The sequence below is a fragment of the Streptomyces sp. NPDC037421 genome, assembly GCF_055602105.1.
Window position 1 is genome coordinate 100,297 of record NZ_JBVJWV010000008.1, and the last position, 42,363, is coordinate 142,659.

Below are 42,363 nucleotides of genomic sequence, written 5' to 3' on the forward strand. Positions count from 1 at the left end.
ACGGGGGGTACTGCCCGTTTCTCCCCCCCCCCCCCCCCCCCCCCCCCTCCCCCCCCCCCTCCACCCTCCCCCCCCCCCCCCCCCCCCCCCCCCCCCCTTCCCGTACGGTTCGGCGATCAGGCGTCGAGGACCTGGCCCTCGCGCTTCACCACGGGAGGCTGGACCGACCAGGGGAACTCGATCCAGTCGTCGGTGCGCTTCCACACGTACTCGCACTGCACGAGCGAGTGGGACTTCTCGTAGATGACGGCGGAGCGCACCTCGGCGACGTGGCCGAGGCAGAAGTCGTGGACGAGCTTGAGCGTCTTGCCCGTGTCGGCCACGTCGTCGGCGATCAGGACCTTCTTGTTCGTGAAGTCGATCGCCTCGGGTACGGGCGCCAGCATGACCGGCATCTCCAGCGTGGTGCCCACGCCGGTGTAGAACTCCACGTTCACCAGGTGGATGTTCTTGCAGTCGAGCGCGTACGCCAGGCCGCCGGCGACGAACACCCCGCCGCGGGCGATGCTCAGGATGATGTCCGGCTCGTAGCCGTCGTCGGCGATGGTCTGCGCCAGCTCGCGGACGGCGCGACCGAACCCCTCATAGGAAAGGTTCTCGCGTACTGCGTCACTCATGCCTCGTGCCTCACCTGGGTGCGGTGGAAGTTCTGGAAGGAGCGCGAGGCGGTCGGCCCGCGCTGCCCCTGGTACCTGGAGCCGTACCGCTCGCTGCCGTACGGGAACTCCGCGGGCGAGCTGAGGCGGAACATGCACAGCTGCCCGATCTTCATGCCCGGCCAGAGCTTGATCGGAAGGGTGGCCAGGTTCGACAGCTCCAGGGTCACGTGCCCCGAGAACCCGGGGTCGATGAACCCGGCCGTCGAATGCGTCACCAGACCCAGGCGGCCCAGGCTGGACTTCCCCTCCAGTCTGGAGGCGATGTCCTCGGGCAGCGAGATGACCTCGTACGTCGAGGCGAGCACGAACTCACCCGGATGCAGGATGAACGCCTCGTCGCCCTCGGGCTCGACCATGCGGGTCAGGTCGGGCTGCTCGGTGGCGGGGTCGATGTGCGCGTAGCGGTGGTTCTCGAAGACCCGGAAGAACCGGTCGAGACGTACATCGATGCTGGAGGGCTGCACCATCGACTCGTCGAACGGGTCAATGCGAACCCGTCCGCTGTCGATCTCGGCCCGGATGTCTTTGTCGGAGAGAAGCACGTCCCGAGGATACGCAGAGCGCGCGGGCCACCCCCAATCGAGAAGGGTCCCGCGCGCCCGCACTGCCTACCGCCCTGCCGCCCCGGGCCCTACCGCTTGACGCCGCCGACGGGCACCGCGTGCCTCAGCCGCGCGCACCGCGGACACCGCAGCAGCCGCCCGGGCCCGATCCGGCCGGCACCGAGGTGCTGCAACGGGAACGAAGCGGTGTTGAAAACATGCCCTTCGGCACAACGGACGACTGTGTGCTCCATCGAGTCCCTTTCCCCAACGAGCCGTAACGCGATGAATCGCCACATTAGGGGATGATCGGGACCCACTCCAGCCGCCGCTCCGCACCCCCACGGTACGCCCCAACTCCCGCCCCCACGAACCCTCCTGCGACGCGGGAACGAGAACGACCCCCGGGGGAGAATTCACCGGGGGTCGATCATGGGGTACAGTGTGCAACGGTAGGGATCCAGGCAACTGGCCCTCTGTGCGGATGTAGTTTAATGGTAGAACATGAGCTTCCCAAGCTTATAGCGCGGGTTCGATTCCCGTCATCCGCTCTTGAACGAAGGCCCAGGTCAGCGACCCGGGCCTTCTTCGTTGTCCAGACCTATCCGATCTCGCCGCGCCTTCTGCGTGCGACAAAGTCGCCGCTCACCACATCGAGTTCAGCCGGGCCGCCGGAGCTGGTTCTACCGGAAGGCCGGCAGGTTGCGCGCGACCCAGTCAGCGAAGGACCTGGCCGGACGATGGAGGACGCTCTCCACGTCGGGGCTGATCTCCCGCTCGGCCGGCAGCGGGACGCCGAGGACGTCCAGCGTGCCGCCGATGACTTCCTCCGGCATGAACTGCGCCATGTGGGCGTGGGCGTCCTCGCGGGACAGTTCCACGAAGGTCACGTCCTCGCCCAAGGCCTTGGATATCACTGCGGCCTGCCACCGGGGGCTGATCGCCTCGGGGCCGGTCAGGTCGTACGTACGGCCCGCGTGGCCGTCCTCGCGCAGCGCGGCAGCGGCGACTTCGGCGATGTCCGCCGGGTCGATGACGGGCAGCGCCACATCTGCGAACGGGGCGAAGACCGTGCGCTTCGTGCGGACCGACTCGGCCCAGGCGAAGGCGTTGGAGGCAAAACCGCCCGGACGCAGGATGGTGAAGTCCGGTCCGGACTCACGCACGGCGGCCTCGAACTCGCGCAGGCGGGTGTGCGAGAGGGCCTCGGGGCGGGTGGAGCTGACCTGGGAGGAGAGCAGGACGACCCGCTTGACCCCGGCAGCCTCGGCCGCACCCAACAGGGCCTTCGGGCTCTCGCCGTGGCCGTTGAGCTCGCCGCCCAGCAGGATGAAGAAGGCGTCGGCGCCATCGAGGACCGGCCGCATGCTCGCGGCGTCTCCGACGTCGGCCTGGGCGTACCGGACGCCGGCCTGAAGCCCAACGGGCTGCGGCTGCCGCGAGACAGCCACCACCTCCTCGCCGGCCTCGGCCAGCAGCGGCACCAGCGTCCGCCCGATGTTGCCGGTCGCACCCGTCACTACGATCATTGCGATCCCCCAAGTTAGTTAGTTGGCTGACTTGGATGGACCCTAACACGAATCTCCGGGGCGCTGCCTATAGTTGGTTGGGTGACTGACTCAGTGAAACCCCGGGTGGCGCGGGGGGCCGACAAGCGCCGACGGCTCACGGCCGCGGCAGCCCAGGTCCTGCACGAGCAGGGCGTCGAACGGACCACCCTCGCCGACATCGCGCGCGTGGCCGAGGTCCCCGTCGGGAACGTCTACTACTACTTCAAGACCAAGGACGAGCTGGTCCAGGCCGCACTGTCCGAGCACAGCGCGCACCTGGATGAACTCACCCGTCAGCTGAACGAGATGACCGACCCCCGCGGCCGCCTCAAGGCCCTGATCGAAGCCTGGGTCGGCCAGCGCGACATCGCCGCCCGCTACGGCTGCCCCACCGGCACCCTGGCCGTCGAACTCGACAAGCGTGCGGACGGGACCCTCGACGCGGAGGCCGGCGCAGTGATCCGACGCCTGCTCGACTGGGCCGGACAGCAGTTCCGCGCCCTGGGCCTGCCCGACCCGGACGACCTCGCCGTCACCCTCATTTCCGGCTACCAGGGCATGTCGCTCCTGGCCAACGCCCTGCGCGACCCGGACATCATGACCCGCGAGGGAGCCCGCCTCCTCACCTGGCTCGACTCCCTGAAGGCTCCCCGCCAGACCCCCCTGACCCCCTGACCCCCTACGGTAGCCGAAGGCCGCCACCATCACTGGCGGCGACCATGTTCCTCCAGGGGCCACAGCAGGTGTTCCCCGAAAGAACGCCTGGGTCGTTCAGCGACTGGATGGGGCGAGGGTCCCGGCGCTGATGGCACCCCTCAGCACGTGGACGATCTCCTCGGGCTTGAGGTCGATGCCGTCGAGCCCCTCCACGGTCAGCGGGACCTCCTCCAGCGCGTATGCGCCCCGGCCCTCGGCGCTGAACTCGGGGCCGGTGCGGTCCTCGAAGGACCACGTCTTGATGCGGGCGAGGTAGAAGAACTGACGCTCCTCGTCAGACTCCATCGTGTGAAGGAGGCGGACGATGTCGGCCTTCCCCGCGATCTCCTCGTGGATCTCCCGGTGGAGGGCAGCCTCCCGGGACCCGTCGCTGGCTTCGACGCCGCCACCAGGAAGCACCCAGTACGCGGGGTTGCCGGGCTTGGTGCGGCGGATGACCAGCATCGTGTCGTCAGCGGTGACAAGGACGGCGCGAACCCGTTCGATCATTGCGCTCTGCAGCCTTCGTCAGCGGTCCAAAGCCGCGTCGAGGTGCTGTTGCACGGGCTCGAACAGGCCGTACGGGACGTACTGCGGGATCTCGGCGTGAGCGACCCACGCGAGCTCGGCCAGCTCGTCGGTATCCGCGACGTGCGCGTCGCCGCCGATCACCTGGCAGGCGGTGTACGACATCAGCCGACCGGTGGCCGTCGCCGCCCTGATGTCGGTCCCCGTCCTGGCCAGTACGGCGGTGGCGGCACCCGCCGAGCTGTACGCCCCCTACGCCCGCGCCGCCGCCCAGGTCGACTCCGCCGGCACCCTCACCGCCGCCAAGAACGTCTCCTCATCCCGCAGGGTCGGGCAGGCGGCCTACTGCGTTGTGGTCTCCGACCCCGACATCACCCTCAAGGACGCCGTCGTGGTGGGCGCCGTCAACGCCGGCTCGGGAACCTACGGCCTCGACATTCGCAACTACCCCACCACCACCTGCGGCAACGCCGCCGACACCATCACCATCTACACCGCCTACGGCACCGCCTCCAACCCCGTCGCCTTCACCGTCGCGGTCCTGTAGCAACAGCAGTTCGGTTGCCCGGCCGGTCTGCGGGCGGGGAGGTAGGGGGCTGCCCGATCCGGGGTCGCCCCCTACAGCCATCCTGGTGCCGGAGCTTCGCCGCCCTTCGGGGTGCGCGAACCGGGCATGCTGTACTCGCCGAACCACGAACAACACAGGGCGGGCGACCGCCTTCCGGGCCACGATCGTCTGTGGCTGGTGGCCGGACACCGTCGGCCAGTGGAACACGCTGAATACAGGCCAGCGGGGCCCCGACCCCGGCGAGGAGTGAGCGCAGCAGTGCGGGCCCGCCACCCGGTGTGAGGGTGGCGGCCCGTAGTGCTGGGCCGGTCAGCGGTTTGGCTACGTCGGTGACAACCGGCTCTAGCGGCCGAATGCGTGAGCGGACGTGCTGGCACGGCCTGGCCGGGCGTGGATCGAACGACAGGGTGCAGCTCTCTGACCAGGCATTGCCGGACATCGACGGACCGAGCGGGATGGCCGGCATGATCTTGCCTGGACTTTTGATCCGTTGTCTGTCGCTTCAAGTCCGACCGCTTGCGGGCGCAACTCGAAAGCCGGTCGACTGATCGGGGGCTGCTGCTAGGCGGTTTTCGGCGCAGGAGAGACGACGCTATGGCCGTACACGCCAGGGCCGTGCCCCAGTCGTGCCCTCACGGGCGGTCAGCAGCGGTCAAATCCGGTTGCCAGAGACTGTCCCGGCGGAACCCTTCCGGATAGGAAACAGCAGGCCAGAGGCTATGCAAGCCACCTGCGCGCCATAGATTCCCAAGCCTATAGCGCGGGTTCGATTCCCGTCATCCGCTCTTCCACGAAGCCCCAGGTCAGCGACCTGGGGCTTCGTCGTTGTCTAGACCTCTCAGCCCTCGCCGTGTCCCCCGCGTGCCCCAACTCGCAGGAATGCCCTGCTCGGAGGCCCTTTCCCGCACCACTTGCACCACCTGAGCGCACACCCGCCTCGGATCGCGAGACGCATTTCCTGTGACCGCGCCACGGATCGTCCGGGATTCGCGTGTTCGCCTCCACCAAGCCGGGGCCGCAACCGCCGACCCGATCCGGTCAGTTGGTGTGGGTGGGGCACCCGGTCGGCGGAGCGCATTCAGGGTGCGCTTCGGGTGTCTGCCGAATTGCGGGGGAATGTCGTAGGTCGTGATCGTTTCTGCATGATCAGCTCCTCGGCATGATCACACGTGCCAAGCTCGCGCTCGCGAGCGCAGCCACCGCCGCCCTGGCCCTCGCCGCCCCGCTGGCGGTCGCCTCCCCGTCCACCGCCGCACCGGAGCCCACCCCCGCGCCCCTGACCACCGCGGCCAACCCGGTACCCGGCAACTACATCGTCACCCTCGCGAAGGGGGTGGACGCGGCGAAGACCGCGCAGAAGTTGGGCCTGAAGCCGTCCTTCCTCTACACGTCGGCTCTGAACGGCTTCGCGGTGCCGCTGAACTCGCTCCAGCTCACCATCGTCCGCAACACCCTGGGCGTGAAGGCGGTCGAGGAGGACGCGAAGGTGCAGTCCGTCCCGCAGCCCACCACCGCGCCCGGCACCCGGGCGCCGTCGAACTCCTGGGGCCTGGACCGGATCAACCAGAAGGAACTGCCGCTGGACAACACCTTCACCGCCGAGGGCAACGGCGCCGGGGTGACCGCGTACATCCTCGACTCCGGCATCGACTACAGCCACCCCGAGTTCGGCGGGCCCGACAACTCACGTGCCACCTTCGGCTTCGACGCCGTCGGCGACGGCCGCAACGGCCAGGACTGCCAGGGCCACGGCACGCACGTCGCGGGCACGGTCGCCGGCAAGACGTACGGCGTGGCGCGCAAGGCGAGCCTGGTCAGCGTCCGCGTCCTGGGCTGCGACGGCAAGGGCACCTGGTCGGGGATCATCGCGGGCATGGACTGGGTGGCGAAGAACGCCAAGCAGCCGGCCGTCCTCAACGGCTCCCTGGGCGGGGACAGGTCGGACGCGGTCAACAACGCCGCCACCGCCTTGTCCGACGCGGGTGTCCTGCCGGTCATCGCGGCGGGCAACAGCTCGAAGGACGCCTGCTACATCTCGCCGGCGTCCGCCCCCCGCGTGCTCACGGTTGCTGCGAGCAACCAGTGGGACGAGGAGACCGACTTCTCCAACTACGGCAGTTGCGTCTCCCTCTACGCCCCCGGACAGGCCATCGTCTCCGCGAAGCTCGGTGGCGGCAGCGTGGCCCTCGACGGCACGTCGATGGCCGCGCCGCACGTCGCCGGTGTCGCCGTCCTCTACAAGCAGGCGCACCCGAACGCGGACCCGGGCGAGATCAACGAGTTCCTCGACGGCGAATCCACCAAGGACGTCCTGAAGAGCATCAGCAAGAGCAGCCCCAACACCCTGCTCTTCACCGGCGGCCTGTAGCCCCCGGCCCCACCGGCGCCCCGACGGCCTCGCCGTCCCGCTCGACGCCGACGACGTCGGGGCGCGCCCGCAGCGCGGCCACCTGCCCGCCGTCGAGGTCGGCGGCGAAGCCGGACACCGTGCTGGCGTAGACGTACCGGGCCTCGACGACGCCGGTCTCGCGCATCACCTGCTCGGGATCGGCGCCCGGGGCGAGGGTGACGATGTACGGCCCGCCCTCGCCCTCCTCGGCACTCGCCGACGCCACCCACGGGGCGGCGTACGCGGCGGGGGCGAGGGCGACGGGCCCGCCGAGCAGCAGGACGGCGGCCACAACAGGACGCAGGATCGGGCGCACGGGGAACTCCGTTTCGTCGGGGACAGCGGCTACCCCCTCCTTCGGCCACCACGCCCCACACCTTGAACATCCGGCCGGGGCGCCTGCCTCAACCCTTCAAGGAGGCCCGGCCCCGGCCGGCGAGCCGGTCCAGGGCTGGGGAGGCGTTCACGCCTCCCGCACGGCCCTTGGCGACCACACCCGCCCCCACGGGCCGGAAGGTTCCGAGCCGGACACCGGGGCCGCTCACCAAGAGCACTCGCACAGTCCTGCTGATGTGCCGTTGTGGCCGTTCGTCGTCGTGGCCGTCCTGCTGTCGGCCCTGCTCCAGCTCCCTCTCCAGCGCGTCCTTCCCCAGGACGGCTGGGCCGGAGATGCCGTCACCTTCCTCGCCACACTGATCAGTGCCACGATCACCGGCCTCGCCGCACGGCTCGTGACCCGAGCACGCCGCCGCCCGGCCACACGCCCGCCCGGACGGCGGATCCGATAGCGGCCGATCCCATCGCCCGGGTCGACCCAGCCGACCGCTTGCGACAGCAGTCCCGGGCGCCGGCGCACGAGCGACGAAAGGCACCCATCGGCGATCCGGGCAGCCGGCGCCGTTTCAACGCCCGCGACAGTCGGGGGAACTCGTTGTGGAGCAGTCGGCCGGCCAGGGCGCCGCCGAACACGACGACGCCCACGCCGACCAGCCAGGACTGGATGACCAGGACGGTTCCGAACGGGCCGTAGGTGACGGCGCTGGATGCGATCAGCGGTGAGAACACGAGCCGGGAGAAGAGCCTGAGGCCGAACAGCCCGAGCATGGTGGCGACCGCCCCGGGCAGCAGGGTGGCCCAGGCGACCCGGCCGCCGAGCAGGAGCCGCTGGGACCACCAGAAGAACAGGGTGCCGCTCAGCACGGTGACCACCCCGCGGGCCGAGGAGCCACGCCACAGGGGTGTGATCGCGGAGAGGAAGAGGAGCCCGATGAGGACGGCGAGCCACATCACGTGCCGCCACCTGGCCCACCAGCGGGCCGGGGGCAGATCCCAGATCTCCTCGTAGCCGCTCTGCACCGCCGCACCGAACGACAGACCGAATACGGCGAGCACGGCGAGGCCGAACGCTGTCGTGGTCCGCCACGCCTGGCCCGGCAGAGCGAACAATCCCTCGATCTCCTGCCTGGCGGCCGTCGAGACACCGAGCCCGTCCCCGAGCCACTGCGCGAACCCCCGTCCGCTCGCCGGGTCGGCTGCGGACACGACGATCAGCAGCGGCACCAGGGTCAGGAACCCGAGCGCCGCGAATCCCAGTGAACGCTGCAACAGGTCGAGATCACTGCCCCACCCCCACCGGCGTCCGGCCCGCGAGCGGCGGATCGCGCTGCGCAAGCGGCCGAGCGGAGAGAAGCGGCCTCCGGCATCGGACGAGATGCCCTCGCTAGGGCGCACTTGAGCGTGTCCCCGACCCCGGGTCCTCGGTCGGCTGCTCTGCCGAGGCGCCGTGCTCAGGAGCTTTGCGCCAGCGGGCCTCGCAGAACGAATAGAGGCCGAACAGCAGGAGGCCCACGGCCGCGGCGATCAGCAGCACGGGTCCGGCGGGTGTGGTGGCGAACGAACGTAGCGTCTCGTCCATGCCCTTGGCTCGGCCGGGATCGAACTGCACCGCGGCCAGCAGGACGAACAGCCCGGCCACCGCCGCGACCACGCCGCACGCCACGCCGCCGACGATGCCCAGCCCCGCGACGACCCGCCGCGTCGGCCCGCTCATCTCGCCCGTCCGGAGATTCTCCTCGAACTTCCGCATCAGGCTGCGCACCACGATCACCACGCCCACGATGACCAGGACGGCTCCGACCACGCCGACGAGCACCCGCCCGAGGGGCCAGTCCAGCACCCTCGCGGTGTACTCCTTCGACGTCTCATCGCCGGGACGACCTCCGGCGGACCCGCCGACCAGCGCGGTCTGCACCACGCCGATACAGATCACGGTGTAGAAGACCGCCAACCCCAGAGAGCCCAGGCGCCGGGTCCACCTGTCACCGCCCGTCACCGCCTGTCCGAACGCGGCCTCGGACAGCCGCCACAGCGCCATCGCCGCCAGCCCCACCACCAGCGCCCACAACAGCACCCGGCCGAACGGCTGCTCACCGACGGTCCGCACCGCACCGGACCGGTCAGCCTCCTTGCCACTGTCGCCGCCGAAACCCATCTGCACGGCCAGCAGCCCCACCAGCACGTAGATCACACCCCGCGCGCAGAGTCCGACCCTGGACAGGACCTCCATGGCGCGGCTGTTGGACATACGCCGCCCCTGGGACCTGGCGTGGGCGGCATCCTTCTTGATGGCCATACGTGGCACCTCCCGGGCCCTGCCGTGAGGCCGGCAGGGCGGGCGCAGTGGTCAGTGCTTGAAGGCGTCCTTGATCTTCGCCCCGGCCTGCTTGGCGTTGCCCTTGACCTGGTCACCACGGCCTTCGGCCCGCAGGTGCCAGCTGCCGGTGACACGGCCGACGGTCTTCTTGGCGCCGCCCTTGACCGCCTCGGCCTTGTGCGCGATCTTCTTGCCGATACCCATCCGTGGCCACCCTTCGTAAGTCGTGGGCCGAAATGTGGCGCCTACCGGGGCTCCGATCGGTGCTTGAACGGGTTGAGCCCCCTGCGGTGCCCGCCATCCGGGCTGGGCTCACGCCCACCCGTTGCCTCTGGGCGAGCGGTGCCACGCTGGTCTACGACGTCTGCACGGTCGTTGTCGGCGGCTGTCCCCCGGCGCGCCGTGCGTCCGGGGCGTGCGTCATTGCTGCGGTAAGAGGTACGGCGACGGCGGGCACCGGCCACAACAAGGCTCAGCCCGAGCAGGGCCACTGCCCCGACGACGATGCCGTAGAGGAAGAGGGTGCCGGTGGAGCCGGTGACGTGGTAGTCGAATACGGAGAATCCGCCGGTCAGCTGGTGGGCGGTGCCGTCATTGGTGAGGACGCCGGCCACGCCGACGACCAGTGCGGCAATCAGGAGGACGAGTCCGAGGATGACGAGCATGGCACGCTCCAGAGGTCTGGTCGCTGCTCTCCACGGTAGGACCGTCCTGCCCGCGAAGCCACAGCCAGAGGGCGGATCCACCCCGGAAGCCGGACGGCACTACTGGTAGACGCCCCTGTTTCCCCCGCGGGCCCCGTTCTCGCACGACCCCGGCGCCGAGCACGCGTACTGCATGGCACTTCAACGACTCCCTGCCCGGTGTCCGCTGGCGCAGCAGGAAGCACCACGGGCGGGCGCCAGGAGCCTCCGGTCAGCCGGACGACCCCAGTCGTCGATGGCGTGCCGCAGGACGACCAGGCGCCGCAAGGTGCCCGGAGTCATGGCGTCGCCTGGTGCTGGTGGCCGACCTCGCGCGCGAGGTCCAGCCCGAGGACACGGTCGAGAAAGGCGAACGCCTCGAACTTGGCACCGGCCGGCACGTCGGCGCGCTTCGCCACGCTGTCCAGCATGTCCAGGACAGCGGGGACGCCGAGATCACCGGCGAGCGCGGCATGGGCCTGTCGCAGCACGTCGGCGGGGATCGGCCTGGACGGCTCCTGCGCCCAGTCGGCCACCTGCTGCCGCCAGCGCCTCAGCATCCGCCGGGCCTCGACGAGCGCGGCGCTGGTGACCGTGACCGGCGTGCGGTAGGCGTGGCCGAGCAACAGCATCCTCACAGCCAGCGGATCGGTCCCCTCTCGGGCGAATGCGTCCGGGAGACCAGAGACGAGAAGGTGGCCCTCGTCCGGGACACCCCCGTCCGGTGGTACTGCGCTGACCTGGCCCACCTCGATCCAAACCCCGCCGACGGCGTCCTGCACGGCGGTGCCGTACGCGAGCACGTGCACGTCGGCAGCGGCGCACATCGTCTCGGTCAGATGCTGAACGCCGACGGTCGCGGGCGGGTGGATGCCGAGAACAGCCATGGCCCGTTCGAGCGTCTGGGCCGGCTCAGGCGGCAGGTCAGGCGTAGTGAGGACCATGACGGACTGCAGCCCATGCAGCTCCGCGGTGCGCGCCAGTACGTCACCGACCAGAGGCGCCCGCACGTGCACCGCGCCGATCCCGGTGTCGATGACCGGCAGGTGAACGCAGATGCGCAGCAGGTGGCGGTGTGCCGAGGGGGTCTCCACGAGGCGGCCGGTGCGGCTGTCGGCGATACGCAGCATGATGCGGAGGGTAGTCGTGGAAACCTCCGGTGCGGGGGAGGACCTGACCACGTCGGCTGTCCGGCCTGTATCGCCGGGAAAGTCACTGATGCCGGAGAAGCGCCACGGGCATATCATGATGAATGGGTCGGTGCACTCTCACGTGCAGCGCCCGGAAGGGCGGCCCCGGCGTGTGAATGTGCCGGGGCCGTTGTGTCACCCCTCGTAGCGCCGCAGGGAGCGGGGCATGATCCATTCAGCCGATATCCGCGAGTGGCGCGACTGCGACGTCGTCGACCCGAAAGGACACAGGATCGGCTCGCTGGAAGCGATCTACGTGCACACCGCTACGGACGAACCGGCCATGGCCACCGTCCTCACCGGCTTGCCCGGCCGCCGGCGCCTGGTCTTCGTTCCTCTCGACGAGGCGATCCTGGGACCGGGCTACGTCAAGGTCGCGCACGCAAAGGCAGTCGTGAAGAAGGCCCCGGCCATCGGTACCGACGACATCCTGCCCGCCGAGCAGGAAGAAGCGATCTTCAAGCACTACGAGATGGCCTACCAGCCGGGTGCCAGCGGTGAACGGCAACTCGCTCGTCGCTGACCGCCCCGAGCCCCGCGCCGGAGGAGGTGTTCTGCCCTATGGCGATCTTCCTGTTCCTGCTTCTCGTGGCCGTCATACTGGGGCTCATCGGCGTGGTGGCGGAAGGCATGCTCTACCTCCTGATCATCGCCATCCTGCTCGTCGTGGCCGACGTGGCCTTCATCGCCGCACGATGGTCCCGACGCTCGCATCGCAGCCGCCTTCGGTAGTACCGGCAGGGGCCTTTCCACCGCGTACCCCGTCCGTGCCCTTCGGAGGGGCGAACAGCGGTCGATGGGGTTGCAGCGGCACCCTCACAGCGGGCCACCCGGCAGCCAATGGCGCGGGTTCGATTCCCGTCGTCCGCTCCATTCGACGACTGGATGAGGCCACGGCGAGGCCGGCGTACCTCGCGAGTCGCTCCGCAGTGGCCTTCTCGTACCCGCCGAACCGCCCGGCGGCACACCCCGTGGGACGGCCGGGGCCGTGGCCCCCCGGAACTCCGTTCAGAAGGCGCTCAGCGCGTCGCGGGTGTTGGTGCGGTACAGGCCGACCTTCGGGTTGGCGACGCTGCCCGGCTTGGCCAGCTGGAGGCTGACGCCGTCCGCGTTCGGCATGTGCTCCTTGTCGGCCAGGATGTTGATCTCGTCGGCCATGGGGCCGTTGCCACCCGACGGGTTGAGATCCACGGCCGCGTACGCGGTGGCGCCGGGGTGCACCGGGTACGCCGGGGCGCCGCCCAGACCACCGGGGGCGGCGGCCTGGAGACCGAGGGCGCCGCCCTTGGCGCTGAAGCCGACGGTCGGGAAGTAGTCCAGACCGCAGGAGCTGGAACCGTTGTTGGTCACGGTGATGACGCGGACGGTGGCCGGAGTGCCCGTCGGGGAAGTGACCTTGACGGTCAGGTCGCGGGCCGAGCAGGGGTGGGTGTAGGCGTAGGAGTCACCGGTGGTGCCCCCCGTGCCCTTACCTCCCGAACCGGCCTTCGCCGGGGTGGTGGTGGCCGTGCCGGTTCCGGTGGCCTTGCCGGCGGACGGGGCGGCGGAGTCGCCCTTCCCGGACGGCGTCACGGTCCCGGTCGAGACCTGCTTGTCCGCGCTCTTGGTCGCGGCGGGGTTCGCGGTCGGCCCGCCGGCGCTGTCCGAGCCGCCGCAGGCGGTCAGGGCCAGAGCGAGGCCGGCGGTGGCGGTGGCCAGGGCGGTGGTGCGGAGTCGGTAGGTGCGCATGGGGAACTCTCCGTGTCGGTGGTCGTCAGACTGAGGCTTCCGCTTCCCGCCTGACGAGACGTTGGGTGGGGCTGCTGTTCCGGTCGGCTGCTGCCGCAGGCGGCCGAGGGCGGCCGGTGGGGCGGGTGGGGGCCCTCCCGTTGCGGCCGCCGAATCCGACCGCCGATCCGATCGGCGGGCCGACGGGCTGATGGCGCAACTGTGGGGCCGTTTTTGTTCCAGTGGCGTCCGGACCGGGATAGTAGGAACCCTGGAACGCTCCCGACCCTTCTCACCTGGGCGATCGGGCGAGCCTGGAACGTGCTTCCGGGATGAGGGGGAGGGTGGAATGGCCACGGAGACGGAGCGGTTCGCGGAGCTGATGCGCGGATTCAAAGAGCGCTCGGGGCGCAGCTACGGCACGCTCGCGAAGCGTCTGCACTCCAGCAACTCGACGCTGCACCGCTATTGCAGCGGCGCGGCGGTGCCCACGGATTACGCCCCGGTGGAGCGGTTCGCCCGAGTCTGCGGTGCCTCGGCCGACGAACTGGTCGCACTGCACCAGCAGTGGCTGCTGGCGCTGGTGGAGCGGCGGCGGGGGGTGACGGAGGGGCAGGCCTCGGGGTCGGGGCCGGCGAACTCCGCGGCGCCGCGGGGTGGTGACGCCGCGCCGGAGGTGGCGCCCGCATCGGCGGTGGTGGTGGCTGGGGAGGCTTCGGAGGTCCGGCCGCAAGCGGAGACCGATCCCGCACCGGCCCCGGCGTCCGCGGCCGGGCCCGCACCGGCGCCCGGACCTTCCGCCGCCGAGGCACCCACCCCGGTGTCCACCCCCGCTGCCGCGCCGGCACCGGCGGAGGCCCCCGCCCCTGCACCGGCGACGGAGGTACCCGCACATGCCCCCGCCGCCCTCTTCCAGCCGGGCCCCGCCCGGACCTCCGTACCGGGGGCCCGGCGTCCTCGGCTGCTGCTCGCCCTTGCGGCCGCCGTGGCCACCGTTGCGGTGGCGGGGACCGCCGCCGCCGTCTCCGCCATGGGAGAGACGGGTCACGGGGACACGCGCCACGGCGCCGCCCAGCCGTCCTCGCGCGAGCGGGCGGCGGCGGGCCCGGCCGTGCCGTCCGGCGGGTCGTCGTCACCCACGCCCACAGCGGATTCCGCGCCCCCGTCCAGCCCCGGAACATCGTCCCCCCCGGCAACGTCCGCGTCCACCGCGGCAACGTCCGCGTCCACCGCGCCGGCCACCGCCAAGGAGGGGGCCTCCCCCGCCGCCCCGTTCACGGTCAACGTCCTACCCGACAACTGGGACAGCCCCTGCGACCAGTGGTTCGCCCTGGACAAGGCACCCGGCACGGTCCCCCCGCCCCCCGCCGGGCAGGCGACCGAAGGGTGGGCCCGGGCCCTGCAGGCCGTCCCGGCGGGGCACCTGCGCATGCAGCTGACCGTCCAGGGCACCGAGGGCAAGGCCGCGGTCCTGCACGCGCTGTACGTCCATGTCGTGAGCGGCCGCAAGACTCCCGGCTGGAACGCGTACACCATGGGCGCCGGTTGCGGCGGCGCGCTGGTGCCGGCGTCCTTCGCCGTGGACCTGGACGACGCCTCCCCGAGGGCCAGGCCCGTACCTGGCAAGGAGGGCGAGCGGCTGACGGCCTCGACCGACTTCCCGTACAAGGTCTCCGCCACCGACCCCCAGGTGCTGAACATCGACGCCGCCACACTCGGTCAGGACGTCAGCTGGTACCTGGAGCTGGCCTGGAGCAGTGGCGACCGCAAGGGCACCACCCGCATCGACGACCACGGCCGCCCGTTCCGCACTGTCGCCCTGAACGCCGGCCACAGCTACTGGTACAACGAGAACAACAACGCCTGGCTGCCGTACAGGGAATGAAAGACCCATTGCACCCGTCGATACCGTCGAACACGATCGATTTCCGGAACGATGCACCGGTCAGCATGACCAGCACCATCACCGTCCGTCCGGCACGACTGCGGCCGAACTCCGGATCCACCTCGCACCCTTCGTGCTGTCCCGCCGTCAGTCGGCGAGGGGGAAGGCCTCCACCGAGCTCAGGGCGGTGCGCTCCTCGTCCGCGGTGAGGCCGGCCCCACCGATGGCGTAGACGCAGGTGTGCTTGAGGCCTCGGGTGAACCTGGGGCAGGGTGCGGTGGCGGCCGCCAGTTCGAAACGGGCGGTGGACAGTTCGGGCAGCGGCTTCCAGGAGTTCGCGGCCGGCCTGAAGACCTCGGCCGTCTTCAGGTTGAGGGCGGTGAAGTTGAAGCCGGCGACGGCGTACACGCAGGACTTCTTCGAGTGGCTGGTGTCATTCGCCCGACACGGTGCGGTCGATGCGGCCAGCGCAACGCGGGGACTGCCGAGCGAAGCCACCGGGCGCCACGTGTTCGTGGCCGGGCTGTACGCCTCCGCCGTGTCAAGGACGCTGTCACTGCCGAGGTCGAAGCCTCCGACGGCATACACGCACAGGCCGCGCAAGCCCTCCACGCCCTGGGGGCAGGGCGCGGTCGCCGCCCCGGGGGCGTCGCGGGAGACGCTGAGCGGGGGCAGCGCCCGCCACGTGTTCGTCGTGGGGCTGTAGGCCTCCACGGTGGTGCTGAAACCGCCTCCGACGGCATACACGCACAGGCCGCGCAAGCCCTCCACGCCCTGGGGGCAGGGCGCGGTCGCCGCTGCCGCGAACCTGCGTGCTGTGGGCAGGCCGGGCAGCTTCCGCCACGTGTTGGTGGCAGGGCTGTACGCCTCCACCGTGTCCACGGCGACGGTCGTGCGCCCACCGATGGCGTACACGCACGTGCCCTCGAGCCCCTCCACGTCCTCCGGGCACGGAGCGGTCGCCCCCGCCGCCGCGGAGCGGGGAGTGGGCAGGTCCGGCAGCGTCCGCCAGGTGTTCGTGGCCGGGCTGTACGCCTGCACCGCGCCCAGGCTGGATGACGCGTCGTTGCGGCCGCCGATGGCATACACGCAGGTGCCCTTGAGCCCTTCCACGTCCTGGGGGCAGGGTGCGCTCGCCCCCGCGAGCGCGAAGCGGGCCGTGGGCAGGTCGGGCACCTTCAGCCAGGCGCCCTGGGCGCTCGCGGACGTCGTCGTCAGGGCGAGCAGTGGCACCGACAACGCGACGAACAGCATCCGGACCCGCGTTCCGCACCGGCGATCACCGTGCATGGAGCGCCTCCGATCCATATACCAGGGGACTTTTCATCCGAACCTGGCATCCGTACGACCCGGCCGCACCCGCAGCTGTGGCAAACGGCCGAGCCCTCAGCCGGCCCACGGGCAGAGGAATCGCGAAGGAAGGGCCGCACCGGTATGACTTCGCGCACCACTGACATCTACTGGCGCGCCCGCGTCGTCGCCTCACCGCCGCTTCCGGCCTCCCGAACCTCCGCAACCTCCCGGTGATGTGCTACGTCAGGCGCGTGCAACTACGTGCCGGTCAGGACGGTAAACAGCGGTCAACAGGGGCCGATCAAGGCCCTCGGGGAAGGCCCCCGCAAGTCATATTTCCGCAGGTCAACAGCCCTACAGAGCCCAAAGCGCCGGGGGATTCCCAAGCTTATAGCGCGGGTTCGATTCCCGTCATCCGCTCTTACAAGAAGGCCCAGGTCAGCGACCTGGGCCTTCATCGTTGCCCAGACCTCTCGACCCTCACCGTGCCCCGACTAAGGGCTGTCCGCCCTGGCCAGAAGGCTCTTCACGCGCCACTTGCACCGCAGGAGCGCGATGCCGTCTCGCACCGCGAGCGGCAATTCGCGTGACCCGCTCCACGGGTGCGCGCGGACTCGCCCGATCGCAACCCGTAACGCGGACGAGCAACCGCCCCGCCGCGCTCCCCAGTTCGCCAGGGCGCGCGCCGCCTCGCCGAGCCCGCTCCGGACACCCCGACCGCCTCCACACCAGCGACTTCCCGTTCGCTGCCGTGCGGGATCCCGACACCGCATGCCGGAGCCGGCGGCGAGCACGGAAAAACACTGCGCTCGGGGCGAATCAATATCTGTCACCGCGACCTGAGAATTTAATGGATCCAGTGGAGAGAGTTTCTACCGCGCCACAGTCGACGGAAATATTCAACGCACACAAGCCGCTGCAGCGTGCTACTGTCGATCTCGGTTGCAGTTTTGGTACCCAAGAACTTGAAGCGCCTCCAGCCGGAACTCATTCCGCTGGAAGCCCTTTGCATTTCCCGGTCATTTACCGGGCGGGGCATCATCGCGGCGACACGGCGTCCGCACAGTGCAGACGCCGGTGTATTGCCCCAAAGGAGAAATGACATGGCTACCGGTACCGTCAAGTGGTTCAACGCGGAAAAGGGTTTCGGCTTCATCGAGCAGGACGGTGGCGGCGCTGACGTGTTCGCCCACTACTCGAACATCGCCGCCCAGGGCTTCCGCGAGCTGAACGAGGGCCAGAAGGTCACCTTCGACATCGCTCAGGGCCAGAAGGGCCCGACGGCCGAGAACATCGTTCCCGCCTGACCCTGACACGCATTCTGCAGCTGGGGCCCGCATCCCTCGGGGTGCGGGCCCCAGCTGCACGCATTTCCCGCGGTGGGTTCACCCGCGGTATTGAACATTGAGGCACTCGGCCGACCGGCCCTCTTGGGACCGCACCCGAGTCAATTTCTTTGGTTGTCGCGTCCGCATGACGCCACCTCATTCCAGCGCCTGAGCCCGTACAGATTCCCTGTCCGCCAGATCCGCTTTCGCATTCAATTCGGCCCGTTCTCGCAATTCCCTGCGCCGCTCTCCTATGCTGCGGGAATTCCTTGATACGTGCCGCGTCAAGGAAGGTTCCGCATGAACCCCACACGTACGAACGAGCGCTCCTCCCGCACCCGCAGCCGCACCGGCCGCCCCTCTTTCGGTGCCGGCGCCGGCTCCGGTTCGAGCCGGAGCAGCCGCTTCGGCTCTTCGGCCCCGAGCCGCTCCGGAGCCCCGAGCCGCTCGGGCGGCTACGGTCGTCGGCCCGCCGCGATCCAGGGCGAGTTCGCACCGCCGAAGACGATCACTCCCGCGCTGCCCGCCGTCGAGGCGTTCGCCGATCTCGCGATGCCGGCCCCGCTGCTCGCCACGCTCACCCGTGAGGGCATGGCCACGCCGTTCCCGATCCAGGCGGCCACGCTGCCCAACACCCTCGCGGGCCGCGACGTCCTGGGACGCGGCCGTACCGGTTCCGGCAAGACCCTCGCCTTCGGCCTCGCGCTGCTCGCCCGTACGGCCGGCCAGAGCGCCGAGCCGGGTCATCCGCTCGCGCTGGTCCTCGTACCGACGCGTGAGCTCGCCCAGCAGGTCACCGCCGCGCTCACCCCCTACGCGCGGGCGGTCAAGCTGCGCCTGGCCACCGTGGTCGGCGGCATGCCGATCTACCGCCAGGCCGCTGCGCTGCGCGCCGGGGCCGAAGTGGTCGTCGCCACGCCCGGCCGGCTCAAGGACCTCATCGACCGAGGCGACTGCCGGCTGAACCAGGTCGCCGTCACCGTTCTCGACGAAGCCGACCAGATGGCCGACATGGGCTTCATGCCCCAGGTCACCGCCCTCCTCGACCAGGTGCGCCCCGAGGGGCAGCGGATGCTGTTCTCCGCCACCCTCGACCGCAACGTCGACCTGCTGGTGCGGCGCTACCTGACCGACCCGGTCGTGCACTCGGTGGACCCCTCGGCCGGCGCCGTCACCACGATGGAGCACCACGTCCTGCACGTCCACGGCGCCGACAAGCAGCGGACGACGACGGAGATCGCCGCCCGCGAGGGCCGCGTGATCATGTTCCTGGACACCAAGCACGCCGTGGACCGCCTCACCCAGGACCTCCTCGACAACGGGGTCCGCGCCGCGGCCCTGCACGGCGGGAAGTCCCAGCCGCAGCGCACCCGGACCCTGGCCCAGTTCAAGACCGGACACGTCACCGTGCTGGTCGCGACCAACGTGGCGGCGCGCGGCATCCACGTCGACAACCTGGACCTCGTCGTGAACGTCGACCCGCCGACCGACCCCAAGGACTACCTGCACCGCGGCGGCCGCACCGCCCGCGCGGGCGAGTCCGGCAGCGTCGTCACCCTGGTCACCCCCAACCAGCGCCGCGACATGACCCGCCTCATGCAGGCCGCGGGCATCACCCCGCACACCACCCAGATCCGCTCGGGCGACGAGGCCCTGAACCGGATCACCGGTGCCCAGGCCCCCTCCGGCATCCCGGTCACCATCACCGCACCGGTCTCGGAGCGGCCCAAGCGCAGCGCGGCGTCCCGCGGCCGGCGCGGGCCCGCCTCGGCCGCCCGGCGCGCGAGCGCGCGGCAGTCCGCCTTCGACGCGGCGGCCTGAGAAGCCAGGTGATCCGGAAACTGACCCATCTCTGCAGGAGGCACCTTTTGACGCTGGTCCAGATGCAACGCCGCTCCGCGCATGCCGACCTCGTCCACCGGACGGTGGACGACGCCATGGAAGCGGCCGGTCCGCAGGTCTGCGACGACATGACCGTCGAGGTGGCCCTGGCCGTCACGGCCGGTTCCCGCACGGACCATCTGCTCGTCTGCGACGAGGACGGCCTCTGCACCGGGCTGATCACGCGGGAGCGGCTCAGCGCCATCCGCGACAGCGCCGCGTACACCGACCGGCTCCGTCTGCGCGAGGTCCTCGGTGACCGTGGGCCGTTCACCTCGCCCATGACCACGATGGCCGAGGCCGAGCACGCGATGCGCTACCGCGGGCTCGCCGCCCTGGCCGTCGTCGATGAACAAGGCAACGCTCTGGGCGTCCTCGCCCTCGCCCGCTGAATCACCCCACCGTGGTCGGACCGTTCCCCTCTTCTCCCTGTGAGGCATCATGCGCTGTGTCATCGCCCGCTTCCCGTTCGACCTGACCAAGACGGGCGTCCTGGAGTCCATGAAGGGCGTCAAGCCCGAGCAGGTCCTCGGCGAGTCCGTGATCATCGGCCGCCGCACCTACCCCGTGAAGCAGGTCGGCCAGGTCCTCACCCGCCAGGACCGCCGTGACTTCAGTGCCGGCGAAGTCCTCCGCGCCATGACCCAGCTCGGCTTCACCTGCCGCGGAGGCCTTCCCCGGCCCGCCGTGGCCACACGCGTACGCAGCCCCCTCCAGCGGGCCTCCGCGATGCTCGGCACGCCCGTGACCGCCTGACCGGTGTGGCCGGCGCGCGCCGCCACCCGAACAGCGAAGAGGGGCCGACCGGCACGCCGGTCGGGCCCTTCCGCGTACCCCGCGGGCCGCGGCTACCCGCAGGGCCGACGGGGCAGGAGGGCGCGTACGGTCTTGCCGCCTTCCGGCGTGGTGGTGACGAGGGTGGCGTCGGCGAGGTCGTGGGCCATGTGCCGGCCGAACCCGCCGGTGCCGTTGACGAGGTCGGGTGTGCGCGTGCGCGGCGGGCGGGAGCTGGAGTCCTCGACGCGGGGCGTTGGTGACGAGCTCGGAGACGACCAGGATCACCGTGTCGGCGCATTCCGGGGGCGGAGACAAGAACGCGAACATGGCCCGGCCGTCCACCGGGCACTCTCGTCGGTCAGTTGACGCCAAGCTGCATGCTGCGGATCGTTCAAGTCCTTCGCGAACGCGAGCTTCTTACGGTCACCCTTGTCGAGTTGATCTCTGAGTCGCAGCGGATTGGCGGGCAACGAGAGCAAGCGCCTACCTGACTGCACAGCGAGCCCTGCAGATCGATTCCCGTCATCTGCTCCACAGCAAAGCCCCAAGTCAGCGACCTGGGGCTTCGTCGTCGTGCAGACCTTTCGGGCCTCACCCGGCCCTTTTGGTCCTGCGGCCCCTGCCGGCGGGCTCTACCAGGCGCCGGTGATGGGCACGCCGCCGGGGTTGCCGAAGCGCTTGTTGTAGATCACCGTGTTGGAGTCCTTCGCGGCACCGATGAAGTCGGAGGTCGCGGCGCTGTAGACGCCGACCTTGTCGCTGCCGTCGCCGTTCCGGTCGCCCTTGATCGGCCACCGGCGGTGGACGACGAGACCGTGGCCGCCGCGAGGGTCGTGGCCGTGACGGGGGCGGCGGCCCGGGCGGGACATCGGGGAGTCCCGGCGAGCGAGGCGCGGATGATGCGCATCCGGACTAGTCCCAGTTGACGCTGTTGGTGTCGGCCATCGGGGCGGTGTCCCAGTTGACGCTGCCCGGACCGGCAGCAGTGATCTTGGTGCTCCCGTCGGTGACGGCGGCCGAGGCGGTCGTGGCGACTCCGGCGCAGAGCAGGGCGGAGAGGGCGGCGGCAGCGGCGGTGCGGGCGGTGCGGGCGGTGCGGGACATGGGATCCCCCTGGATCGAAGGGTCGTGGAGCGGTTCGGGTGACTGCTGCTGCGCGCTGTACCGGATCGTCCTTGCGACTCTGGCCTGAGTCGGGGACTCTCGCCCCGCCGTTCCGGTGATCACTATGTTGCTGCCCGTCTGACCTGCGGAGAAGGGCTTTGGATTGACACCAAGACGCCTGTCACCTTGGTGCCACCTGTGGCTTACGATCACGGAACCGGCCGCCCGCGTGAGTGGCCGCTGATCAGCTGGGGGGCTGGGAATGCTGCAATCGCTGGGGCTGGGACCGGACGTTGAAGCCGTGTACCGGGGAATGCTGGCAGACCCGTCAGAAGGTGTCGCGGAGCTGTGCTCACGCCTCGGACTCACCGAGGCGCAGGTGCGGGACGGCCTGGACCGGCTCGTCGACCTCGACCTGCTGAGGCCGTCGCGGGACAGCCCGGGTGCACTGCGCGCGGTGAGCCCGGACCTGGGCCTGGAGCTGCTCCTGCGCCGCCAGGAAGAGGAACTTGCCCGCAGACAAGCCGAGTTGGCCCGCAGCAAGGAGGCCGCCGCGCGGGTCGTCTCCGAGTTTGCGGACCTCCGCCCGAACACCGAGGTCGACGGTGCGGAACGGCTCGTCGGCATGGACGCCATCCAGCGCCGGCTCGAAGAGCTCGCCCACGGGCTGACGCAGGAGTGCCTGGCGATCCTGCCCGGCAGAGCCCTGTCCGAGGCCAGCCTGGAGGCGTCCCGCCCGCTCGACCGGCGCGTCCTGGGCCGCGGCGTCCAGATGCGCTCCGTCTACCAGGACAGCGCCCGCAATGATCCGATGACGCTGGCGTACGCCCGGTGGCTGACGGAAGAGGGCGGCCAGGTGCGCACCAGTCCGCTGCTGCCGCCCCGCCTGCTGATCTTCGACCGAAAAGTGGCCGTCGTACCGATCGACCCCGCCAACTCCCGCCTAGGCGCCCTGTGCACCTACGCGCCCGGCATCGTGGCGTCACTCCTTACCTTGTTCGAGCAGACCTGGGACTCCGCCGTCCCCCTCGGCGCGGACCAGCCCCGCCCCAGCGACGCGAAGCCCACCGCGGGGGAGCTCGAACTCCTCAGACTCCTGGCCTCGGGGATGACGGACGAAGCGGCCGGCAAACGCCTCGGGGTGTCCCTGCGGACCGTCCGTCGCCAGATGTCCGGGCTGATGGAACGACTCAACGCCAGCAGCCGTTTCGAGGCGGGCCTGAAGGCCGCCCAGCGGGGCTGGCTCTGAGCAGACCGAGGCGGCGGACGGCGGGCCAGGGGCTTGATTACATCCCACGTGAGCGCAGCCGGCGCCGGCCGGGGACTCGGCGGCGGCCTGAGGCCGGGACGCCCTGCCCGGCAGGACAGCGACACACCGGCCTCCCGACCGTGGTGATCGACACGAGCGACCGGGGCGGCGTCATCTCCACCACCGGAGCGGTGCCTGCGAACCCTGAAGCCTTGCCACCATCGCGATCCGAGTGCTTGTTTCCGGTCCCCTGATGCGGGCGGCAGGGCGGCCTGGGTCCTGCCCCCCGATCACAAGTGGTCCTTACGGGCGGGCACTCCATAGGAACCGATCAAGCGGGCCAGTTGTCGGCCCGTCACCTGTAGCGGTTCCTCGCTGCGGTTGACCTGGGCCGTCACTTCGGCGCCTTCCAGGACGCTGACGACGGTGGTCGCCAACTCCCCGGCGTCGCGGGCCTGGAAGCCGGAGCGCAGGAGTTTGCCGGTGACCATCTGCTCCCAGCTGCGCAGCGCGTCGGCGCATGCCTGCTGGATCCCGGACTCGGCGCCCAAGGTTTCCGGTGCCGCCGCTGTGACCGGGCAGCCGTCGGTCCAGCCCGACTCACGCAGCGCTTCGGCGAGCTGCCGGGCGCAGACCTCCACGGCCGCGCCCGGGTCCTCCTCGCTGTCCAGGGCCTCGCGGAGGACCGCCGCGAGCTCGTGGCTGCTGAGAGGGGATGGTGTCCGGGCCCGACCGGGCCCGGTGTTCAGGCGCCGGTGCCCGTGCGGGCGCCGTACTTCCCGCCGCGGGACGCCAGCTCCTTGATCACGACCGCGGTGCGCCCGGTGACGCAAGCCCGCCGGAGGGTGTCGTCGGGGCGGGTGAACTGGCCCACCGCGTTCTTCCGTCCGAGCGTGACCGCCCGAGCGACGTAACGCAGGGCGTACGGGTCGGGCTTGCGACCCTCGATCAGACGGGCCAGGGTGTTGGCCGCGTGAGCGGCCTGCGGCGTGGCGAGCGCGCAGGCGAAGCGGGCTCCGGGTACTGCCGCGCAGTCGCCCACGACGAAGATCCGTTCGTCGTCGACGCTGCGCAGGTACTCGTCCACGAGCGCACGGCCTTCCGGGTCGACCTTGAGACCACTGCGTGCCGCAAGGTCGGGGACGCCCGACACGATCGCCCACAGGGTCAGGTCCGAGGCGAACGCCGCTCCCGACCGAAGGTGCACGACGCCGTCGGCGACCTGCGTGACGCCGTCGTCCACGATGTCGACCTTCAGCCCTGCCAGTCCGGACCGGACCCGCTGGTGCGCCCGGTGGGAGAAGCCCACGGCGACCGCCGAACCGACGATCCGCACCCGCAAGTCGGGCCGCGCCTCGGCCACCTCGGCCGCTGTCTCGATACCCGTCGCGCCGCCCCCGATGACCGTGACCGTACTGCCCGCGGGAAGCGCGGCGAGTGCCACGCGAGCCTGTTCAGCCCCCTCCCAGGTGCCCACCGGGACCGTTCCCGGCATCGGCTGCACCGTGCTGCCCACGGCGAGGAACGCGTAGTCGAAGTCGAGGCTCGTGCCGTCGTCGAGCGCGACGCTGCCGTCGCCGATCTTGTCGACGGCAGCCACCCGCGAGGTGATTCCGTCGCGCAGCATCGAGGTGAGGGGGGACGCGGCGGCGGCGGTCCCCGCGAGCTGCTGGTGCAGCCGTACGCGCTCCACGAAGTGGGGGCGCGGGTTGATCACCGTGATCTCTGCGGTCTTCACCTTCTTGGCGAGCCGGTTCGCCGCGAGCATGCCCGCGTATCCGGCGCCCACCACTACAACCTTCATGTCGGCCTCCTGTCGGTGTGCCTGGTCGGACATGGGATGCCGGCGGGCCGAACCCTGTGACACTCCCCCGACGTGTCGCACGTCACAGCACCGACGGCGTCACAAGACGGTGGGGCCCGGCGTCCTGTGGGTGAGACAGCCGAACGTGAAGAACCAGGAGACACCGGCATGAGCGAGGACGACTCCCGTCCCGACCCCGCCACCGAGGCTTTCCTTGCCCACCGCAACCTGCTTTTCACCATCGCCTACGAAATGCTCGGCTCGGCGGCCGACGCGGAGGACGCGCTCCAGGAAACCTGGCTGCGCTGGTCGGGCGTCGATCTCGACACGGTGCGGGAGCAGCGCGCGTACCTGGTCCGGATCACGACCCGCCAAGCGCTGGGCCGGCTGCGTACGCTCGCCCGGCGCAAGGAGTCGTACGTGGGACCCTGGCTGCCCGAGCCGCTCCTCACCGTGCCGGACGTGGCCGAGGACGTGGAGCTGGCCGACAGCTTGTCGATGGCGATGATGCTGGTCCTGGAGACGCTCGCGCCGACCGAGCGGGCGGTGTTCGTACTGCGCGAGGTGTTCGGCCTCGGGTACGACGAGATCGCGGAGGCCGTCGACAAGACCCCGGCCGCGGTCCGCCAGATCGCCCACCGGGCCCGGTCGCACGTCGCCGCGCGCCGACCCCGCGGTGTCGTCTCCGCGGCCGAGACACGGGCCGCGCTCGGGGCCTTCCAACGAGCGCTGGAGACGGGGGACCTGCAGAGCCTGTTCGACCTCCTCGCGCCGGACGTCGTCGCCCTGAGCGACGGCGGCGGCATCAAGCAGGCCATGCCGCGGCCCGTGGTGGGGGCCGACAAGGTGGCCCGCGCCCTGGCCGCCGGCGTGGCCGTGTTCGGCCCCCAGGTGACGGTGGAGCAGGCACAGGTCAACGGCCACCCGGCTCTGATCATGCGGATCGACGGGGCGATCGACACGGTCGTGGCCATGCGGATCGAGGACGGTCTCATCACCGGGCTCTACTCCGTGCGCAACCCCGAGAAGCTGACGCACATGGAACGGGAGACCGCCATGAGCCGCTGAGTCGCGGGTGGGGGCGTCGGCCGACGATCTGGGCCACCATCGTGAGGGACGTGCCCCATCCGTGCCCGTCAGGGCGGTGAACGGCGGCCGGAACCGGTGCTCAGAGGCAGTCCAGGCGGAGGCCGTCGGGACAGGAAACGGCGGGTCAGAAGCCATCTGGATGATCTGCGCGCCAGAGATTCCCACGCTTATGGCGCGGGTTCGATTCCCGTCATCCGCTCTTGAGAGAAGGCCCAGGTCAGCGACCTGGGCCTGGTGGGCCGCGTCCACGACGGCACCGGCCGACATGAGCCGTGGCAGACCGCCCCGCCTTGATTCACCCGGACGGCCGCAGCGATACCGCGAACCCGGTCAACAGTGGCCAGACTCATCCCCGGCAACTGACGGGCACACGCAGCACTTCCGTCCGGGAGGCATCGACGGCCATAGGGAATCCGCAGTCATCGCCCATCGGGCCGGCCGTCGCAACGGTTGCCCAGCAGCCCGCCGTTGCCCGCTTCCAGGGAATGCCCCCGCTCGACAGAACCCGGATCCGTGATCAGTCAACGCGCTCTCGACCGCCCCGAGGACGGCGCGGCACCGCCGCCTCCAGCACGTCCGGCCGGCTCCACCCGCAACGGTCGGCTCTACTCTCTCGACGGACTCCGCCTCGTCGCGGCGCTCATGGTCACCACCTTCCACTTCTGCGCGTTCGACAACTGGTCCTCACACAGATGGGGTGTCGCCACCGCCAAGGCCTTCCCCACGTTCCAGCCGATCGCCTCGTACGGCTGGCTCGGCGTCGAACTCTTCTTCCTGATCAGCGGATTCGTGATCTGCATGTCGTGCTGGGGCCGGAGCGTCGGCGACTTCGCGGTGTCACGGCTGATCCGCCTGTACCCCGCCTACTGGTTCGCCGTGCTGTTCACGACAGTGGTGCTGTTCTTCACCCGCGACGGGAACACGGGATTCACCGCCACCCGGATCCTGACGAACCTGACGATGCTCCAAGAGCCGTTGGGCGTACGCAACATCGATCCTTCCTACTGGACCCTCTGGGCCGAGCTGCGCTTCTACCTGCTCTTCTCCATCGTCTGCGCGACAGGACTCACCTACCGGCGGGTCCTCGCCTTCTGCGCCCTGTGGCTCCTGACGGCCGCGCTCGCACCGCACTGCGGCATCCCTCTGCTCACCTCGATGGCCATGCCGAGTGCCGCCCCGTTCTTCACCGCGGGCGTACTGATGTACCTCATGCACCGCGTGGGGCCGACCCCGGCGACCTCGTTGCTGCTCTGCGTTTCCTGGCTGCTCGCCCAAGACCAGCTGCGCCTGCTGGTGACCTCGGCCGAAGGATCGGTCAAGAGCCCCCTGTCCCTGCCCATCGCCCTCACCGTGGTGACCGCCTTCTATTTGACCGTGCTGGGCCTGACCCTGAAACAACCCCCGCCCCTCAACCGACGCTGGCTCGTCAAGGCCGGCTCGCTCACCTTCCCGCTGTACCTCCTGCACGAGAAGCCCGGCTGGGAGGCCATCCGGCTCCTCCACAACCTGATGCCGCCCTGGGTTCTGCTCGGCGCACTGCTATCAGTCCTGCTCACGACGTCTTGGCTGGTGCACCGCTTCATCGAACGCCCTGCGGCCAAGGCCTTCAGCAGATGGCTGAGACCCCGCGCAGGCCGGTACGGGCCCAGCCCCCAGGACATCGACGGCTCGCCCGCGCTGACGGCGCGATCCCCCGCCCCCCACAAGAGCAGGCGGAAGCCACTGGCGAGCAGCCTTCCGGAGGCCCCGAAAGCATCCACGAGAAGTGCGTCTCCGCAGGTCAACGACCCGTGACGAACCCAGGCACCGGGGGATTCCCGAGCTTGTGGCGCGGGTTCGGTTCCCGTCATCGACGCTCACAAGAAGGCCCAGGTCAGCGACCTGGGGCTTTGTTCGTTGCCCACACCTCTCGGGGCACGCACGCCATGCGCGTGCCCCAACTGCGGCAACGGGGTGCCGGGTTGCCTGCTGGTGCCGGGCGGCAAGGGGGCTCATGCCCGACCGTCGGCTCGCTCGGTCGGCGCCTCCCCCTGACCGGCTCCGGGAAGCATGCCGAGCTGCCGCATCTGCGAGAAGACGTCGACGACCCCCCAGATCTCGGCGATCCTGCCGCCTGCGAATCGGTATCGGCGCGTGGAACAGCACGTCCGGCTCGACGACCTCGTCGATCGTCTTCGAGATGACCTCCGGATCGCCGCTGTTCACGGCATCGTGGAAACGGCCGAACGTCACCCTGTCGTCGCCTTGCGCCCCGATGCTCACAGCGCGGCCACTGCCACCGGCGCTTCGGCCTGCCCGGCCTGGAGCAGTCGCTGTCGCGTGGCGCCTCCCGAGACGCGGTGCAGGCGGTACGCGCCGGGCTTGCCCGCCTCGTCGGCCAGGTGCTTGACGACGCCCTTGCACACCGCCTCCTTGAGCTTCGCGCCCAGGCGGCCGTCGATCTTGAACCACACCGCGACGTCGGCCCGGTTGGCGAACTGGAAGATGCCGTCTGCCCGGCCCAGGCTGATGCACTGGGCCGCGAAGGACTGGTTGAGGGTCTCGGGCCGCTCACCCGCGATCCGGGCCAGCACCGTGTCGGCGGCGCGCGCGCCCATCGGCATCGCGGCCTGGCAACTCATCCGCAGCGGCAGGCCCGACGGCGCCGCCGAGTCCCCGGCGGCGATGATGCGTACGTCGTCCACGCTGGTCAGCGTCTCGTCCGTGAGCAGCCGGCCCAGGGCGTCGGTGCTCAGCCCACTGCGCACCGCCAGGTCCGGTACGCCGAAGCCGACGGTCCAGATGGTCACCTCGCTCGACAGCGTGCGGCCGTCGGCGAGCCGTACGGCGTCGCGGGTCACGGCCGTCACCTTCGCCCCGGGGCCGTCGAGGACGGTCACCCCGAGTTTGGCCAGCCGCCGGGCGACCGAGCGCCGGCCCCGGGGGTGCAGGTACGGGCCGAGCTCCCCGCCGCACACCAGCGTCACGGCGCGGCCCGCCTCCGAAAGCTCGGCGGCGGTCTCGATCCCGGTCGGACCGGCTCCTACCACCGTCACCGCGGACGTCGCGGACGCGGCGTCGAGGACCGGCCGCAGCCGCCCGGCCTCCTCGAAGGTGCCGATGGGATAGGCGAACTCGGCCGCCCCGGGCACGCTCGGGTCGGCGCTGCCACTGCCCACCGCGTAGACCAGGTAGTCGTAGCCGACCGTGCCGCCGCCCGCCAGCTCCACGGCACGCCCGGCCGAGTCGATCCGGGTCACGCTGTCGACCACCAGCCGTACGCCCTCGGCCAGGACCTCCCGGTAGCCGACGACCGCCGCGTCGGTCCCGCCCACCAGCTGGTGGAGGCGGATGCGGTGGACGAAGTCCGGGCGCGGATTGACCAGCGTCACCGTCACGTCACCGCGCTGCGTCAGACGGTTGGCCGCCATGACGCCCGCGTACCCTCCGCCGATCACGATCACATCGGTGTTCTCGTTCATGGTGCGTCCTCCACTTCAAGGGGTCGGCCTCAAGACACCGACGCTCAGGTTCCTGTGACAGGTACGCCTGTGTGACCTGCCCCACCATCAAGTTCACGACCGTGCGGTCACTGCACTGCTGTGCAGCGACTGCATGAAGATATACTTATCCCCTGAGGGGGCGTCAAGACCCCACCGACCCGATCCGGGAGCGAGAGGCCACGATGACCAGTGACGATCCGGTCCGCCGCGGCGGGCGTGAAGCGCAGCGCCGCCGCACCCGCAAGGCGATCGTCGACGCGGCGGTCCGGCTGAGCGCCGGCGGAGCGACGCCGTCCATCGACGAGATCGCGGTCGCCGCCGACGTGTCTCGGCGCACGGTCTACGCGTACTTCCCGAGCCTCGACCACCTGCTGATCGACGCGACCGCCGGCGCGCTCAACGAGCCCCCGGTCGAGGAAGCGCTGAACGACCCCGCACTGGCCGGCGACCCCGCGGGCCGGGTGGACGCCCTCATAAGGACGCTGTTGAAGTACTCACCGCAGTCGCTTCCCCTCGGCCGCCGACTGATCCGCCTGACCGTCGATCAACCGGCAGACGAGACTCCGGAGCCGACCGGGCCGCGTCGCGGCCCCCGCCGGATCCAGTGGCTGGAGCAGGCCTGCGAACCGCTCCGCGACACCCTGAGCCAGGAGTCGTACCAGCGGCTGATCTCGGCCCTGACCATCGTGGTCGGCTGGGAGGCGCAGATCGCCCTGCGCGACGTCCGCGGTCTCGGCCCGGAGGCCGAGGAGGAGGCCATCACCTGGGCGGCGCGCGCCCTGGTAGAGGCAGCGATCAGGGAACACGGGGCGGACAGCCCGTAAGACGACGGCTCCCCACGCCGGCCGGCACCGATGCCGACCGTTTCCGCAGGTCAGAGCCCATTCCCATGCTCAGGCGCCGGGTGATTCCCAAGCTTGTGGAGCGGGTTCGATTCCCGTCATCCACTCCACGACAAAGCCCCGGGTCAGCAACCTGGGGCTTGTTTGTTGTCTAGACCCATCTGGGGCCCGCGCGCCATTCGCGTGCCACAAGTGCCGTGACGGGCGTCGGGTCGCTGGTCAGGCGTGCTCGTCCGGTGGCTGCTGGGCAGGCTGGACCGACCAGCTCGGCGGCTCGTCGTTGTCCGAGTCCTCGTCGCGCTCCGCCTCGGCGGCTGTCGCGTGGATCTTGCCCGACGCGTGGTGGACCGGCGCGTATACGGCGTAGAGCTGCAGGGCCTCGTCACCGATGTTGGTGACGTTGTGCCACGTGCCGGCGGGCACGAAGATCGCCCAGCCGTCCTCGACCTCCCGGTCGAAGTCGAGTCGATCCTTCGTGCGGCCCATCTGGACGCGTCCCCGGCCTGCGTCGAGCCGTAGGAACTGGTCGGTCTCCGGGTGCGCCTCCAAGCCGATGTCCTCACCCACCGGGATCGACATGAGGGTCAGTTGAAGGTGCTTCCCAGACCAGGCGACCGCGCGATAGTTCGCGTTCTCGAGCGTCGCCTCCTCAAGGTCGAAGCTTTGGGGTTCCGGCCCGATGTCCTTGATGGTCATGCTTCTCTCCCGGTCAACGAAGGCGGTACGCCGTACGGGTGGGGCTTGGTCGGATTCCGCGGCAGTCGACGCGCTCGGGGCGGGCCGCGCCCGCCGACCGCACGTCGCCGACCGCACGGACGGTTGCCGCGGCACGGCAGGGACAGCGTCCCCGGACAGGCCATGGGGGCCATGGGGGCCATGCAGCATCGCCAACCGCTCCTGTGAACGTGGCCCATTCCGCAGTTGCCAGAGGGACCGTTGAAGACAGGTGAACGGACGTCGCGTCATTCGGATCACGTCCGAGCACAGCCGTACCCACCGGATGCCACAGCAAACCGGAATCCGGAGGTCATGAATCCGCCTCGGTTCGATTCCCGTCATCCGCTCTTCCAGGAAGGCCCAGGTCGGCGACCTGCGCCTTCGTCGCTGACGGATCACGGGCTGCGCTGGTCGTGGGTCTCCTGGCGGAGCCGGTCGGCGTGTCGGGTCATGGCGTCGATGCGGTCGGCGAGTTCTGCGTCCTCGGGCCGCAGGTGGGCACGGGAGTCGGCGAGGGGCCGGACGAGGCGGGCGGCGTCGTTGTGGGCGAGGGCCTGGTTCAGGTCGCCGATGGCGCCCCCGGCGCCCGTGGGCAGGCCGGTGAGGGCGGTGACCTGGCCGGCGAGACGGCGCAGGTCCGCCGCGTTGTCGCGGGCCCAGGCGTTGACGTTGCGGTCGGCGGCACGGTTGTCCCGGGTGGCCTGGACCCGTTCCTCGCCCGTACTTCCGGCCTTGCCGGGGCGCATCCGGAGGTAGCGGCGTTCGGCGGCCTGGCGGCTGGCGACTCCGAGGGGACCGGCGAGGTCGGCCCAGCTGGCGCCCTGGCCGCGGGCGGTTTCGATCAGACCCGTTTCCCAGCCGGCGAGCTGCTCGCGGACCTCGCGCAGCATCAGCAGTGCGGCCAGAGCCGGGTGCGGTCCCGCGTCCGGTGCCGACACGGCGGTCGGCGCGCTCGCGGAGGCCTGCTGCGCGCCCTTGACGGCCTGGTCGATGGCCTCCAGCGCCGCGGCGGCGGCGATGAAGGGGACGGGGGTGGTCGGCTCTGCGGCCTCGGTCATGACGGTCTCCGGGGTCTGTCATCCTCCAGATGACTTCTTGCTTGTCATCGTTTCGATGACATGTTACAACGGGAGCACGTTGAAGCGCATTGGCAGTTCCTGCCTGAACCAATTGGAGGTGTTTCGCGATGTTGATGCGCACCGACCCGTTCCGCGAGATGGACCGGATCATTCAGCAGCTTTCGGGCGCGTCGGGCACGTGGTCGAAGCCGTCCGTGATGCCCATGGACGCCTACCGTGACGACGACACGTACGTGATCGCCTTCGACCTCCCCGGCGTCAGCACCGAGGCGATCGACATCGACGTCGAGCGGAACATGCTGACCGTCAAGGCCGAGCGCCGGCCCGCGGAGAAGTCCGACGGCGTGCAGATGGAGCTCTCCGAGCGGCCCCTCGGTGTCTTCTCCCGCCAGATCGTGCTGGCCGACACCCTCGACACCGAGCACATCGAAGCCGACTACGAGGCCGGTGTCCTCACGCTGCGGATCCCGATCGCCGAGCGCGCCAAGCCGCGGAAGATCGCCATCGGCCGCGAGTCCGGCCGCAAGCAGATCTCCGGCTGACCAGGCTGGTACGAGCGGCGGAGGACGGGGCACCCGATCCCCCTCCGGCACCCCGTCCTCCGCACCCACCCCCTCCTCCGGAGGTGACGTGAGATGTCGATGCGCCGGGAAGCCTTCCTGGAGCACGTCCAGGAACGCGGCGAGTACCCGACCCGGGAAGAAGCCGAACGCGCGGCCCGCGTCGTCCTGGCCCTGCTGGGCGCACACCTGGTCGGCACCGTGCGGGCCGAGCTCGCCGCCCGGCTCCCCGAGACCTACGCCCTCCTCTTCGGCCGGGCAGAACTGCGGCAGCGTCAGCCCGCCGCCTGACCCCGCCCGGCAGGGGTGAGGCCCCGGCCCGCCCGGGTCCTCACCCCTGCCGACAGGTTCCTGTCGCAGGGGTGGATCAGTGGTCGGAGTAGCTGAAGTCGCCCACGGTCCAAGCCGTGATGTCCTCGATCGATACGCGGTACATGCCACCCGTCTCCGGGATGCCCATGGTTCCCTGCAGGATCCGTGCCACATGGAAGTGCAGGTGCGTGGGCGGCGCTTCCCTGCGTGGCGCGGTGGTGAACGCGCCGGAGAACTCGCCCAGCCGGTCAGAATCCTCCAGCACCTCCGACACTCGCTGCCGCCACACGGCTTCGGGAGCGAGCCGGCCGGTGATCACGGCACCGCCGGTGACCACGGTCAGGGACATCTGGGTGCTCTGCCCGGACTCCACCAGGGCAGCGACGTTCACGAGCAGCTCGTCAGGCTTCGACATGGGAACCAATTCTATGGCCCGCCACGCCCTGCGGACCCGGCGCATGCGATCCGTTCACTCGGCACGCCGAGGCGCCGGGACAACCGCAGGCCGCGCCCGCTCCCGCCTGCCCACATCCTGATCAGGTCGCGTTCGAGTCCGATTACCTCTTTACCGAACACACAAAAATCTATCGTGGCTGGAGTAGACATTCGATGCCGGGATGGGTACGGTTTCTCTCGTAGCCGAGATCGAGCAAGGCCCGGAGGGACGAACTGCCGGGCATCAGTACACGCAGTGCGCAGGACGGTCCGGTGGTGGAGTTCCGAAGCCAGGGTTGTCGTAGGACGGCGACGGAACTGACGACCGGACCGGGTGGCCCGCAGCAAAGGGGCCGCCGTCAGCAGTAACGCAGTACGCAGTCCCCCGCTTGGCAAGTGATCGGTTCAGAGGGAAGAACGGAGGAGTTGACCGCCATCAGGATCGCCCGGGGCGAAAGACCGAACCCGGGTACCGCAGGACATCGACAGTGAGGTGGTCTCCGGTCAAGCAACCGCGATCCCCGCGCCCCCGGCCGAGTGCAGGCCAGGCCCGCGGAAACAGAAGGCCGACGCAATACTAGGGTCGGCGGATGGTGAAGCAGTTCCTTCGGGGCCCTGGTGCCGTACGGCACCAGGGCCCCTCCACGCGTTCCAGAGAGAGGTGCAGATGACAGCACACGACTCGTTCGACGATCGTCTCGACGACGACGACTACCCCGCTTACACGATGGGCCGGGCCGCCGCCATGCTCGGCACCACCCAGGGCTTCCTCCGCGCCATCGGCGAAGCCCGCCTCATCACCCCGCTCCGCTCGGCGGGCGGACACCGCCGCTACTCCCGCTACCAGCTGCGCATCGCCGCCCGGGCCCGGGAACTGGTCGACCGGGGTACACCCATCGAGGCCGCCTGCCGCATCATCATCCTCGAGGACCAGCTGGAAGAGGCCCAGCGCATCAACGCCGAATACCGCCGCACCGCCGAGGCGTCCGATCCACCAGCTGCGATGTGACGACCACGCCTGCCAGGCGCAGTACGCGGTGGTGTCGCCTGCGCGCGCGGCGCGGGCGACCGAGGCCGTGTGCCGCCCCGGCCGCTCGGGCCCGGCGCGATCTGCCGCCCTCAGGGCGACGGGGACATGAACAACCCCGCCCGCCCGCCGTCAGGCTCCCTTCGCCGACCTCATCCAGACCTCTCGGCGCTCGCCGTACCCTCCGCGTGCCCCAACTCGCAGGAAGGCCCTGCCCGGAGGGGCCTGCGCCGCCTTCCCCGGCGTCAGCCGGCCGGCCGGGAGCGGGCCAGAGCACGCCCGCCGAGGCCCGTCGCGATCAGCCCCACCAGCAGGCCGACATAGGCTCCGCCCAGGCCGTTGCCGGTGCCGAGGCCGCCGGAGGCGGTGGCTGCGACGAGCCCGCCGAGGGCCAAGGCGATCAGTCCCGCCGACAGGGCCACGACGGCCCCGGGCCGCCAGGAGCGGCGGAGGGCCCGCCGGCCGGCGACCACGCCGATCAGCCCGAGCACTGCGGCCGTGGTGGCACCCGCCCGCCCGGCGCTCACGTGGAAGACACTGACGGCGACCGGCTGGACCTCGGCAAGCGCGTACCGGACGAACATGAGGGCTCCTTCTCCTGCGATGGATTGCCGTCCGAGCATGTCCGCCGGGCCCGCCTCCGGTCGTCCGGCGAACGCAGACTCTTCGCACTGCCACGGATGCGGCAGGCCGCCGCGGATGTACTGCGCGCGCGGTAGCCGGACCCTCGTCCGTGGGACGGACCCGGCAGAGGCGTTGCTTGGGTAGGTTGCGCCCATGAGCAGCACAGCACGGTCCGGTCTGCGAGCCGGCGTACGAGCGGCCGTCGCGGACGGCGCGATCGCCATCGGCGTGGCCGCGGCGTTGCTGATCACCGGCCTCTCCGGCCGGCACTCCAGCACCGGCCCCGGCCCGGTCGACCTGCTCGGCTACGCGCTCCTCACGGCCGGCGGCCTCGTCCTCGTCGCGCGCCGCCGTGCCCCGGTCGCGGTCCTGGCCGTCACCGGCCTCTGCGCCGTCGGGTACCAGGCGGCCGGCTTCGACGTGCCCGCCGTCGCGTACCTGTTCGCCGTGTACGCGGCCGTACGGGCCGGCCGCCGTACTCCCACGATCGCGGCCAGCGTCGCCATGCTCGCCGCCCTCCCCGTCGCCGCCCTGGTCTCGGGCACGCACGACACGGGTGAGGCGCTCGCGCGGTCCCGGGGCGCCCTGGAGATCGCCTGGCTGATCGCCGCCGGGGCCGCCGGCGAGGCGCTGCGGCAGGCCGAGCGGCGGGCGGACGAGGCCGAGCGCACCCGGGAGGAGACCGCTCGGCGCCGCGCCGACGAGGAGCGCCTGCGCATCGCGCGGGAACTGCACGATTCGCTCACCCACCAGATCTCCGTCATCAAGGTGCAGGCCGAAGTCGCCGTGCACGTGGCCCGCAGGCGGGGTGAGGAGGTGCCGGAGGCCCTGCTGGCGATCCAGACGGCCGGTCGCGAGGCGAGCCGGGAGCTGCGCGCGACGCTGGAGGCTCTGCGCGACGACGACACGGCCCCGCCGCACGGGCTCGACGATGTCCCGGGGCTGGTGGAACAGGCCCGTACCCTCGGTCTGGACGCGACGCTGACGATCGGGGGACAGCGCCACGAGGTGCCGGCCGCGGTGGACCGGACCGTCTACCGGATCGTCCAGGAGTCGCTCACCAACATCGCCCGCCACGCGCACGCCGCAACGGCATCGGTAGGGATCGACTGGCGTCCGGATGCGATCGCGGTACGCGTCGACGACGACGGCAAGGCCTCGCCGGGCACGGCCCCCGAGCCGGGCTTCGGGCTGCTCGGCATGCGCGAGCGGGTCACCGCCCTCGGTGGCCGGCTGCGCGCCGAACCGCTCCCGGGCGGCGGCTTCACCGTCCGGGCCGAACTCCCCGTGGACCGGTCGTCGTGATCCGTGTCGTGCTGGTGGACGACCAGCCGCTCATCCGCAGCGGATTCCGCGCCCTCCTCGACCTGGAGGACGACATCGAGGTGGTGGCCGAGGCCGGCGACGGACGGGAGGGCCTGGCCCTGGTCGAGGCGCACCTGCCCGACATCGCGCTCGTCGACATCCAGATGCCGGTCATGGACGGCATCGAGGCGACCCGGCGCATCGCCGCGGATCCGGCCCTGGCCGGAGTGCACGTCGTCATCCTCACCAACTACGGCTTCGACGAGTACGTCTTCGACGCACTGCGCGTCGGCGCGACCGGATTCCTCGTCAAGGACATCGTGCCGGAGGACTTCCTGCACGCCGTGCGCGTCGCCGCGCGCGGGGACGCCCTGCTCGCACCGTCGATCACCCGCAAGCTGATCAACCGGTACGTCGCCCAGCCGCTCGACACCCGTGCCCGAACGGGGCTGGAGGAACTGACCAACCGGGAACGCGAGGCCGTCGCCCTGGTCGCGCAGGGCCTGTCCAACGACGAGATCGCCGACCGGATGGTGATCAGCCCGATGACCGCGAAGACCCACGTCAACCGTGCCATGACCAAGCTGCGCGTCCGCGACCGCGCCCAACTCGTGATCCTCGCCTACGAATCCGGCCTGGTGACCCCGCGCGAACCCTGACCGGTCGGCGAGCTCGGTGCGCGCGGGCGGTGCCGACCGTGCGGTCGCGATCGAAGCCGGCGAGCGGGTGCGGGGCAGCCTGGGAGAGGGCGGCGGGCACGGCCTCGGGTCGGGCGGGCGGCTGCGGGACGGTCGCGCGTGTTCCGTTCGCGTCGTTCCCGCCCTGCACCACCGGCTGTACGGGTATTCCTGGCACGCGGGGTGGCGAGGGGGGCGGCCGGCGCGGGAACCTTTCGCCTCTTGGGGTGTCGGGGGTGTTTCGCGGCCCGCTCGGGGGCCGGGGTGGGCCCGCCCCGGATGGCCGATACCGCGGGCGGGCGGGGCGTTGGGAGGGTGCTCGCGTCAGATTTCCGGCCACCTCGGAGAGGTTCGCATGTCCCACCGTACGAAGCTGCGCGGAGCGGTGATCGGCGCGTGCGCCGCGATGCTGCTGGCAGGCCCCGGCCTGCTGGTACTGCCCGCGCAGGCACGGAGTCACCACCTGTCGGCCGCGAGTGCCGCCCGGCTGTCCTTCAGGGCGGAGGCGCAGGTCAACACGTTCCTCCTGCAGTACAAGGACGCGGTCCTGCAGCAGCAGAACGAGGGCCAGAGCCCGACCGAGATCCGGGAGGAGTTCTTCACCAAGGAGTTCGACACCGCCCTCTACACGCTCGGCCTGCCCGGCGCCCCCTGCCTGGCAGGCCCGCAACGCGCGGCGGCTACGCCCGGGTGCCGGTGCGCTTCGACGAGCGGGTGGACAGCATCAGGCCCAGCGCCAGCACGCTCAGGCCGAACATCAGGATGCCCAGGGGGACATGGAGCGACGGGACGTGCATGACGCCCAGCACCACCTGCGTCGAAGCGAGCACGAGGAAGCCGGACGCGTACAGGATGGGGCGGGGTGACCCGCCGCCCGGCCGCCACGCCAGGATCGCGGCGATCACGTACAGCATCGACGCGCCGTACATCACCTTCGATCCGGCGTCGTGCAGTGCGTAGCCGGTCGACGAGGACAGCAGCAGTCCGGCGGTGACCGCCTGGAAGGAGAGGGCCAAGGTCTGCAGGACTATCGCGACCTGCAGGAACGTGACTCTGCCCGGTACTGCCGTCGTCTGTGTGGCCATGACGCGGTCCCCCTCTTCTGCCTCGCGGCGATGGATCAGTAGTGTCTCGGTGGTCCGACGACGCAGCTCCCCGAAATGTGAGGCGAAGCGCCGGCCTCACACTCCGGTGCGGTGTTTCGTCGAAGTGCCGAGAGCGGAACCGGACGAGAAGAACCAGGGAGCGGTCGCGCCCATGAGCACCCCATCCGAGCCAGGGCACGCACGGTCCGAGCCGGGCCTGAGCGCCGTCGTCGACGAGCGGCGCCAGCTGATCAACCTCGCCTACCGGCTGCTCGGTTCGCTGGCCGAGGCCGAGGACGCCGTGCAGGAGACCTACACCCGCTGGTACGCGATGTCGCGCCGGCGGCAGGAGGCCGTCGAGTCTCCCGGTGCCTGGCTGACGACGGTGGCCAGCCGTATCTGCCTGGACGTGCTCGGCTCGGCGCGGGCCCGGCGCGAGCGCTACGTCGGCGCGTGGATACCCGAACCGCTGCCCGACCGTACGGAGTGGTCCGGCGGACCGGCGAGCGGCGGCGGGGCCGAGCCGGCCGACCCCGCCGACCGGGTCACCCTGGACGAGTCGGTGAACATGGCCTTCCTCGTCGTACTGGAGTCGATGACCCCGGCCGAACGCGTGGCGTTCATCCTGCACGACGTCTTCCGGTACCCCTTCGCCGAGATCGCCGAGATCGTCGGCCGGACGCCCGCGGCCTGCCGGCAGCTGGCGTCCTCGGCCCGTCGGCGCATCGGCGCCGCGCGGGCTCCGGCGGCTGCGGCGGCCGGGCAGGCCGCTCTGGTGCGGGGCTTCAAGGAGGCGTGGGAGGCCAAGGACATCAAGGCCCTCGTCGGCCTCCTCGACCCCGGCGCCACGCTGACCGCCGATGGCGGCGGCCTGGTCGGCACCGTCCTGCGCCCGGTCGAAGGCAGCGAGCGCATCGCCGAGTACCTGATCCACATCGCCGACAAGGCACCTGGGCTGACGCTCCTGGAGCGGACGGTCAACGGCCGGCCCGGCCTGGTCGCCCAGCTCGCAGGCGTCACCGTCACCGTGGCGGCGTTCAGCCTCACCGGCGGCCGCATCACCCGCATCTGGGCGGTCCGCAACCCGGAGAAGCTCCGCCCGTGGACCGAGAACGGACAGGGCTGACCCGCCGTCATGAAAACGGACATGCGCATCCGCTTCCTCCAGGGACTCGCCCTGCTCGCCACCGGCCTCCTCGCCGGCGCGTTCGGCTACGGCGCGGCCAACCTCGTCCCCACCTTCAACGCGGTGCCGCTCGACATGCGGCTGTCCTTCCACGCCGAGCTGATGAAGATGAACGGCATCACCATGCAGGCGGCGATGGCGGTGTCAACGCTGAGCTCCCTCGCCCTCGCGACGCTGACACGCGGCCGCGCCCGGCTGATCGCGGGTACGGCAGCCCTGCTGACCCTGGCGTCCTTCCTGACGACCCGGCTCGGCAATGTGCCGATCAACGGCCGGATCAAGGAATGGGCGCTCACCTCGGCACCGGTCGATCACGCGGAGATCCTGCGGCGCTGGGAACTCTTCAACAACCTGCGCACGCTCACCGCCCTCACCGCGTTCGCTCTGCTGATCGTCCTCTCCCTGAGGCGCACCCGCTCCACCGCCGCCTGCCGGAAAGGCAAAATACCTGGTCATTCAGGGTCATAGTAGGCCGAACCGGCGTACAGTAAAAGAACCGGGAGTACTTCGCACACCGGCTCCCACGCGGGTGTCATTTCCGGCGACCACGAAAAACCGGGCTACCGACGGGCAGCCCGGGGGCAGGTCCGCACCATGACAACCACCCTCGACCGGACCGCGCCCCGCGACCTCGCCGCAGAGTTCCCGGCACGCCTTTCGCTCACTCCGAAGACCACCCTCGCAGGCCAGCTCGACGGGGCCTGGTGGCCCTACTCCCGCGACCTCACTGCCGAGCTGCCGCCTCTCGCGGCCGCACTCGACGAGGCGTGGGGACGCATCACCCGCGTCACCGTCAATCCCACGCGCTGGCCCGTCATCCCGCACAGGGTGCCCGTCGCCGGGCACACCGTCCACGTGGGCTGGTTCACCGAACAGCACCCGGACAAGCTGATCCTGCTCTCCCTGAGCGTCGGCCGCTGGGACCTGCTGGTCATCCCGCCCGAGACCGGGCCGGCGGCCGCCGCCCGCCTGATGGCCGCCGCGGCGATACCCGGCAGTGTCCTCACCGCGGGCGCCCTCATCGCCAACGAAGCCGCCATCAGCCGCGACATGCGCAACCCCCGGAGCCAGGAGAGCACCTGGGAGGCCGAAGGCGGAGCCTGCATGTCCCCCTTCGGGAACCGGATGGACCGAAGCTCCCTCCCCCTGCCCGGAGACGGCTGGAGGTGAGTTCCGCGGAGACCGTCGTCACGGCCGTACCGGAGCCCAGCCCGCACACGAAAGGACGCGGTCATGGCCACACTGCGCGAACGCAAGACCTACCGCGAACAGGTGCTACGGGTCCTGTACGAGGCCGTCGAAGGCAACCGCCTCCTCGGCATCACCGGAGCGCAGCTGCGGCGCGACCTCCGCGTGCCGGAACAGGACTTGGCCGCCGCCTGCACGTACCTGGCCGGCGAAGGACTGATCACCGTCGACTGGGACCCCGGCAACACCCCGGCGATGGTCACCCTCACCCACGAGGGGATCCGGCACATGGAGGCCGAGGAGGAGAAGGCGGGCTAGCGAAGAGGCGGGTTGGAGAAGAGGCGGGTTAGATGCGGGCGAACTTCTCGGTCTGGTGGAGGAGTTCCTGGGCCATGGCGGCGCTGACCGTGGGCCTGGTCTCGCCGATGGTGCGCAGGTAGTCCGCGGTGGTGGGGCGGGCCCTGGTTCCGGTGTCGAAGGTGCGCTCGAACTGCACTTGGGAAACGGTGCGCGCCACATGGGCGATGTCGGCGGGGGTGAACCCCTCGCTGGCGGACGCCAGCGCCGCGCTGTCGGCCTCCGCGCCCGCCCGGGTCAGGTAGCTCTCCCACAGCGCGGTCCTCGCGCGGTCGTCGGGCGGGCCGATCGGGAGCACGTAGTCGAAACGGCCGTGCCGCAGGAACGCGGAGTCGAGCGCGGTCACGTCGTTCGTCGCGCAGACGAGCAGCCGCCCGTCCTGGCCCCGGAACCGGACGATCGCCTTGAGCAGTTCGTTGACGACACCGACCGCGGTCGCGTCCGCACCGCTCCGGGTCCCGGCGATCTCCTCGACCTCGTCGATGAAGACCAGGACGTGGTCGAGCCGGGCGATCTCGTCGAAGCGCCGGTTCAGCCCGCTGGCCAGCCCGTACTCGGCCGCCAGCCGGGCGGGGAACAGTTCGAGGAACGGCCATCCCAGCCGGCTGGCGACCGCGTGCGCGAACGTGCTCTTCCCCGTCCCGGGCGGCCCGAACAGCATCACCGCCCGCGGCGGCTCGACCCCGTGCTGAGCGGCCATTTCCGGATGGGCCAGTGGCAGCACCAGGCGTCGCTCGATGAGCTCCTTCTCCCGCTGCATGCCCGCCACCTTCTGCCACAGGTCCCCGGGCGGCAGCTCCGCGCCCAGGGACGCGAGCAGGCCGACCGCCTGAGGGGTCACTCGCCCGCGCTTCTCGAAGAAGACCAGGCCCGGACGGGCGCCGAAGCCGCAGTCGCGCAGTGCGGTGGCACCGGTCTCACCGTCGGGCAGGACCGCGTGCACCGTCCGGACACCGCCCGCGAACAGCCGGTGCTCCAGGGCGGTGATCAGGTCGCTGCCCAGCCCCTGGTGCCGCCAGGCGGGCGCCATGCCGATGCGCAGGATCCACGCCCGGTCACCCTCCACCCTGCTCACCGCGGCGCCGACCACCTCCTCGTCCGCGGTGGCCACCACCGCCGGGTGGAGGGCCTGGAGGGCCGCCACGGCGTCCGAGAGCGGGAAGAGCGGTGGCTCCTCGGCCGTGCCGCTCTCCGCGTCGACCCGGATCACCGCTTCGAGATCGTCCTGGGTGTAGTCCCTGACACGCCAACCCGTCATGCTCAGCTCCGCGTCCTCGCCCCACTGCCATCATCGGCCGGTGCGCGCGGGACGCGCACCCCGGAGCGCCGATATCTGTCCCGGCGGGATGAGGATTCAAGGGGGCGCGCGATGAGGGTTTTTACCGCACTGAAATAGCGGAGAGATTCGACCGCTTCGGCGACTTTTACCGTGCTAATGTCGATCCCAGTTGCAGTTGTGGTTCCCGAAACTTCAAGCACCCCCAGGCGGCTCCGGCCACTGGGAGCACTTTTTCGTCTCCGGTTTTCCGGCCGGGTGATCATCGCGGCGACGCAGTATCCGCACAGTGCGGATGCGGATGTTCCCCGAAGGAGAAATTACATGGCTGCCGGTACCGTCAAGTGGTTCAACGCGGAAAAGGGATTCGGCTTCATCGAGCAGGAGGGCGGCGGCCCCGACGTCTTCGCCCACTACTCGAACATCGCCGTCCAGGGCTTCCGCGAGCTGCGCGAAGGCCAGAAGGTGAGCTTCGACGTCGCACAGGGCCAGAAGGGCCCCACGGCCGAGAACATCGTTCCCGCCTGACGCCGACGCGCGCACGGCGGGGGGGGGGGGGGGGGGGGGGGGGGGGGGGGGGGGGGGGGGGGGGGGGGGGGGGGGGGGGGGGGGGGGGGGGGGGGGGGGGGGGGGGGG

The 42,363-nt window shown here is 70.7% G+C and carries 45 protein-coding genes, 1 tRNA gene and 3 pseudogenes; 25 read left to right on the plus strand and 24 right to left on the minus strand.

Features of this window, described 5'->3' with window-relative positions; all coding sequences use genetic code 11:
• Window positions 1-116 precede the first annotated feature (116 nt).
• Together ACZ7IF_RS14695 and dcd are read right to left on the minus strand one after the other, a co-directional pair.
• Window positions 117-617, minus strand: coding sequence for a phosphoribosyltransferase (locus ACZ7IF_RS14695; RefSeq protein WP_007265043.1), 501 nt, complete (start codon window positions 615-617; stop codon window positions 117-119).
• Entirely contained in the window at window positions 614-1,201 is a 588-nt protein-coding gene (gene dcd, locus ACZ7IF_RS14700) for a dCTP deaminase (RefSeq protein ID WP_125603638.1), read from the minus strand. Before dcd ends, ACZ7IF_RS14695 begins: the two co-directional genes overlap by 4 nt.
• A 480-nt stretch (window positions 1,202-1,681) precedes the next feature.
• On the opposite strand from dcd, the gene ACZ7IF_RS14705 reads away from it, so the two are divergent.
• Window positions 1,682-1,752 (plus strand) — tRNA-Gly (locus ACZ7IF_RS14705).
• Window positions 1,753-1,884: 132 nt separating this feature from the next.
• Here the strand turns inward: ACZ7IF_RS14705 and ACZ7IF_RS14710 are convergent.
• On the minus strand, window positions 1,885-2,730 hold the full coding sequence (locus ACZ7IF_RS14710) for an NAD(P)H-binding protein (RefSeq protein ID WP_470969659.1): 846 nt from the start codon (window positions 2,728-2,730) through the stop codon (window positions 1,885-1,887).
• 81 nt (window positions 2,731-2,811) lie between these two features.
• Between ACZ7IF_RS14710 and ACZ7IF_RS14715 the strand changes: the two genes are divergently transcribed.
• The gene (locus ACZ7IF_RS14715) at window positions 2,812-3,426 is read left to right on the plus strand and encodes a TetR/AcrR family transcriptional regulator (protein ID WP_470969662.1); all 615 of its coding nucleotides are present in this window, start codon (window positions 2,812-2,814) and stop codon (window positions 3,424-3,426) included.
• A 96-nt stretch (window positions 3,427-3,522) separates the two neighbouring features.
• On the opposite strand, the gene ACZ7IF_RS14720 is transcribed toward ACZ7IF_RS14715, so the two are convergent.
• On the minus strand, window positions 3,523-3,957 hold the full coding sequence (locus ACZ7IF_RS14720; protein WP_470969666.1) for an NUDIX hydrolase: 435 nt from the start codon (window positions 3,955-3,957) through the stop codon (window positions 3,523-3,525).
• Window positions 3,958-3,975: 18 nt separating this feature from the next.
• A pseudogene (locus tag ACZ7IF_RS14725) lies at window positions 3,976-4,167 on the minus strand (NUDIX hydrolase); the annotation flags it as partial.
• On the opposite strand from ACZ7IF_RS14725, the gene ACZ7IF_RS14730 reads away from it, so the two are divergent.
• Both ACZ7IF_RS14730 and ACZ7IF_RS14735 read left to right on the plus strand, forming a co-directional pair.
• Complete coding sequence (locus tag ACZ7IF_RS14730) at window positions 4,130-4,522, plus strand: hypothetical protein (RefSeq protein ID WP_470969670.1); 393 nt, start codon at window positions 4,130-4,132, stop codon at window positions 4,520-4,522. The pseudogene ACZ7IF_RS14725 and the gene ACZ7IF_RS14730 sit on opposite strands and share 38 nt — an antisense overlap.
• A 1,180-nt stretch (window positions 4,523-5,702) precedes the next feature.
• Window positions 5,703-6,911: a S8 family peptidase gene (locus ACZ7IF_RS14735; protein ID WP_470969673.1), complete on the plus strand. Its 1,209-nt coding sequence runs from the start codon at window positions 5,703-5,705 to the stop codon at window positions 6,909-6,911.
• Here ACZ7IF_RS14735 and ACZ7IF_RS14740 read toward each other — a convergent pair.
• From ACZ7IF_RS14740 to ACZ7IF_RS14765, 6 genes and pseudogenes are all read right to left on the minus strand, one after another.
• On the minus strand, window positions 6,895-7,248 hold the full coding sequence (locus tag ACZ7IF_RS14740; protein ID WP_470969677.1) for a protease inhibitor I9 family protein: 354 nt from the start codon (window positions 7,246-7,248) through the stop codon (window positions 6,895-6,897). The two genes, ACZ7IF_RS14735 and ACZ7IF_RS14740, sit on opposite strands and share 17 nt — an antisense overlap.
• A gap of 575 nt (window positions 7,249-7,823) precedes the next feature.
• Window positions 7,824-8,603: pseudogene (locus tag ACZ7IF_RS14745) on the minus strand (YhjD/YihY/BrkB family envelope integrity protein); the annotation flags it as partial.
• A gap of 49 nt (window positions 8,604-8,652) precedes the next feature.
• Window positions 8,653-9,564: a DUF1206 domain-containing protein gene (locus tag ACZ7IF_RS14750; RefSeq protein ID WP_470969681.1), complete on the minus strand. Its 912-nt coding sequence runs from the start codon at window positions 9,562-9,564 to the stop codon at window positions 8,653-8,655.
• 51 nt (window positions 9,565-9,615) lie between these two features.
• Entirely contained in the window at window positions 9,616-9,789 is a 174-nt protein-coding gene (locus ACZ7IF_RS14755; protein ID WP_470969685.1) for a CsbD family protein, read from the minus strand.
• Between the two features lie 41 nt (window positions 9,790-9,830).
• A complete protein-coding gene (locus tag ACZ7IF_RS14760) occupies window positions 9,831-10,250 on the minus strand; it encodes a hypothetical protein (RefSeq protein WP_470969689.1) in 420 nt (139 codons plus the stop codon).
• Window positions 10,251-10,567: 317 nt separating this feature from the next.
• Window positions 10,568-11,398, minus strand: coding sequence for a hypothetical protein (locus ACZ7IF_RS14765; RefSeq protein WP_470969692.1), 831 nt, complete (start codon window positions 11,396-11,398; stop codon window positions 10,568-10,570).
• A gap of 226 nt (window positions 11,399-11,624) precedes the next feature.
• On the opposite strand from ACZ7IF_RS14765, the gene ACZ7IF_RS14770 reads away from it, so the two are divergent.
• Together ACZ7IF_RS14770 and ACZ7IF_RS14775 are read left to right on the plus strand one after the other, a co-directional pair.
• The gene (locus ACZ7IF_RS14770) at window positions 11,625-11,981 is read left to right on the plus strand and encodes a PRC-barrel domain-containing protein (RefSeq protein ID WP_470969696.1); all 357 of its coding nucleotides are present in this window, start codon (window positions 11,625-11,627) and stop codon (window positions 11,979-11,981) included.
• A 38-nt stretch (window positions 11,982-12,019) separates the two neighbouring features.
• Window positions 12,020-12,190, plus strand: coding sequence for a hypothetical protein (locus tag ACZ7IF_RS14775; RefSeq protein ID WP_470969701.1), 171 nt, complete (start codon window positions 12,020-12,022; stop codon window positions 12,188-12,190).
• A 276-nt stretch (window positions 12,191-12,466) separates the two neighbouring features.
• On the opposite strand, the gene ACZ7IF_RS14780 is transcribed toward ACZ7IF_RS14775, so the two are convergent.
• Complete coding sequence (locus tag ACZ7IF_RS14780) at window positions 12,467-13,186, minus strand: DUF4232 domain-containing protein (protein WP_470969704.1); 720 nt, start codon at window positions 13,184-13,186, stop codon at window positions 12,467-12,469.
• Between the two features lie 328 nt (window positions 13,187-13,514).
• Between ACZ7IF_RS14780 and ACZ7IF_RS14785 the strand changes: the two genes are divergently transcribed.
• Window positions 13,515-15,050, plus strand: coding sequence for a helix-turn-helix domain-containing protein (locus ACZ7IF_RS14785; protein ID WP_470969708.1), 1,536 nt, complete (start codon window positions 13,515-13,517; stop codon window positions 15,048-15,050).
• Window positions 15,051-15,197: 147 nt separating this feature from the next.
• Here the strand turns inward: ACZ7IF_RS14785 and ACZ7IF_RS14790 are convergent, their stop codons facing one another.
• A complete protein-coding gene (locus ACZ7IF_RS14790; RefSeq protein ID WP_470969712.1) occupies window positions 15,198-16,340 on the minus strand; it encodes a Kelch repeat-containing protein in 1,143 nt (380 codons plus the stop codon).
• 1,106 nt (window positions 16,341-17,446) lie between these two features.
• Between ACZ7IF_RS14790 and ACZ7IF_RS14795 the strand changes: the two genes are divergently transcribed.
• From ACZ7IF_RS14795 to ACZ7IF_RS14810, 4 genes are all read left to right on the plus strand, one after another.
• Complete coding sequence (locus ACZ7IF_RS14795; protein WP_403733636.1) at window positions 17,447-17,650, plus strand: cold-shock protein; 204 nt, start codon at window positions 17,447-17,449, stop codon at window positions 17,648-17,650.
• A gap of 321 nt (window positions 17,651-17,971) precedes the next feature.
• Entirely contained in the window at window positions 17,972-19,492 is a 1,521-nt protein-coding gene (locus tag ACZ7IF_RS14800) for a DEAD/DEAH box helicase (RefSeq protein ID WP_470969715.1), read from the plus strand.
• A gap of 47 nt (window positions 19,493-19,539) precedes the next feature.
• Window positions 19,540-19,944, plus strand: a complete 405-nt coding sequence (locus tag ACZ7IF_RS14805; protein WP_470969719.1) for a CBS domain-containing protein — start codon at window positions 19,540-19,542, stop codon at window positions 19,942-19,944.
• Window positions 19,945-19,993: 49 nt separating this feature from the next.
• Window positions 19,994-20,308: an SCO5918 family protein gene (locus ACZ7IF_RS14810; protein ID WP_470969724.1), complete on the plus strand. Its 315-nt coding sequence runs from the start codon at window positions 19,994-19,996 to the stop codon at window positions 20,306-20,308.
• A 653-nt stretch (window positions 20,309-20,961) separates the two neighbouring features.
• Here ACZ7IF_RS14810 and ACZ7IF_RS14815 read toward each other — a convergent pair.
• Window positions 20,962-21,198, minus strand: a complete 237-nt coding sequence (locus ACZ7IF_RS14815; protein ID WP_470969728.1) for a hypothetical protein — start codon at window positions 21,196-21,198, stop codon at window positions 20,962-20,964.
• A 43-nt stretch (window positions 21,199-21,241) separates the two neighbouring features.
• The gene (locus ACZ7IF_RS14820; RefSeq protein ID WP_470969731.1) at window positions 21,242-21,433 is read right to left on the minus strand and encodes a hypothetical protein; all 192 of its coding nucleotides are present in this window, start codon (window positions 21,431-21,433) and stop codon (window positions 21,242-21,244) included.
• A 262-nt stretch (window positions 21,434-21,695) separates the two neighbouring features.
• On the opposite strand from ACZ7IF_RS14820, the gene ACZ7IF_RS14825 reads away from it, so the two are divergent.
• The gene (locus tag ACZ7IF_RS14825; RefSeq protein ID WP_470969735.1) at window positions 21,696-22,682 is read left to right on the plus strand and encodes a helix-turn-helix transcriptional regulator; all 987 of its coding nucleotides are present in this window, start codon (window positions 21,696-21,698) and stop codon (window positions 22,680-22,682) included.
• Window positions 22,683-22,972: 290 nt separating this feature from the next.
• Here the strand turns inward: ACZ7IF_RS14825 and ACZ7IF_RS14830 are convergent.
• Both ACZ7IF_RS14830 and ACZ7IF_RS14835 read right to left on the minus strand, forming a co-directional pair.
• Window positions 22,973-23,389: pseudogene (locus ACZ7IF_RS14830) on the minus strand (LmrA/YxaF family transcription factor); the annotation flags it as partial.
• A 38-nt stretch (window positions 23,390-23,427) separates the two neighbouring features.
• Entirely contained in the window at window positions 23,428-24,486 is a 1,059-nt protein-coding gene (locus tag ACZ7IF_RS14835; protein ID WP_470969740.1) for an NAD(P)/FAD-dependent oxidoreductase, read from the minus strand.
• A 168-nt stretch (window positions 24,487-24,654) separates the two neighbouring features.
• On the opposite strand from ACZ7IF_RS14835, the gene ACZ7IF_RS14840 reads away from it, so the two are divergent.
• Entirely contained in the window at window positions 24,655-25,554 is a 900-nt protein-coding gene (locus ACZ7IF_RS14840; protein ID WP_470969744.1) for an RNA polymerase sigma-70 factor, read from the plus strand.
• Between the two features lie 534 nt (window positions 25,555-26,088).
• A complete protein-coding gene (locus tag ACZ7IF_RS14845) occupies window positions 26,089-27,369 on the plus strand; it encodes an acyltransferase family protein (protein WP_470969749.1) in 1,281 nt (426 codons plus the stop codon).
• A 464-nt stretch (window positions 27,370-27,833) separates the two neighbouring features.
• Here ACZ7IF_RS14845 and ACZ7IF_RS14850 read toward each other — a convergent pair whose 3' ends face one another.
• Window positions 27,834-29,036 (minus strand): NAD(P)/FAD-dependent oxidoreductase, encoded by a 1,203-nt coding sequence (locus ACZ7IF_RS14850; protein WP_470969753.1) that lies wholly within the window; start codon window positions 29,034-29,036, stop codon window positions 27,834-27,836.
• 203 nt (window positions 29,037-29,239) lie between these two features.
• Here ACZ7IF_RS14850 and ACZ7IF_RS14855 point away from each other — a divergent pair, with 203 nt between their 5' ends.
• Window positions 29,240-29,881, plus strand: coding sequence for a TetR/AcrR family transcriptional regulator (locus ACZ7IF_RS14855; RefSeq protein WP_470969757.1), 642 nt, complete (start codon window positions 29,240-29,242; stop codon window positions 29,879-29,881).
• 237 nt (window positions 29,882-30,118) lie between these two features.
• Here ACZ7IF_RS14855 and ACZ7IF_RS14860 read toward each other — a convergent pair whose 3' ends face one another.
• Complete coding sequence (locus ACZ7IF_RS14860) at window positions 30,119-30,595, minus strand: cupin domain-containing protein (protein WP_470969761.1); 477 nt, start codon at window positions 30,593-30,595, stop codon at window positions 30,119-30,121.
• Window positions 30,596-31,011: 416 nt separating this feature from the next.
• The gene (locus ACZ7IF_RS14865) at window positions 31,012-31,674 is read right to left on the minus strand and encodes an HSP18 transcriptional regulator (RefSeq protein WP_470969764.1); all 663 of its coding nucleotides are present in this window, start codon (window positions 31,672-31,674) and stop codon (window positions 31,012-31,014) included.
• 128 nt (window positions 31,675-31,802) lie between these two features.
• Here ACZ7IF_RS14865 and ACZ7IF_RS14870 point away from each other — a divergent pair, with 128 nt between their 5' ends.
• Together ACZ7IF_RS14870 and ACZ7IF_RS14875 are read left to right on the plus strand one after the other, a co-directional pair.
• Window positions 31,803-32,237 (plus strand): Hsp20/alpha crystallin family protein, encoded by a 435-nt coding sequence (locus ACZ7IF_RS14870; RefSeq protein ID WP_470969768.1) that lies wholly within the window; start codon window positions 31,803-31,805, stop codon window positions 32,235-32,237.
• A 93-nt stretch (window positions 32,238-32,330) separates the two neighbouring features.
• On the plus strand, window positions 32,331-32,546 hold the full coding sequence (locus tag ACZ7IF_RS14875) for a DUF2267 domain-containing protein (protein WP_470969772.1): 216 nt from the start codon (window positions 32,331-32,333) through the stop codon (window positions 32,544-32,546).
• A gap of 76 nt (window positions 32,547-32,622) precedes the next feature.
• Here ACZ7IF_RS14875 and ACZ7IF_RS14880 read toward each other — a convergent pair whose 3' ends face one another.
• Window positions 32,623-32,982, minus strand: coding sequence for a hypothetical protein (locus ACZ7IF_RS14880; protein ID WP_470969775.1), 360 nt, complete (start codon window positions 32,980-32,982; stop codon window positions 32,623-32,625).
• Between the two features lie 687 nt (window positions 32,983-33,669).
• On the opposite strand from ACZ7IF_RS14880, the gene ACZ7IF_RS14885 reads away from it, so the two are divergent.
• Window positions 33,670-34,011: a MerR family transcriptional regulator gene (locus ACZ7IF_RS14885; protein ID WP_470969779.1), complete on the plus strand. Its 342-nt coding sequence runs from the start codon at window positions 33,670-33,672 to the stop codon at window positions 34,009-34,011.
• Between the two features lie 263 nt (window positions 34,012-34,274).
• Here the strand turns inward: ACZ7IF_RS14885 and ACZ7IF_RS14890 are convergent, their stop codons facing one another.
• Entirely contained in the window at window positions 34,275-34,613 is a 339-nt protein-coding gene (locus ACZ7IF_RS14890; protein WP_470969782.1) for a DUF6223 family protein, read from the minus strand.
• 193 nt (window positions 34,614-34,806) lie between these two features.
• On the opposite strand from ACZ7IF_RS14890, the gene ACZ7IF_RS14895 reads away from it, so the two are divergent.
• Entirely contained in the window at window positions 34,807-35,958 is a 1,152-nt protein-coding gene (locus ACZ7IF_RS14895; protein WP_470969786.1) for a sensor histidine kinase, read from the plus strand.
• Entirely contained in the window at window positions 35,955-36,617 is a 663-nt protein-coding gene (locus ACZ7IF_RS14900) for a response regulator (RefSeq protein ID WP_470969789.1), read from the plus strand. The genes ACZ7IF_RS14895 and ACZ7IF_RS14900 overlap by 4 nt, the downstream gene beginning before the upstream one ends.
• A 698-nt stretch (window positions 36,618-37,315) precedes the next feature.
• On the opposite strand, the gene ACZ7IF_RS14905 is transcribed toward ACZ7IF_RS14900, so the two are convergent.
• Complete coding sequence (locus ACZ7IF_RS14905) at window positions 37,316-37,720, minus strand: hypothetical protein (protein ID WP_470969793.1); 405 nt, start codon at window positions 37,718-37,720, stop codon at window positions 37,316-37,318.
• Between the two features lie 172 nt (window positions 37,721-37,892).
• On the opposite strand from ACZ7IF_RS14905, the gene sigJ reads away from it, so the two are divergent.
• The 4 genes from sigJ to ACZ7IF_RS14925 all read left to right on the plus strand — a co-directional run bounded on the left by sigJ (window position 37,893) and on the right by ACZ7IF_RS14925 (window position 40,412).
• The gene (gene sigJ / locus ACZ7IF_RS14910) at window positions 37,893-38,846 is read left to right on the plus strand and encodes an RNA polymerase sigma factor SigJ (RefSeq protein WP_470969797.1); all 954 of its coding nucleotides are present in this window, start codon (window positions 37,893-37,895) and stop codon (window positions 38,844-38,846) included.
• A 21-nt stretch (window positions 38,847-38,867) separates the two neighbouring features.
• Window positions 38,868-39,374, plus strand: coding sequence for an anthrone oxygenase family protein (locus tag ACZ7IF_RS14915; RefSeq protein WP_470969802.1), 507 nt, complete (start codon window positions 38,868-38,870; stop codon window positions 39,372-39,374).
• Between the two features lie 126 nt (window positions 39,375-39,500).
• Window positions 39,501-40,076 (plus strand): DUF5994 family protein, encoded by a 576-nt coding sequence (locus tag ACZ7IF_RS14920; RefSeq protein ID WP_470969806.1) that lies wholly within the window; start codon window positions 39,501-39,503, stop codon window positions 40,074-40,076.
• Between the two features lie 63 nt (window positions 40,077-40,139).
• Window positions 40,140-40,412 (plus strand): hypothetical protein, encoded by a 273-nt coding sequence (locus ACZ7IF_RS14925; RefSeq protein WP_470969811.1) that lies wholly within the window; start codon window positions 40,140-40,142, stop codon window positions 40,410-40,412.
• Between the two features lie 28 nt (window positions 40,413-40,440).
• Here ACZ7IF_RS14925 and ACZ7IF_RS14930 read toward each other — a convergent pair whose 3' ends face one another.
• Entirely contained in the window at window positions 40,441-41,709 is a 1,269-nt protein-coding gene (locus tag ACZ7IF_RS14930) for an ATP-binding protein (RefSeq protein ID WP_470969815.1), read from the minus strand.
• A 342-nt stretch (window positions 41,710-42,051) separates the two neighbouring features.
• Between ACZ7IF_RS14930 and ACZ7IF_RS14935 the strand changes: the two genes are divergently transcribed.
• Window positions 42,052-42,255, plus strand: coding sequence for a cold-shock protein (locus ACZ7IF_RS14935; RefSeq protein ID WP_470969820.1), 204 nt, complete (start codon window positions 42,052-42,054; stop codon window positions 42,253-42,255).
• Window positions 42,256-42,363 lie beyond the last annotated feature (108 nt).

What these genes read in the sequence shown, in the direction of transcription:
- ACZ7IF_RS14695 (WP_007265043.1), bottom strand. Translation starts at nt 617, where the DNA reads ATGAGTGACGCAGTACGCGAGAACCTTTCCTATGAGGGGTTCGGTCGC.
- ACZ7IF_RS14710 (WP_470969659.1), bottom strand. Translation starts at nt 2,730, where the DNA reads ATGATCGTAGTGACGGGTGCGACCGGCAACATCGGGCGGACGCTGGTG.
- ACZ7IF_RS14720 (WP_470969666.1), bottom strand. Translation starts at nt 3,957, where the DNA reads ATGATCGAACGGGTTCGCGCCGTCCTTGTCACCGCTGACGACACGATG.
- ACZ7IF_RS14735 (WP_470969673.1), top strand. Translation starts at nt 5,703, where the DNA reads ATGATCACACGTGCCAAGCTCGCGCTCGCGAGCGCAGCCACCGCCGCC.
- ACZ7IF_RS14750 (WP_470969681.1), bottom strand. Translation starts at nt 9,564, where the DNA reads ATGGCCATCAAGAAGGATGCCGCCCACGCCAGGTCCCAGGGGCGGCGT.
- ACZ7IF_RS14755 (WP_470969685.1), bottom strand. Translation starts at nt 9,789, where the DNA reads ATGGGTATCGGCAAGAAGATCGCGCACAAGGCCGAGGCGGTCAAGGGC.
- ACZ7IF_RS14760 (WP_470969689.1), bottom strand. Translation starts at nt 10,250, where the DNA reads ATGCTCGTCATCCTCGGACTCGTCCTCCTGATTGCCGCACTGGTCGTC.
- ACZ7IF_RS14765 (WP_470969692.1), bottom strand. Translation starts at nt 11,398, where the DNA reads ATGCTGCGTATCGCCGACAGCCGCACCGGCCGCCTCGTGGAGACCCCC.
- ACZ7IF_RS14770 (WP_470969696.1), top strand. Translation starts at nt 11,625, where the DNA reads ATGATCCATTCAGCCGATATCCGCGAGTGGCGCGACTGCGACGTCGTC.
- ACZ7IF_RS14775 (WP_470969701.1), top strand. Translation starts at nt 12,020, where the DNA reads ATGGCGATCTTCCTGTTCCTGCTTCTCGTGGCCGTCATACTGGGGCTC.
- ACZ7IF_RS14780 (WP_470969704.1), bottom strand. Translation starts at nt 13,186, where the DNA reads ATGCGCACCTACCGACTCCGCACCACCGCCCTGGCCACCGCCACCGCC.
- ACZ7IF_RS14785 (WP_470969708.1), top strand. Translation starts at nt 13,515, where the DNA reads ATGGCCACGGAGACGGAGCGGTTCGCGGAGCTGATGCGCGGATTCAAA.
- ACZ7IF_RS14790 (WP_470969712.1), bottom strand. Translation starts at nt 16,340, where the DNA reads ATGCACGGTGATCGCCGGTGCGGAACGCGGGTCCGGATGCTGTTCGTC.
- ACZ7IF_RS14795 (WP_403733636.1), top strand. Translation starts at nt 17,447, where the DNA reads ATGGCTACCGGTACCGTCAAGTGGTTCAACGCGGAAAAGGGTTTCGGC.
- ACZ7IF_RS14800 (WP_470969715.1), top strand. Translation starts at nt 17,972, where the DNA reads ATGAACCCCACACGTACGAACGAGCGCTCCTCCCGCACCCGCAGCCGC.
- ACZ7IF_RS14810 (WP_470969724.1), top strand. Translation starts at nt 19,994, where the DNA reads ATGCGCTGTGTCATCGCCCGCTTCCCGTTCGACCTGACCAAGACGGGC.
- ACZ7IF_RS14815 (WP_470969728.1), bottom strand. Translation starts at nt 21,198, where the DNA reads ATGTCCCGCCCGGGCCGCCGCCCCCGTCACGGCCACGACCCTCGCGGC.
- ACZ7IF_RS14820 (WP_470969731.1), bottom strand. Translation starts at nt 21,433, where the DNA reads ATGTCCCGCACCGCCCGCACCGCCCGCACCGCCGCTGCCGCCGCCCTC.
- ACZ7IF_RS14825 (WP_470969735.1), top strand. Translation starts at nt 21,696, where the DNA reads ATGCTGCAATCGCTGGGGCTGGGACCGGACGTTGAAGCCGTGTACCGG.
- ACZ7IF_RS14835 (WP_470969740.1), bottom strand. Translation starts at nt 24,486, where the DNA reads ATGAAGGTTGTAGTGGTGGGCGCCGGATACGCGGGCATGCTCGCGGCG.
- ACZ7IF_RS14840 (WP_470969744.1), top strand. Translation starts at nt 24,655, where the DNA reads ATGAGCGAGGACGACTCCCGTCCCGACCCCGCCACCGAGGCTTTCCTT.
- ACZ7IF_RS14850 (WP_470969753.1), bottom strand. Translation starts at nt 29,036, where the DNA reads ATGAACGAGAACACCGATGTGATCGTGATCGGCGGAGGGTACGCGGGC.
- ACZ7IF_RS14855 (WP_470969757.1), top strand. Translation starts at nt 29,240, where the DNA reads ATGACCAGTGACGATCCGGTCCGCCGCGGCGGGCGTGAAGCGCAGCGC.
- ACZ7IF_RS14860 (WP_470969761.1), bottom strand. Translation starts at nt 30,595, where the DNA reads ATGACCATCAAGGACATCGGGCCGGAACCCCAAAGCTTCGACCTTGAG.
- ACZ7IF_RS14865 (WP_470969764.1), bottom strand. Translation starts at nt 31,674, where the DNA reads ATGACCGAGGCCGCAGAGCCGACCACCCCCGTCCCCTTCATCGCCGCC.
- ACZ7IF_RS14870 (WP_470969768.1), top strand. Translation starts at nt 31,803, where the DNA reads ATGTTGATGCGCACCGACCCGTTCCGCGAGATGGACCGGATCATTCAG.
- ACZ7IF_RS14875 (WP_470969772.1), top strand. Translation starts at nt 32,331, where the DNA reads ATGTCGATGCGCCGGGAAGCCTTCCTGGAGCACGTCCAGGAACGCGGC.
- ACZ7IF_RS14880 (WP_470969775.1), bottom strand. Translation starts at nt 32,982, where the DNA reads ATGTCGAAGCCTGACGAGCTGCTCGTGAACGTCGCTGCCCTGGTGGAG.
- ACZ7IF_RS14885 (WP_470969779.1), top strand. Translation starts at nt 33,670, where the DNA reads ATGACAGCACACGACTCGTTCGACGATCGTCTCGACGACGACGACTAC.
- ACZ7IF_RS14890 (WP_470969782.1), bottom strand. Translation starts at nt 34,613, where the DNA reads ATGTTCGTCCGGTACGCGCTTGCCGAGGTCCAGCCGGTCGCCGTCAGT.
- ACZ7IF_RS14895 (WP_470969786.1), top strand. Translation starts at nt 34,807, where the DNA reads ATGAGCAGCACAGCACGGTCCGGTCTGCGAGCCGGCGTACGAGCGGCC.
- ACZ7IF_RS14905 (WP_470969793.1), bottom strand. Translation starts at nt 37,720, where the DNA reads ATGGCCACACAGACGACGGCAGTACCGGGCAGAGTCACGTTCCTGCAG.
- sigJ (WP_470969797.1), top strand. Translation starts at nt 37,893, where the DNA reads ATGAGCACCCCATCCGAGCCAGGGCACGCACGGTCCGAGCCGGGCCTG.
- ACZ7IF_RS14915 (WP_470969802.1), top strand. Translation starts at nt 38,868, where the DNA reads ATGCGCATCCGCTTCCTCCAGGGACTCGCCCTGCTCGCCACCGGCCTC.
- ACZ7IF_RS14920 (WP_470969806.1), top strand. Translation starts at nt 39,501, where the DNA reads ATGACAACCACCCTCGACCGGACCGCGCCCCGCGACCTCGCCGCAGAG.
- ACZ7IF_RS14925 (WP_470969811.1), top strand. Translation starts at nt 40,140, where the DNA reads ATGGCCACACTGCGCGAACGCAAGACCTACCGCGAACAGGTGCTACGG.
- ACZ7IF_RS14930 (WP_470969815.1), bottom strand. Translation starts at nt 41,709, where the DNA reads ATGACGGGTTGGCGTGTCAGGGACTACACCCAGGACGATCTCGAAGCG.
- ACZ7IF_RS14935 (WP_470969820.1), top strand. Translation starts at nt 42,052, where the DNA reads ATGGCTGCCGGTACCGTCAAGTGGTTCAACGCGGAAAAGGGATTCGGC.